Genomic DNA, 57,671 nt, shown 5'->3' with positions numbered 1-57,671 from the left:
CAGCGATACATCGGTGATGGAGGCACTGCAGTCGTACGGACGCCCGTTCTTCGGTCGGGCAGCGAAAATGACCGTCCACCCCCTGAACCTGGCCGACGTACAGGCCATGACCGAACTCGACGCCGCTGGGGCCGTCGACGCCCAGTTGATCACTGGGGGATTCCCCGAGATCGTGCAGTCGTGGCGGCCGGGAATGGGGCGTACAGCCTTCTTGCAGGCGTCGGTCGCCAATCCTCTCTCGCCCCTGCTGGTGGCCGGCGAGCTGTCCCTGCTGGGCGAATTCCCCGAGGCTTCGCACTCACGGGCCGTGCTGGAAGCGGTTGGCAGCGGTGAGCGCACGTTCAGTGCAATCGCAGCCCGGGCCGGCGGCGCCAGCGCTCTGCCGTCCGGCACGCTCTCCCCGCTGCTGGCCACGCTGCAGGCCAAGCGAGTACTGGCTGCTGATCTCCCCCTGTCGGCCAAGCCGGACAGCAAGAACAAGCGCTACCGCATCGCCGACCCGTATCTGCGGTTCTGGCTGGCGTTCCTGGCACGCGCGATCCCGCTCATCGAGCGAGGCCGCGGTGACTTGGCACTGGAACGCATCGAGCGGTCATGGACCAGTTGGCGCGGGCGGGCGGTCGAGCCACTGATCCGCGAGTCCTTGCTGCGTCTGATGCCCAACGATGAGTGGCCCGAGACCGAGGCCATCGGCGGTTGGTGGAACCGTCAGAACAACCCCGAGATCGACCTCATCGGTGCAGACCGCGAGCCGGTGGCCCGGCAGGTGTCCTTCGTCGGGTCGGTCAAGTGGCTGGAGACCCAGCCCTTCGGCCGTCATGAGTACGACGCCTTGGTGCGCGACATGCTCGCCGTCCCCGGCACCGCCCCGGATACTCCACTGGTCGCGGTCTCCCGCTGTGGGGTGACCGATGATCTGCCGCTCACCACGCACTGGGGGCCGGAGGACCTCGTACGGGCGTGGCAGCCCCGATAGCCGCGAAGTCCGGGATCTCTCGCGTCGTGGATGATCCGGCGGGGGCGTCTGCCGCCGATGCGGTGGTGCGTCACATCGCGGCGCCCAGGGCGCCGCCCCGGAAGATGCGGAGGTCCACCGGGCCGTCCCGCAGGATCGCCTGGCGCAGGTCCTGGAGTTCGCGGCTCAGGTCCAGGCCCAGCCGGGCGGTCATCTGTGCTCGTGCCGAGGACAGCACGCGCAGTGCGTCCGCGCGGCGGCCGCATTCGTAGAGTGTGGCCGCGCGGAAGGCCAGAAGCATTTCGTGTTCCGGGTACTCCTCGGTGAGGCGCGCGAGCTCCGCGGCCAGGGACCAGTAGTTGCGCAGTTTGAACTCCGCCGCGACACGCAGCAGTTGCGCCGAGATCAGCAGTTCGTCGAAAGCGGCGCCGATGCCTCGGCGGGTCCGCTCGGACGCGACGTCCTCCAGGAGCGCGCCACGCCATTCGGCCAGGGCGGACGAGGCGAGCCGTGAGACCTCCTGCGGCTCGTTGCTCTGCTGGGCCCGGTTGACCAGCTGGGTGAAACGGTGCAGGTCCACCAGTTGGGGATCGCCGGTCAGGGTGTACGTCGAGCCGCTCCGCGACAGTCGTACCGACCCGTCGCACCCGCCCCGGCGAAGGCTTGCCCGCAGCCGGCAGACGTCCACATAGAGGTCGGTCCGGGACCGCGGGCGCTCGTCCTCGTCCGACAGCAGGTCGATCAGCCGGTCCATCGGGAGCGGCCGGCCCATCTCCAGCAGCAGTAAGCCCAGCAGCAGACGCTCGCGGCGTCGACCGATGGCCCTGGGGCATCCGTCGACGGTCCATTCAACTTTGCCCAGCACTCGAAAATGCGACCCCGTGGCAAGCATGGCGGCAATCATGCTCAGCCCGTCATGGTCCTGGCAAGGTCTTGGCATCCTCCCGACAGGCCCCACGTATCACACTGCTCACCCGTGCAACCGAGCCAGGGGGTCGAACTTGCCTTACGTCATTGCCGGTCTGGTGCTCGTCGGAGCCGTCGCCCTGCTCAACCTCGTCCTGCTCATGGTCGTCCTGCGCCGCTGGCAGGAGCTCGAAGCCGTGCGCAGGCGCCGCGACTTCGCGGCCGAGGGGCCGCAACCCGGGGACGGGCTACCGGACTTCACCGCCACCGCGCTCAGCGGCCGGACCGTGACCCAGGACGGCTTCCGTTCCGGGGAGCTGTTGCTGGGCGTCTTCTCCCACGACTGCCCGTCCTGCACCGACAGCCTCCCCGACTTCGCCGAACGGGCCGACCGGGTCCGGGCCGCGGGCGGGCGGGTCCTGGCCCTGGTGATCGGGGCCGAGGCCGGCGCGAGCAGCCTGACCGCCCAACTCGCCGGGGCGGCGGACGAGGTGGTGCCGGGGCCCGAGGCCTCACCGCTCTTCCGCGCTCTGCGCGTCCCCGCCTTCCCCACGGTCCTCAGTTACCAGGACGGCGTCGTCGCCGCTCCCTCCGCCGCCGGCCGCGAACCGGTACCGGCGGCCTCCTGAACCCCGGTGCGGCGGTGGTCCGCGGACCACCGCCGCACCGCGGAGCACGCACATCCCGTCCACACAGGAAGAGGAGAACCATGCGCACACTCAAGGCCGGTGCGGGCCGTCTGATCGAGCGGATCCTGCCCAAGGCCGAGGCCGAGGCCGGCTGCCCGCCGGACTGCTACACCGAGTGGAGCACCAGCGCCCAGCGTTGTCGCCGCTGCTGCTACTCGGGCGCCTCGTGCACGGTCAACTGCGGTAGCTGGGACTACTGCTGAACCACCACGGGGCGGGCCGCGCACGGCCCGCCCCGTGTCCGCCGGCCCAGGACCCATTCCCCCGGAGTCATCCTTGTCCGACCTGCTGCTCGTCTGCCGCCTGACCCTGATCTGCGTGCTCGCCGTGGCCGGCCTCGCCAAGCTGCGCGACCGCCGCCGATTCGCCACGGCACTGGACGACCTCCCCTACCTGCCGGCCGCCGCCCGGCCGGCACTCGCCGTCCTGGTGCCCGCGGCCGAGCTCCTCGCCGCCGTGCTCCTCGCCCTGCCCCGGACGCTCACCGCGGGCCTGGCCGTCGCCGCCGCCCTGTGCGCGGGATTCAGCGCCGTCGCCGTCACCACCATGCGGCGCGGCAGCTCCGCCGGCTGCCCCTGCTTCGGCAGCAGGACCACGGTGCCCATGGGCCCCTGGCATGTCGCCCGCAACGCCGCACTCACCGTGCTCGCCCTCCTCGGCGGCACCATCGCCCTCACCCACGGCACCGCAGGCCCGCCCAGTGCCCCCGCACTGGTGCTCGCGGCGGCGGTCGCCGTCCATCTCACCGTGTTCGCCGTCTTCACCGACGACCTCGCCGCCTTCTTCGCCACCCGCCCGGCCGACACCGAAAGGACGATCACGCAGTGAGCTACGCCATCACCGGCCTCGCCCTTCTCGCCGCGGCCACCCTCGTCAACGCCCTCCTCACCGTCGCCGTCACCAGACGCTGGCGGGCCGAGATGGCCGCCCCCGCCCCGGCCGCCGCACCCCAGGGCCCTCCTGTTCTCGCCGTACGCGAAGGCGACCGCGCCCCTGCCTTCACCCTGCACACTGACCGGGGCGAAGTCGGCGGATCCACCTTGGCCGGCCACCCCGTCCTCATCTGCTTCCTCCGCCCCGACTGCGGCCCCACCCGGGAGAGCCTCCCCGGGATCCGGCGGTGGGCCGAGGAGAACACCCCGTCGGGCGCACGTCTCGTCGCCGTCGTCAACGGACAGCCCACCGACGCCGGCCCCCTGCTCGAAGCGGTCGGACCGCTCACCGAACTCACCACGACCGAACCGCCGAACGGCCCCGTCGCCAGCGCCTTCGGCGTACGCCACCACCCGAGCTTCGTCCTCCTCGACGCCGAGGGGACCGTCACCGGGGCAGGCATCGGCCAGGGGTCCCTGCCCGCGATCGACCTCCTCACCGCATGAGCGGGCGGCCCGCCTCCCGCCCGGCCGAGTTCCTGCGGGGCCTCACCGCCGTACTCGCCCTCACGCTGCGGGCCTGCCCCGGGGCCCTCGCCGTCCGGGTCGCCGCCGTCGTCATCGCGGGTACGGCCCCCGTGGCCGCCTCCTGGCTGCTCAAGTACGTGGTCGACAGCCTCACCGCGGACGGGTTCCGCGCCTCGGACCTCAACCGGGCCGCGGCCGGCATCGGCCTGCTCACCGTGTTGCTCGCCGGCGCCTCGGCCATCTCCTCCTACGCCGACGGCCGCATCCGCCGCGCCACCTCCACCCGGGCCCAGAGCGACCTGCTCACCGCCGTCAACCGGCTCAGCGGGCTGTCCAGACTCGAACAGCCCGCCTTCCACGACCGCGTCCAACTCGCCATCCAGAGCGCCCAGGGCGCCGAACGGCTCGTCGGTGCGGTGCTCCAGGGCGCCCAGGGGATCCTCACCCTGGTCGGCTTCCTCGGCAGCGTCCTGCTCATCAGCCCCACCCTGGCCGCGATCCTCGTCGCCGCGGCCGTGCCGGCCCTCCTCGCCCACCTGGCCAACAGCCGGCACCGCGCGGACATGTTCTGGCGCACCAGCAGCCTCGCCCGCCGCCAGATCTTCTACCGAGGGCTCCTCACCGACACCCAGGCGGCGAAGGAGATCCGCCTCTACGGCCTCGGCGACTACTTCGCGCAGCGCCTGCGTACCGATCTCGACAGCATCAACCAGCAGGAGGAACGCCTCGACCGCCGCCTCGCCGGCTACGAGACGGCCCTCGCCGCCCTCGGAGCGCTCGTCTCCACCGGCGCACTCGTCTGGGGCGTGCACCAGGCCGCCGCCCACGTGCTGACCGCCGGTGACGTGTCCCTGCTCGTCGCCGCCCTCGCCGGCCTGCAGACGGCCCTCGTCGGCCTGGTCGGATGCATCGCCCAGAGCCACCAGACGGCCCTGCTGTTCGGCCACTACCTGCATGTCACCCAGGTCCGCGACGACCTCCCCGCCCCGGCCGCCCCGATCGCCGCACCCCCGCTGAGCCACGGCATCGAACTCCGCGACGTCTGGTTCCGCTACACCGACGACGGACCGTGGATCCTGCGCGGGGTCAGCCTGACCATTCCGCACGGCACCAGCCTGGCCGTCGTCGGACTCAACGGGGCCGGCAAGAGCACTCTCGTCAAACTGCTGTGCCGCCTCTACGACCCGCAGCGGGGCAGCATCCACTGGGACGGCACCGACCTCAGGGACTTCCCCGCGGACCAGTTGCGCGGGCGCATCAGTGTGGTCTTCCAGGACCCGATGGAGTACGACCTCACCGCCGCGGAGAACATCGGCCTCGGCGACCTCGGCTCCCTCGACGACCACGGACGCATCCACGCCGCCGCCGCCGACGCGGACATCCACACCGCCCTCGCCCGTCTCCCGCAGGGGTACGACACCATGCTCAGCCGGATGTTCTTCCCCGACGACACCGAGGAGACCAACTCGGGCGTCCAGTTGTCGGGCGGCCAGTGGCAGCGACTCGCGCTCGCCCGGGCCCTGATGCGTTCCGAACGGGACCTCATGATCCTCGACGAGCCCGGCACGGGCCTCGACGCGGTCGCCGAACGCCACGTCCACGACCGGCTCACCGCACTGCGCGAGGGCGCGACGAGCATTCTCGTCTCCCACCGCCTCAACACCGTGCGCGCCGCCGACACCATCGTCGTCATCGCCGACGGAACCGTGCACGAGGCAGGCACCCACGAGCAGCTCATGTCCGCCCGCGGCGCGTACGCCGAGCTCTTCACCACGCAGGCCGAGGGCTACGAGGAGACCGTCCGGTGAGCGTCGCGGCCCCGGTCCTCCTCGCCCTCGCGGTACTCCTCGTCCTCGCCGCGGCCCTGTCGCTGGCGCGCCGGCGGCTGCTGGCCGTGACCGTGCGCGGGTACAGCATGTCGCCGGCCCTCATGCCCGGCGACCGGCTCCTCGTGCTCCGCGGCACCCGCCGTGTCGCCACGGGCCGGGTGGCCGTCGTCGTCGCACCCCACCCCGAGCACGGCTGGCACGGCCCCGAGGACACCACCCCCGACTCGTGGTACGTCAAACGCGTCGTCGCCGTCGCCGGGGAGCCCGTACCGCACTGGGCCGTCCGGTGCCCCGGTACGCACGTGCCACCGGGCATGCTCGTCCTGCTGGGCGAGAGGCCGGGCTCGCGGGACTCCAAGCAGTGCGGCTACTGCCCCGAGGACAAGGTCATCGGGGCGGTTCTGCTCCGTCTGCGGGCCGCCGCGGCTCCCGGTGCGTCTTCTCCGGCCGGGCCCCCTGCGTTCCGCGTCGACGAGTGACCGTGCGGGACGACTCCCGGCACCGCGCATTCCGGCCGGGCGGCCCCGTGGGTGGGACCGCCCGGCCGGACCGTGTGACTACCGGACGTCGTAGGCGCGGGTGATCGTCTGGCTGACCGCGTTGCCGTTGGCGTCGGTGACGGTCGTCCTCAGGGCGACCTGCTTGCCGGAGGCCCCGGTGTGGTCGAGGACGGCCGTCCAGCGGCCGTTCCGCTGCTCGGTCGGTGCCTGGGTCCAGGTGGTGCCGCCGTCGTAGGAGTACGACAGCGTGGCCGCCCTGACCGCGCCCGGGGTGTATCCGGCGTGGCCCTCGACCGACAGGCCGATCTCCGTGTCCTTCCGGGCGGGCACGGTGTTCAGGCCGTCCACGGGCACGTCGTACGCCGGGAAGAGGAGCGGCAGGCCGCGCGAGTAGACGTCCGGCTCCCGGTGGGAGCGGAAGCTCCACGTGGTGGTGACGGCGGTGGAGCGCAGCCAGTTCCGGTCGGAGGAGGGGATCTTCTCCAGGTTCTGGGTGAGTTCGTAGGCGGAGTCCTCGTCCGGCACCTCGAACACGTCGTACGGGTAGGCGCTCCGGGCGATCTCTTCGCCGTTGCGCTTCAGCAGGAGGTTGCCGAGGTCGCCGAACGATCCGCCGAGGGACCAGTGGTCACCGGACCCGTCGAGCCAGAGAGCGGTCTGAATCCCGATCAGGTCGCCCTGCCGCTCGGCGGCCAGCACCGGCTTGCCGTCGGCGTCACGCGGGGCGGCCGGCCGCAGCGGGCCGCGGTACCACTCCTCGGCCCGTCGCTGCCCGGTCCGGTAGGTGCGCTCCTGGTCGCTCATGAAAGCGGCGAACGGGAAGCTGGTCATCGCGCCGTGGTACCAGACGTCGTCGCCGGTCGTGTAGTAGGCGGTGCGGGTCGCGGGTACGTGCACCGCGCCGTACGCGCTCACGGGGATGTAGTCGCTGCCGCTCCCGGGGTGGCGGACGAACACGGCGTCGAGGTAGTCCGCCTCCTTGCCCATGGCGTTCCAGGTCTCGGTGACCTGCGCCAGCCGGGAGTCCCCGGGCCGGTAGACCTGGTCGGAGCGGAGGGGGCCCGGGGTCGGGAACGTCAGGTTGTAGACGTACGGCGAGCCGTCCTCGGAGCCGGTCGCGCGCCAGGTGGGCCGGAACTCGAAGGTGCCGTTCGTGGCGCGTCCGTCGATGTCCGCGTAGAAGTTGTGGACGGTGTCCGCCGCCGTGACCGAGCCGGAGACCAGCCAGGTGTCGTCCCAGGTGCGGGCGTAGCTGATCGTGGTCGTGTTCACCGTCGCGGGCCGGTCGGTCTTCAGGCTCAGCCGGTGGGCCTGCCGGGCGTCGAGGACGACCGTGGTGTCCCGGGTGATCCGCAGCTGTGGCCGCGCGAGGTAACTGACCGATTCGGCCGCGCCGTTCGCCCCGTACGTCGCCACGAAGCCGCTGAGGGAGTAGCTGCCCGGGCGGATGCGGTACGTCTGGTCGGGCGCCCCGGCGTTGCTGCGGCGCTCTCCCCTGTCGGTGTCCAGGCCGATGAGGTCCAAGGAGGAACTGCCGGTCGCGGGGCTGCCGTTGCGGTCCACGGCCTTGACCCGGAGGGTGACCGTCTCCGGCTGGACGTACAGCGTGACCGGCACGGAGACGTGCACGTCTTTGCCGGTGGCCAGGATCCGGCCGGTGACCGCACCGTACTGGGAGTCCCGGAGACGGGCGGTGGGGTCGATCCGCACCGGCACCTGAGCGGTGGCTCCGGCGGGGACCGTCACCTTGCGCTGCGCAGGCTTGACGACGTCGGAGTGGACATCGCTGCCGTCGTTGCCGTGCACGCCGCTGACCTTGAGGTCCAGGGTCAGCTCGCGGCCGCTGGTGTTGGTGAAGGGCACCTTCACGGTGGTGCGGTCCGACGCGTCCTGCGGCCAGTTGTAGCTGCCGCCCTGGACGGCGGGCGCGGCGAGCACCTTCTGGTTCACCGCGGCGAACACGTCGAGGACGCCGGCACCGGTCCGGTCGGCGCCGTCCACCTTGCCGCCGGTGCGGGCCGAGGAGACGAGCGCGGCCTTGATCTGCTGGGCGGTCCAGTCCGGGTGGGCCTGGCGGACGACGGCTGCGGCTCCCGCGACGTGCGGGGTCGCCATCGAGGTGCCGGACATCGACCGGTACGCGTAGACACCGCGGCCGCCCGCGCTCGCCGCCGAGATGTCGACGCCGGGCGCGGCGATCTCGGGCTTGAGGGTGTGTGTGACGGCCACGGGGCCGCGGCTGGAGAACTGCGCGGTGCTGTCGTCACGGTCCACGGCACCGACGGTCAGCACACCGGGCACGCACCCGGGCGAGGAGACGGTCTCGGTGCCCGGGCCGGCGTTGCCCGCGGCGACGACGAACAGGGTGTGCGTGTTCTGCGCGAGTCGCTCCGTGGCCTGGGCCACCGGGTCGGTGCAGTCCTTGACCGACGGGTTGCCCAGGCTCATGGAGACGACGTCGGCCTTCTGGTCGACGGCCCACTGCATCCCGGCGATGACCCAGGAGTCCAGCCCGGACCCGCTGTCGTTGAGAACCTTTCCGATGAGCAGCGAGGCGCCGGGGGCCACGCCCTTCTTGCGGCCGTCACTCGCGGCTCCGGACCCGCCGACCGTGGAGGCGGTGTGGGTGCCGTGCCCGACACGGTCGTCGGTGGTCCTGGAGTCCGTGAAGTTCTTGGAGGCGGCGACCCGGTCCACGAGATCCGGGTGCTCGGCGTCCACGCCCGTGTCCAGCACGGCGACCTTGGTGTTCCGGCCGTCGTAGCCGGCCGCCCAGGCCTCCGGCGCGTGGACCTGCTTGGTGGACCGGTCCAGCGTGGCCTCGACCCTGCCGTCCAGCCACAGCTTCTCGGGCGTGGAGGCGGAGCGTGAGCGCGGGGCGGTGACGTCCTGCCAGAAGGTGGCGGCGGTCTTCTTGTCCGCCGTGAGGGCGACGCCGCCCACGGCGGGGAGCAGCAGGCTCCGTTCGGCGCCGCGAGGTGCCTCCGGTGCGCTCCTGGCGACGTTCACGCCGTTCCCGTAGGTGGCGATCAGCGGAAGCGTGTCGGTGTGCGCGTCGTCGTATCCCTGCCGGATGAGCCCGGTGACGTTGAACAACCGCTCGTCGACCCTGCCCTCGGCCACGGCCCGGGAGGCGCCCTCGGGGTAGACGTAGAGGTCCTTGCCCGACTGGTAGGTCTCGACCGTCGGCCGGGTGCCGTCCTCACGGGGCAGTACCGCCGCGGAGCTGCGGCCCGACCTGTCCGTGGTCACGAGGACCTTGTCGCCGGTGACGAGCGTGACCGTCGTCTGCCTGCCGTGGCTCCGCGCGGCCTCGCTGCCGACGACGGGGGCCTTCCCCGAGGCTCCGTCGGGCGGGGCGTCCGCCGCCCCGGAAGGTGTTACCGCGGTGAAGGCCAGGGCGGCGGCGGACGCCGCGCCCATGGCTATACGCGCTATGGGGCGCATGAATCTCCCTACTCGACGCAGTGAAATGCCGGGGTGCGGCTGAAGCCTGGCAGACAGTCAGGTGACGTAGGGATGGCTGAGCGTGACGGGTTCCCCGCATGTCGGCTTTCCGACATGTGGCCGTAACCATGGTGTGGGCGGCGCTCCACGCACGGGACGGGTGCCGTCCGGACCGCCACCCCGGACGGGCTCGCCGAGGGGGTGGCGCGTGCGACGGCGTTCCTTGGCCGACGGCCGGCCCGCGGTTCTCGCTATCGGGGGAACGAGCAGGTCACAGCCAGCCCGCGCGTGCGGCGTGCCAGCCGAGCTGAAGGCGGGAATCGGCCCCGGCGAGGTCCATCAGGCGGCGTGTCCGTCGCTCCACGGTGCGGATGGAGACGCCGAGCTGTGAGGCCGCACGCCGGTCGGAGATCCCGGCCAGCAGCAGCGCGAGGACCTCGAGTTCCCCCACGGTCGGCTCCTGCTCCGCCCTCTCCTGCACCCGCACCCCCGTGGGCGTGGGGTACAGCGGCCGGGCCTGGGCCCATTCCTTCTCGAAGAGCTGGACCAGGGCCGTGAGCAGGCCGCTGCGGTGCACCACGATGGCGCTCGGCTCGCCGCGGGAGTCGGCCACGTCCAGGGGCACCATGGCACGCTCCCGGTCCGACACGACCATCTTCAGCGGCAGCGCCTCGACCAGGCGCAGTTCCAGCCCCGCCGTGATCGCCGCACGCATGTCCTGCGCCACCTCGTGGCCGTCGAGATAGTCCTTCGTGGCCACGACCCGGAAGTCCACGCCGCGGTCCAGTGCGGCACTCTCCGAGGTGTCGGTGTCCTCGCGCGGCACCGCGATGGGCGCGCCGACGAGGAAGACGAGCAACTCCCGCTGCGCGCCGCGCTGCAGCTGGTGGAACCGGTGGGCGACCTGCTCCACACCGACGACCACCTCCACGATGCTGCCCGCCGGGTGCGCGGCGGTACTGCGGTACTGCTCGGTCAGCATCGAGAACGCGGTCTCGGCCCGGTGCAGCGCGTTGCGCTGCTCGACGAGGAGCGGGGCCAGGGCCACGGACGGCGGCGTGAGCCGGTAGCGGGTGGTGGGCCCGCCGCGGGCCCCGCAGCCGGCCGGGGCGGATGCCGCACCGCCCGTCCCGGCGTCGACCGCCACCAGACCACGTGCCGTCAGCTCGTCGAGGATGTGGGCGGTATCGCCCTCTTCGAGCCCGGCCTGCCGGGCGAGATCCTGCGCGGAGGCTGTCGGCCGGGCCAGCAGCGCGGTGTAGACGGCCTCTTCGGCCGGGCTCAGCCCCAATGCCTGCAGCATTCAGCTCTCCCTCGGGCGACCGCCGTTTCCGTCCCCCGGCGCAGCCCGACGGACCGGGCGGACTCTGCTGGGCCGACCCTATCCCGCGGTCGGACCAGGGCCACCGGCCGCTGTCCGTCGTGCACCCGGCCCGCTCCGCACGGGGTGCTGGGACGGCGTCCGGCGGGGCGTGGCCGACCCGCGGCCGAGCTTGCCTACGGTACGAGGGAATGCACCATTTGCCCCGGAGGTCCCGTGCCCCGTAGACATCGGAAGAAGTTCGCCCGACCCGTCGAGGCGATCGAACCGCCGAGCACAGTCGAAGTAGTGATCGCCGTAGCGACGGTGACGATCATGGTGGGGGTCCTGGGAGCCCTGGCCGAGTCCCCGGTATGGCTCCTCGGGCTCCTCGTGTTCCTGCCGGGGGCGGCGTCGGCGCTGTGCACCGTGCGCCAGACGGAGTTCGTGTTCGCCTGGACCGCGTTCGTGGTCATCGGCACCATTCTGCTCCGCCACGGTGACGGGAGGCCGTGGCTCGACAGGATCCTCATGATCCTGCTCACCCTCGTCCTGGGCGCGGTCTCCGTCTACGCGTGCCACCGTCGTATCGGCCGCGAACAGGAGACGCTACGGCTGCGCTCCACCGCTGCCGCGATGCAGCGCCACATCCTGCGCCCCCTGCCCATGCTCACCGACGACGTCCTGGTCGACGGCGTGTACGAGCCCGTGCAGGAGGACCGGCTGGTCGGCGGGGACATCTACGACGTCGTCGCCTCTCCCTGGGGAACGCGGGTGCTGATCGGCGACGTCCAGGGCAAGGGTCTGCCCGCGGTCGGCGCCGCATTCGCCGTCATCGGCGCCTTCCGCGCGACAGCACACAGGGAACCCACCCTGACCGCGCTCGCCGATGCCCTGGACGCCGCAGTCGTACTGCACAATTCGTACGCCGTGCAGACCGGCGACGACGAACGGTTCGTCACGGCGCTCATCCTCAACGTCGACGCGCACGAAGAGGTGCAGGCCATCAACTGCGGGCATGTCCTGCCGCATGTGCTGCAGGACGCCACCGTCACCGTGCCGGTCCTCACCTCCGGCGTCCCCCTCGGACTCGCCGAGCTGTCCGCCGAGCCCGCGACCGTCGACTGGTTCGGCTTCCCGTCCGGCGCGACCCTGCTCCTGACGACGGACGGACTCACCGAGACCCGCGCCGCCGACGGTGCGTTCTATCCCGTCACCGAGAGCCTCGCCCGGCGTGGGTCGCTCCCGCCCACCGATCTGCCGCGTGCTCTGTACGACGACGCGCGCGCGTTCGCCGAGGAGGGGGGCCAGCACGACGATGTGGCGATCCTGTCCGTGCGACGGTCGCCGTACCGCTGAGTGCGGCACCGCCGCGCCGCGCGGCCGGCCGTCGCCCGTGCCGGGCCGCCGCTACTCGCCGGCCCTCCGCCCGGGGCGGGGCCCCCGGGTACGGCCGGCGTGCGACGAAGGGCGGTGCGCGCTCATTCCCTTGGCGGCGGCCTGGGTGATGTTGCGGGCCATGCCGCCGAAGACCACGGTGTGGAAGGGGGAGACGGACCACCAGTAGGCGTGGCCCAGCAGGCCGTGCGGGTGGAACAGCGCCCGTTGCCGGTATCGGGTGCGGCCGTCGGGACCGGTCTCGGCGTACATCTCCAGCCACGCGAGGCCCGGCAGCCGCATCTCCGCGCGCAGCCGCAGCAGCCGTCCGGGTTCGATCTCCTCGACCCGCCAGAAGTCCAGCGAGTCCCCGACGCGCAGGTGCTCGGCGTCGCGCCGCCCGCGGCGGAGCCCCACACCGCCGACGAACCGGTCCAGCCACCCCCTGACCGCCCAGGCGAGCGGGAAGGAGTACCAGCCGTTGTCGCCGCCGATCCCCTCGATCACCCGCCACAGGGCCGTCCGGGACGCGTCGACCGAGAGCTGCCGTTCGTCCTGGTAGAGGCTGCCTCCGGCCCAGTCCGGGTCCGTGGGCAGCGGATCGCTGGGCGCTCCCGGCAGAGCCGCGGACGACCAGCGGGTGGCGACCTGTGCCTCACGCACCCTCCGCAGTGCCAGGGCCAGCGCCTCGTCGAACGGCAGCGGCAGGCCCGGAGGGTCGGGTACGTAACGGGCGATGTCGTGCTCCTGGCAGACGACCTCGTGACGCAGCGACTCCGTCAGCGGCCGGGCCAGGGCGGCGGGCACCGGGGTGACGAGGCCGACCCAGTGGCTGGACAGCCGCGGCGTGAGCACCGGAACCGGAACGATGAGCCGCCGGGGCAGTCCGGCGACGGCGGCGTAACGGCACATCATCTCCCGGTACGTGAGCACATCGGGCCCGCCGATGTCGAACGCCCGGTCGACCTCCTCCGGCATGGTGGCCGAGCCGACGAGATAGCGCAGGACATCGCGTACCCCGATGGGCTGGGTACGGGTGTGCACCCAGCTGGGGGTGACCATGACCGGCAGCCGCTCGGTCAGATACCGCAGCATCTCGAAGGACGCCGATCCCGAGCCGATGACGACCGCCGCCCGCAGCACGGCGGCGGGCACCGGTGCGTCGAGGAAGATCCGGCCGACCTCGGCCCGGGAGCGCAGATGCGGCGAGAGCGACTCGACCGGTACGCCCGGTGGGGTGAGCCCGCCCAGATAGACGATCCGCCGTACGCCGGCGGAGTGCGCCTGCTCGGCGAAGACACGGGCCGCACGGCGGTCGGTGTCCTCGAACGCGGAGCCGGTACCGAGGGCGTGCACCAGGTAGTACGCCACGTCGATCCCCTGCATGGCCGCGGCGACCGAGTCCGCGTCCGTCACGTCGCCCGGCACCGTCTCGGCGTCCCCCGCCCAGGGATGGTCACGGAGCTTGCGGGGGGTGCGGGCCAGGCACCGCACCCGGTGGCCCGCTCGCAGCAGTTCCGGGACCAGACGCCCGCCGATGTAACCGGACGCCCCGGTGACCAGGCAGTGCAACCCTTCCGCGTCCCCGTCCCGCTGTCCGTCCATGCCCACGACCGTGCCTCCATGCACTCGCCCCGACCGTCCCCATATCGACCGATCATGGCCGAAATCCACATGCTGGAGGCCCACTTCCCGGCGTGTCGCCGTGCTCGCCTGTCTGCACTAACCCGGCGCGCGCGGCGGACCGGGCGCCGCGAAGCTGTGGCATACGCGCTCCCGCCGGCATCCCGGCGAAAGACGAAGGCGAAAGACGAAGAAGGTTTCTCCTGTGCGTCTGTACCGAATGCGTCTGTACCGGATAGCGCTGTGGGTCACGGTTCCCATGGCGCTTCCCCTGCTGGCGGCACCTGCCGGAGTGACGGCGGTCCGGGCCGCCGGGGACACGGCCCCCGAAGGGGCACCTTCCGTGTGGCGGCCCGGAACGACCGCTCGGCCCGCCGACACCGGGCGGCCGTTCCCGGCCCTCGGGGCGGCCTCGATGGCCCTGCCCCGTACGGTGCCCCGGCCCGCGATCGTGTCGCGTGCGCAGTGGCGGGCCGACGAGACCAAGCGCGACAGCCATGCGCACTACGCGGAAGGGGTCGGCGCGGTCTTCATCCATCACACCGACACCCCCAACGGCTACGACTGCGCGGACGTCCCCCGTACCCTGCGCAATCTGTACACCGGCCAGACCCGCGACCGGAGTTGGGGCGACCTCGGCTACAACTTCCTCGTCGACAAGTGCGGCACCATCTACGAAGGCCGCGCCGGCGGTGCCGACCGGGCCGTCGTCGGCTCGCACACCATCGGGTTCAACCAGGGCACCACGGGGATCGCGGCCATCGGCACCTTCGGGCCGGGGACGCCGGTGCCGGCAGCCATGGAGCACGCGATCGCGGCCCTGGCCGCCTGGAAGCTCGCGCCGAGCGGGGTCGACCCGGCCGGCAAGGTGCGGCTCGTGTCCACGAACGGCAAGAGCCGCTACGCCAAGGGCACTTCGGCCGAGTTCGACGCCATCTCCGGCCACCGCGACGGCTTCGCCACCAACTGCCCCGGGGACGCGCTGATCGCACGGCTTCCCGCGATCCGCAGACTTGCCGCCGACATCCGGGGCGGGAACATCCCGGCGGCCCGGTTCCCCCGTCTCGCCGCGAGCCCGGCCGACGCCGTCGGCGGTCCGCCGCCCCGCATGTCACCCGCCGGGCCGGTCCGTGGACAATCGCGGCCATGAGCGAAGAGTCGATACGGAACTACCTGGCCTCGGTCGAGAGCCGGCTGGCGGCCGACGCCTGCGCCCCGCGCTGGGAGGACTGGTCCGGGGTTCCGGTCCTCGTCGGGCGGCGGGCCGACTTCCGGATGCGGTGGGCCGCCACCAATCTGCACCTTTTCACCGTGGCCGCGGCCGTGCCCGAGGTCACCGTGCCCGTCATCGACGCATTCACCACGCAGGTGCTCGCATACGCCAGGAAGAACAAGGGCGGTCTGCCCGTCGGGATGCAGACCGGTGTCGCCGCCTTCCCCGTCCTCGTCAGTGACCGGATCGATCCGGCCGCGACGGCGTGGGCGCAGGAGAAGCAGCGCAATCAGTTCGCCTGCTTCGCGCGCCCGGTCGTGGTCGACGGCGCGCGCGGCCATGTGGGCATGTACCGGGGGAAGCCCGCCCTGGGCCGGGCCTATGCCTCGCATCTGATCGAGAAGGGCGCCCGCTACTTCGATCCGCAGGGCTGAGGCGCCGCGGCCGGAGGCCGTTTCCTCCCGTTCACCCTCTTTCCGGCGAACAGGACCACGGGCCCCGACCGGATGGCATGATCAGCCGCGTGTCGTCGCACATCCGTGCGGCACGCGCTCTTGATCGGGGGAAACATGGAACAGCGTCCGGCCGCGAGATCCGGCTTCAACTGGTGGCTGCCCAGCGTGTACGCGGCGGCCGTCGTCCTCACCGGCGCCCTCGGCTCGGGCAGGGCGACAACGATCCTGGCGGCGGTGGGCGGCATGCTGCTCGGCCTGTACTACGGCTTCGGCAACAGGCTCCGCGCCCGCCGATGACCCCTCCGTACGGCCGCGCGGTCATGGTTGGGTGACTCTCAACTCCTTGACCCCTGCGGGCTTCCGGGCGTCCTTGGACGTGACCGTCAGCCGCACCAGGCGGGCCCTGCCGCCCGCACGGTACGGCTGCCAGCGGGTGCCGTCGGCCGATGTCTCCAGTACGTACGAGGACGGCCGCACGTCCGTCCACTCCGGCTCGGCCGAGGTCACCGCGGACGCGCGCCCCAGGTCCACCGTCAGCGCGCCCGTCGCGCCTTCCGGGGACCAGGCGGTGGCCGGGCTGCCGTCCACCGCGGCGGCCGCGTACAGGCCGGGGGACTCCGAGGTCGCCGTCGCCGGCCGGCAGCGGGCCGCGTCGGTGGTCCGGGCGAGGTCGGGGCGGCGGGTGGGGAGCGTGAGCGTACCGGTGAGCAGGCGGGGGCCGGCGGGGGAGTGGACGGTGAAGGGGGCGCCGGAGGTCAGCCGTACCGTCGTCGTCAGGGGGCCGATCGCGAGGTCGTACGTACGGCCCCGGTAGTGCAGGCCCGCCAGTGTGACGCCGCTGCCCAGCTGCGGCGGCAGCAGCGGATCGAGCCGCACCCCGTCCTCCCGGAGCCGCAGCCCCGTCAGGCCGTGCGTGAAGACCTGGAGGAACCCGCCCTTCCCGGTGAGGAAGTCCTCGGCGGGGAAGCCCGACAAGGGGTCCTGGGCGCCCGCCTTCGCGCCCCTGGCCTCGCTGAACAGGGCGTACGGGCCGCGCATGAACGGGCGCACGGCGCGTTCGAGATAGGTGTACGTCGCACAGCCGGGCTCCCCGATCGCGGCCGCGTCGATCGCGTGGACCGAGTCGGTCATGGCCGGACCGTCCGGATCGGTGCGCGCCGCGTAGTAGTTGAGCGTGGCCGCGGCGGCGCCCGGCTCCATCGGCCACTCCAGCGGATAGATCAGCAGCACCGTGTCGGCCTGCTTGATCGTCGAGCCGTCGTAGCCCGCGTACTGGAGGAAGATCTTGCGCGCCGGGTCGTACGGGATGCGCAGGCCGTCCGCGACCCGCGTCCACTCGGGCGGCGCGGGGTGTCCGAGCAGCCGTGCCGCGCGGGTGGCGTTGCGCAGGGCGGTGGCCGCGACCGCGTTGGTGAAGACCCCGTCGGTGACGCCGTTGCTGTACTCGTCGGGGCCCGCGACGTCCTTCACCGAGTAGCCGCCGTCCTTGTCGGCGGTGGCCCGTGAGACCCAGAAGGCGGCGATCCCTTCGAGCAGCGGCCAGCCGCGCCGGGCCAGCCACTCGTGGTCCCCGGTCGCCAGGTAGTACTGCCAGACGGCCAGCGAGACATCGCCCTGGAGGTGGTTCTGGGTGATGCAGTGCGGGGGGTTCCAGCTCTGGCACTCGGACCACAGATCGCCGCCGCTCGCACTCGTCCATGGATAGAACAGGCCCTGGAACCCCAGCTTCCGGGCATTGGCGCGGGCGGCCTCGCGCGTGCGGTAGCGGTACTCGACGACCGGACGGGCCAGTTCGGGCCGGGTGACGAGCAGCCCCGGGTACATCCAGATCTCGGCGTCCCAGAACACCATTCCGGCGTAGTTGTCGCTGGTCAGACCGGCGGGCGCGATGCTGTCGCGGGAGCCGGTCCGGGTGGACGCCAGCAGCCCGTACTGTGCCGCCCGCAGCCACTTCTGGAGCTGGGGGCGGCCCGGTACGGAGATGTCGGCCGCCCAGTCCCGCTGCCAGGCGGCCGCGTTCGCCGTGAGCACCCCGGACCAGCCGCGCCGGGCCGCGCGCCGGGAGGCCGCGCGGGCCGAGGCGCGGGGGTCGGGGGAGGTGAGCGCGGTGTCGATGCCGACGTACTTCTCGAAGGTGTACGTACGCCCGGCGCGCACCTGGTGCGTGCTGCGCGCCGCGACCGGTGCTCCGGCCCCGGGCCCGTCGGAGCGCACGGTCTGGGCGATCGCGCCCTTGATCCCGGTGCCCCGGGTGCGGAACGTGCCGTCGTCGCCGAGGTCGAGCCGGCGTGCGCCTCTCGGGTCGAGCCGGCCGGTGACGGTCGTGGTGCCGTTCCAGTGCGGGGTCATGCGCAGCCGTACGGCGCCGGTGTGCACATCGGAGCGGTCGGCGAGCACCTCGTACGTCAGGTCGGTCGCGTGCCCGTCGGCCGTGGTCCAGCGCAGCGACGTACGCACCAGCCCGCAGCGCAGGAAGAGCGTCTGGCGGTAGCGCGAGATCCGGCCGCCGGGGGTGCCGGAGCCGTAGGTCTCGTCGCCGACGCGTACGTCGAGATCGGTCCAGCTCGGCAGTGCGGCGATCACTTCGCGGCCGGCGGCGAGGTCCTTCTCGCGCCCGAACAGGCCGGAGACGAACGCGCCGTCGTAGCGCGGGGTGAAGAGCGGCCAGCCGGTCTTCTCGTCGGACGCGGCGTATCCGGCGCCCGCGGCGGGCACCCGGTGGCCCAGGTATCCATTGCCGGTGTAGGGGGCGTAGCCGGCCGCCTCGCCGAACCGGGTGGAGGCCGGCGCCCAGGCGGGATCGGTGTCCCGGCCGCAGGCGGTGGCCGCCGCGGCCGGGGCGGCGGGAGACACCACCGCGTAGGAGGCGGGGCCCGGAGGCACGATCAGGGCGCCTGCGGCCAGGGAAGCGAAGGACGTGAGGAAAAGGCTGCGCGAGAGGCTCACCGTACGAAGGTAGGGAAGCGCGTGCCGCGTGGCGGCGCGCGGCACGCGGGGTGATGGGCTGATGGAGCGGCGGGCGGGGCGGGGGCCGGTGGCCCGCCGCGCAGGGGAGCGGTACCGGTTCAGCGAGCGGGGCCGGTCCTGAGCCCGCGCGTCAGTGCGCGGGACCGGTTCTGAGCTCGCCGCGCAGGGGAGCGGGGCCGGTCCTGAGCCCGCCGCGTCAGTGCGCGAGACCGGTCTTGAGCCCGGCGCCGCACAGGGGGACGACGACACTGCGGTCCGTCCAATGGCCGACCGCCGCCCAGCAGGCCACGCCCGTCGTCTCCACGTAGAACCCGCGGGCGGCCAGATCCAGCTGCGCGGCGCGGATCTGATCCTCGGTCACCGTGAGGAAGGTGCCGCCGGACTCCCGGACCGCGGCCAGGACGGCACGGGCGCGGGGCGGGCGGGGGATGGCGATGCCCTCGGCGAGGGTGGCGGCGGCGGGGCCGGCCGGGGCGTCGGGCAGATCCTCGGCGCCCGCGCGGAAGGCGGCGGCCAGCGGGGAGACGGCCTCGGCCTGCACGGCGATCAGCGCCGGTCGCCGGTCGATCAGTCCCTGGGCGTGCAGTTCGGCGGTGGCCAGGGCCGCGCCGAGCAGCAGGGTGCCGTTGCCGACCGGTACGGCGATGGCGTCCGGGAGACGGCCGCCGAGGTCCTCCCACAGCTCGTACACATAGGTCTTCGTGCCGTGCAGGAAGTACGGGTTGAAGACGTGCGAGGCGTAGAAGGTGCCGGGGGCGTCGGCGGCGCCACGGGCGGCTGCCGCGGTGGCCTCGCGGTCGCCGGGGACGATCTCCAGGCGGGCGCCGTGGGCCCGGATCTGCTCGGTCTTCTTCGGGGACGTGCCCTCGGGGACGTACACCGTGCAGGGCAGTGAGGCACGGGCGCAGTACGCCGCGACGGCCGTGCCGGCGTTGCCGCTGCTGTCCGCGACGACGCGCTCGGGCGACAGACGGCGGGCCAGTTCGGCGAGCATCACCGCGCCGCGGTCCTTGAAGGAGAGCGTCGGCATGAGGAAGTCGAGCTTGGCCGACACCGCGCCGGTGAGCGGGACGAGCGGGGTGCGGCCCTCGCCGAGCGTGGTCGTGGGAGCGGAGAGGGGCAGCACCTCCTCGTAACGCCACAGTGAATTGACCCGCCGGGCCAGGGAGTCGAGCGAGAGTGGGCCGGCGGCTTCGAACGCGAGGTCCCAGGGGCCGCGGCAGACCGGGCAGCACCAGGTGAGAGCGGTGGTGTCGGCGCGGGTACCGTCCTGCGGGCAGATGTATGCGGGCATGCCGGTCAGCATGTCAGGCGTGTGGCCGCCCCGTGGCGAAGGTATTGCAGAGCCCAGCGCACCCTTGTGCGATTCCCAAGAATCGGTCAATCTTTCGCTGTCGGCAGGGCCGTGGGCAGCGCGGAACCGGCAACAGGTGATTGTCATGGTCATGACTTGATCTGCCCTGCTCCGCCCCGGCGGCACGTGCAACCCCCCACCAGAGCACCGCGATCGAGGAGGCCCCCCACATGCCAGTGACGCGTCACACCCCCCACGCACGCCGAAGACTCGCCGCGGCGGGTTTCATAGCCGGAGCGGCCCTCGCGCTCTCCAGCGCCGCGGTGTTCCCCGCCTCGGCGTCCGGGCAGGCGGCCGAAGGCCGGATCCAGAACGCGGGTGCCCCGGGCACCATCAGCGGCAGCTACATCGTCACGCTCGACGAGGCGGCGGCCGACGCGGGTTCCGCGAAGGGCAGGGCGCTCGCCGAGGAGTACGGCGCCAAGATCAAGAAGACCTACCGTGCGGCCGTCAACGGCTACGCGGTGGAGCTCTCGGAGAGCCGGGCCAAGAAGTTCGCCGCCGACCCGGCCGTCGAGTCCGTGGTGCAGAACCGGACCTTCCACGTCACCGGCACCCAGCCCTCGCCGCCCTCCTGGGGGCTCGACCGGATCGACCAGAAGTCCCTTCCGCTGAACCAGAGTTACACCTACCCGGACAACGGCGGCCAGGGCGTCACGGCGTACGTCATCGACACCGGTGTGCGGATCACCCACAGCGACTTCGGCGGCCGGGCCTCGTACGGCTACGACGCCATCGACAACGACAACACCGCTCAGGACGGCTACGGCCACGGCACCCATGTGGCGGGCACGGTCGCCGGCTCGGCGTACGGCGTGGCCAAGAAGGCGAAGATCGTCGCCGTCCGGGTCCTCGACGACAGCGGCTCCGGCACGACCGCGCAGGTCGTCGCGGGCATCGACTGGGTGACGGCGAACGCCGTCAAGCCCGCGGTGGCCAACATGAGCCTGGGCGGCGGGGCGGACTCGGTGCTCGACGCCGCGGTGCGCAAGTCCATCGCGTCCGGCATCACCTACGCCGTCGCCGCGGGCAACGAGTCCACCGACGCCTCCACGAAGTCCCCGGCACGGGTCACCGAGGCCATCACGGTCGGCTCCACCACCAGCACCGACGCCCGCTCCAGCTTCTCCAACTACGGCAGCGTGGTCGACATCTTCGGCCCCGGCTCGTCGATCACCTCGGCCTGGAACACCGGCGACAGCGCCACCAACACGATCTCCGGTACGTCGATGGCGACCCCGCACGTGGCCGGCGCCGCGGCCCTCTACCTGGCCGACCACCCGAGCGAGAGCCCGGCCCAGGTCTCCGCCGGACTGGTCGCCGCGGCCAGCACCGGAGTGGTGACCAACCCGGGCACGGGTTCGCCGAACCGCCTGCTGAACGTCGGCAGCGGCTCCACCACCCCGCCGGGCGGCAAGAAGTTCGAGAGCACGACGGCCTATGCCATCGCCGACAACTCCACCGTCGAGTCGCCGATCACCGTCACCGGTGTCACCGGCAACGCGCCGGCCGCGCTGAGCGTGCCTGTGAACATCACGCACACCTACAGCGGCGACCTGAAGATCGACCTGGTCGCGCCCGACGGTTCGGTCTACAACCTGAAGGCGTACGGGAGCGGCGGCAGCGCCGACGACGTGAACACCACCTACACGGTGAACGCCTCCTCGGAGGTGGCCAACGGCACCTGGAAGCTGCGGGTCGGCGACAACGCGTCGGCGGACACCGGGAAGCTCAACTCCTGGGGTCTGCAGTTCTGATGGGCGGGTTCTGATCGCGCGGTCCCGATGACATCGCGTCCGTGACGCGCTGAACGGGCGGGGCGGACGGGAACGGGCGGGGTGGCTGCTTCGGCGGCCGCCCCGCTTCCGTGCGAGAAGGAGCACGGTCGTGGTGAACCGGGGGAGGGGGCGGCACGTGCGAAGGGCTGAGATCCCTCTGGCGGCCGATGGCCGGATATGCATGAGGGCGGGGCGAATCATCACTTCGAGTGAATCTTTGGCCTGCGCTTGCGGTACACAACCGACGGTTGTCACGCTGTTGCAGACTGTCAACCTGTTGGGAGTGGCCTGTGACTTTCGGTGAGCAGCCCGCCTATCTGCGCGTTGCAAGCGATCTGAGAGAGAAGATCGTCAACGGTTCGCTGCCGCCGCATACGCGCCTGCCTTCGCAGGCCCGTATCCGCGAGGAGTACGGGGTCTCGGACACCGTCGCGCTGGAGGCGCGGAAGGTGCTGATGGCCGAGGGCCTGGTGGAGGGGCGCTCGGGCTCCGGCACCTATGTGCGCGAGCGCCCGGTCCCGCGGCGGATCGCCCGCTCCGGCTACCGCTCCGCGGCCGGCGCCAGTCCGTTCCGCCAGGAGCAGACGGCGGAGGGGGTGCACGGGACGTGGGAGTCCCGCAGCGAACAGGAGGGGGCGAGCGCGGAGATCGCCGAGCGCCTGGGCATCGAGCCCGGCGACCGGGTCATGCGCACGGGATACACCTTCCGCGAGGCCGGGGAGCCGATGATGCTCTCCACCTCCTGGGAGCCGCTCGCCGTGACGGGGCGTACGCCGGTGATGCTGCCGGAGGAGGGCCCGCTGGGTGGCTGCGGGGTGGTCGAGCGGATGGCCGCGATCGACGTCGTCGTGGACAACGTGGCCGAACAGGTCGGCGCGCGCCCGGGGCTGGCGGAGGAGCTCCTGGCGCTCGGCGGTGTGCCGGGGCATGTGGTGATGGTGATCGAGCGGACGTACTACGCCTCGGGCCGCCCGGTCGAGACGGCGGACGTGGTGGTGCCCGCCGACCGCTTCCGGGTCGCCTACCACCTCCCGGTCCGGTGACCGGCCTGCGGGGAGCGCGGTCCTGTGCGGGTGGCGGCACGTCGGCACCCGGCCGGGTCCCGTGACCGACGGGCGGTCATCGCCGGTATGAGGTTGTCATGTCCCGCTCCTGTCGCCCGGTCCGCAGCCGCACCCGGGCGAAGGGTGGGGAGCGGCCGATGGCGGAGGCGGTGGGTCCGGCCCGGTCCGGCGCGATGACGCGTGCGGCGGTGCCGGGCGCGGGGCAGCTGCAGCGGCGCCACGGGCGCAGGGGGGGCGCATCCAGTCGGATGCGCCCCTTCTTGTCGACCGGATCCGTATCTCTTTGTGTAATTACGTATCCGTTGAGTGAAGGTCAGGCGTACGCTCGGGCATATGCGTACTGCGGTTTCCTGGGGATCTTTAGTGACGTGCACAACGTTCGAGGGAGGGGCGCGATGCTGGGGAGGGACACGATGAGCGACAGCACGGCCGCTCTTCCGTGGCTGGTGATAAGGCAGGACGACAACGGCAATCGCTACCGCGTCGGCAGGTACGCCACGCAGGGCGAGGCCCAGAAGATCGCCGACAAGCTCGATGAGCACGGACACAAGCAGCTCTACTGGGTGGAGCAGGTCGGGCAGAGCACCCGGCCGTAGCGCGACGGCGTGGAGTGCGGCGGGGGCGGCGGTCGCGCTCCGGCGCGTGACCGGGGGTGCGTCCACCGGGCCGGTCGCCCCGCCCCGCTAAGGTCCTGTCCGTCCGGGTTGCACATGAACGAAGGCGGAATGATGTCGGTCCTGATCGACACGGTGGCATGGGTGCGGGTGGAGAACGGCAGGATCCTCTGCGCGCGGCCACGGGGCAAGGACGTCTTCTACATCCCCGGCGGCAAGCGGGAGGGTGCGGAGACGGACCTGCAGACCCTGCTGCGCGAGGTCGAGGAGGAGCTCGCCGTGGCCATCCTCCCGGCGACCGTCTCCCACATGGGCACGTACGAGGCGCAGGCGCACGGCCATCCGGACGGCGTGGTCGTGCGCATGAGCTGCTACGCCGGTGAGTACCGCGGGACGCTGGCCGTCAGCAGCGAGATCGAGGAGATGGCGTGGTTCTCCTACGCCGACCGACCGCTCGTCCCGCCGGTCGACCAGCTGCTCTTCGACGACCTCAAGGCCGCGGGCGCGCTGACCTGAGCCGGTTCCGGCCGCGTCTTCCGCAGCCAAGTGGCCCGGGGCCCGGGCCACTTCACCGGTGACCGTCGCCTGCACCGGCGATCCGCCCGGGCGCCGGCCCCGCCCCGTGGCCGGTGTGCGTACGTCAACTGCGTACGGCCCGAAGCGACTTCGGAGCCGGGTGCGGCCGCCCGTGCGGCGCTGTCGGAGCACCGGCGCGCGGCGGGGTGCCGGGGAGGTGGTTGAGCGGAGCAAACACCGTGGTGGCGGCGCGCGCCGGTCGGCTCGTGCGCCCCTTCTCCCGATGCGCGTCCGTTCGCGTGCGCGGCCGTACACCCGTACGCCCCACGTGTCGATCCTGGCGGTAGTTCACCCGGTATATCGGGTATGTGCTGAATAACCGTTGTGAACGAGTGTTCCCCGCTGCCGGCCCTGGGAAGTGATCGGCGTGATCGACAGTGAAGGCGACTGTGCCGAGTGGACCTTTCCGGCTGTGCCGGGCGCCGTGCGATCCGCGCGGCACGCGGTCCATGGGGCGCTGAGCGCCTGGGGGCTCGACGCGGTCGTCGGGGATGTGACAGTTCTGCTGGTCAGTGAGTTGGTGACCAACTCGATGCGGTATACATCGGGTCCCATCGGTGTACGTCTGGTGCGCCCTCATCCCAACGGCGACGGGCCGGCGGCGCGCTCCGGACTGCTCGTGGAAGTCTCCGATCCGCTTCCGGATCCGCCCACCGAACGCATGGCCGGCCCCGAGGACGAGGGCGGCAGGGGGCTGCAGCTGGTGGCGTGTTCCGCCCGCCGCTGGGGGACCAGGCGGGGAAAGACCGGCAAGACCGTGTGGTTCGAGCTGGCCCTGCCTGGTTAGGAGTGGGGTGGGACGGACAGCGATCACCAGGGGTCGGCCAGAAGCTGGCTGAAAGGGACTGAGACCGTGCTGTGATCGTGAACGCCGTGTCGGTTGGGGCCGGAGTGCTGAATACTGCGGGCAGGACCGGTCCGGTGTGTGAGCTGGAGGGGACGGTCGCGTGAGCGAAATACCTGGGACAGCGGGCGAGATCGTGTGGCAGAGCAGCCCGCCTGGCTCGATCTATGACTACATCAGGGTCGCCTCCTTCTCGATCGGCCCCGATGGCCTGATCGAGCAGTGGAGCCGCCGGGCCGCCGGTCTCTTCGGCATTGCCGCGGACAGAGCGGTGGGCATGGATCCGGTCGAGGCGTTCATGCCCGCCGAACTGCGCACCGACGGCCGCCGCAGGGTCGGCGAGATCCTCGACGGCAAGGAGTGGACGGGCCTCGTCCCCTTCCGGATACCCGGCGAGGGCGGCATGCGCGGGCTCGCCGAGATCTATGTGATGCCGAGCGGGACGGCGAGCGGCGAACGGGCCGCGGTCTGCATCGTCGTGGACGTCCGGGCCCTGCGCCACATCGAGACGGACCTCGCCGCCTCACAGGCCATATTCGGCCAATCTCCCTTCGGCTTCGTGCTGTTCGGTACGGACCTCTCGGTGATCCGCGCCAACCAGCGCTTCGCCTCCGTCTTCGGCGGCCGGGCCGAGGACCACCGCGGCCGCACGGTCGAGGACTACCTCTCCGGACCCGAGGCCGACCGGCTCACCGTCACCATCGAACGCGTCCTGGAGACCGGGACCTCCGTCACCGACCTCCAGATCATCGGCACCGCACCCGGCGAACCCGGCAGCCGCCACTGGTCCATGAACCTCTACCGCGTGCACAGCGGCTCCGGCCGCCCCATCGGCGTCGCCGGACTGGCCACCGATGTCACCCGGAGGCACATCGCCGCCCGCGAGGCCGCCAGCGCCCGCCGCAACCTCGCCCTGCTCAACGAGGCCAGCGCCCGCATCGGCAACTCCCTCGACCTGGAGACCACCGCCCGCGAACTCCTCGACGTCGCCGTGCCGGGCTTCTGCGACCTCGCCTCCGTCGACCTCTACCAGGGGCTGCTCACCGGGGACGACGCACCGCCCGGAAGCTGGGATTCACTCCGTCAGGAATCCGTCGGCACCTCCGCCGAACTGCGCCGCGTCGCCCTGGCCAGCGCGGTCTCGGACGCCCTGCCCGGCATCGCCGTGGACACCGGCTCGCCCGAGCTCGGCTCCGTACACCGCTTCCCGTTCAACTCGCCGTGCGCCATCGCCCTGCGCACCGGCCACGTCGAGGACGTGCCCGGCGACGACCGGGGATTCGTCCAGTCCACGCTCGCCGTGCCGATGGTCGCCCACGACACGGTGGTCGGCCTCGTGCAGTTCTCCCGTACGAAGGGCAGCGAGCCCTTCGGCGAGCGGGACCGGGCCCTGGCCACCGAGCTCGCCGCCCGCGCCGCGGTCTGCATCGACAACGCCCGCCTCTACCGGCGCGAGCACGAGCGCGCGCTGATCCTCCAGCGCAGCCTCCTGCCGCCCGGCGACCCCGTCGCCGCGGGCCTCGACATCGCCTGCCGCTACCTCCCCGGCAACACGGCCACCGAAGTGGGCGGCGACTGGTTCGACGTGATCGAACTCCCCGGCCACCGCACCGCCCTCGTCGTCGGCGACGTGATGGGCCGCGGACTGCGGGCCGCTGTCGCCATGGGAGAACTCCGCACCGCCGTACGGACCCTGGCACTCCTGGACCTGGAACCCGCCGAGGTGCTCTCCGCGCTCGACGAGGTCGCCCGCGGACTCGGTACCCCCGGCGGGGGCAACGCCTCCGGCGGCGGCGCCCAGTGGCCCTCGCGGGCCGCCCACAAGTCCCGCGAGGCGGACCTCTCCGAGGTCTACCTGGCGACCTGCGTGTACGCGGTCTACGACCCGGTCACCCGGCGGTGCACCTTCGCCAACGCGGGCCACCTGCCGCCCGCCGTGGCCGAACCCGGCGAGGCCGCCCTGCTGCTCGACGTCCCGCCCGGGATGCCGCTCGGCGTCGGCGGCGAACCCTTCGAGGAGGTCGAGGTCGAGCTGAAGGAGGGCTCCGTGCTCGCCCTCTACACGGACGGGCTCGTCGAGTCCCGCGACCATCCGCTCGACGAGGGGCTCGGCGCCCTGCGCGGAGCGCTCGCCGATCCGCACCGGCCGGTCGAGGACCTCTGCGACCACGTGCTGACCACCCTCGACACCCGGCACGGAGAGGACGACATCGCCCTGCTGGTGGCCCGCGTCCAGGGACTGCCGGCGGACGCGGTCGGCGACTGGCGGCTGCCCCGCGAACCCCGCTCCGTCGGCCGCGCCCGCGAACTGGCCCGCGGCCGGCTGCTCGCCTGGGGCCTGGACGACCTGGTGGACACCACCGAACTACTGGTCAGCGAGCTGGTCACCAACGCCCTGCGGTACGGGGAGGGCGAGATCCGGCTCAGGCTGCTGCGCGACCGCACCCTGGTGTGCGAGGTGTGGGACTCCGGACTCGTCCAGCCCCGGCGGCGGCGGGCCCGCGACACCGACGAGGGCGGGCGCGGACTCCAGCTGGTCGGGCTGCTGAGCGTGGCCTGGGGGTCGCGGCGCACGCCGCGCGGCAAGACCGTCTGGTTCGAACTGGCCCTCCCCGACGGGGAGCCCGCCGCGGAACTCACCGTCGAGCAGCTGCTGAGCATGTACTGAGCGGGCCGCCGGGGCCCATCCGGCAGCGGTCACGAAGCCGACTTCAGCGCCGCCAGCCGGGCATCGACCTCGGCGCTGTCGCCCAGGCTGTCCAGCTGCTCGAACTGGGCGTCCAGGGACGACGCGGCCAGCTCCTGCTTGCCCAGCGCCCTCGCCTCCTCGCGCCGCACCTTGTCCTCGAACCGGCTGAGCTCACTGGTCGGGTCGAGCACGTCGATGCTCTTGACGGAGTCCATCATCCGGTTCTGGGCCTCGGCGGACCTGGCGCGCGCCACCAGCTCGTCGCGCTTGGACTTCAGCTCCGACAGCTTGGCCTTCATCTGGTCCAGGCCGGACTTCAGCCGGTCCACCACCTCGGTCTGCGCGGCGATGACCGGCTCCGCCGTACCCGCCTCCTTCTCCGACCGGAGCTGACGGCCGAGCGCGACCTTGGCCAGGCTGTCGAACCTGTCCGCCTCCGCACCCGACCCGGCCGCCCGCAGCTCGTCGGCCTTGCGGCTCGCGGCGAGCGCCTTGCCGCCCCACTCCGCGGCCGCCTCCACGTCCTCCCGGTGGTCCTGCTCCATCAGCCGCAGATTGCCGATGGTCGCGGCGATCGCCTGCTCGGCCTCCGAGATGTTGGCCGTGTAGTCGCGGATCAGCTGGTCCAGCATCTTCTGCGGATCCTCGGCCTGATCGAGCAGCGCGTTGACATTGGCCTTCGCCAGCTGGGTGACACGGCCGAGAATGGTCTGCTTGGTCATGGACCTCTCCTTGTACGAGTGCGGTTCTCCGGGTGGATCTCCGGATGCGTTGCCTGTGGACGAAGCCTCGGGCCGGTGCCCGTGCCGGCGGTTCAGAAGCGGCCGCCGCCACCGCGCCGGCCGCGTGTGCCCCCGCCGCCGAAGCTGCCGGGCCCGGCAGCCCCTCCGTGCCCCCCGCCGCCGTAGCCTCCGCCGTGAACGCCGCCGCCGCGGCCGCCCCCGCCGCCCAGGAGGCCGCCGAGGATGATGCCGCCGAGCACCGCGCCGCCCACCCCGCCGCCCGTACCCCGTGCGCCGCCCGGACCGTTCCGGTCCCCGTACGCGCGCACATCCTGTTCGGCCAGGCTCCTGGCCTGGCCGGCCAGCGAGTCCGCCTGCCGCGCCTCGGCCAGCGCGCCCTGCGGATCCTTCGACCCGGCCAGCTCGCGGGACCGCTCCAGCCGCCGCTGGGCCTCCGCCAGACGGGTCCGGGCCTGGCTGCCCACCGCTCCCCGGTGCGTGGTGATGTAGTCGGCCGCGGCGGCGATCGCCGAACGCGCGGTGAGCACCGCCCCGTCCAGGAGGGAGAGCGCCCGCCGGTCGCCGGCCTCCCGCTCACGGACGGCGGCCAGCGCCGCGTCGAGCGCCGCGTCCGCCTCCTCCACCCGGCGCAGCGCGTCGATCGGGTCGTACGGACCGGCCCGCATCTGCGCCCGCACATCGCCGAGCACCGACCGCGCGCGGGCGATCCGGCCCCGCAGGTCCGCGGTCGGCGCACCCTCCCCGGTGCCTTCGAGCAGCCCGCCCGCGTCGGCCAGATCGGTCTCCGTCCCGGTGAGGGCGGCGGGCAGCCGCCCCGCCGCCTCCGCGAGTTCCCGGCTCCGCCGCTCCACCGCGTCGACGAGCGTGGTCGCCTGGTCGACGGCGCTCTCGGCGGCCCGGATGTACACCGCCGCCGCGGAATTGCTGTCGCTGTCCACCGACTGCCGGCCCCGGTTGAGGCTCGACGTGGCGAAGACGAGCCGGTCCTTCGCCTGCTCGATGTCGTCGGCGAGGGCGGCGAAGGCCGACTCCGCGTATTGCTCGCGCATCGTGGACAGGGCCGCCTCGGCCGCCGGGACCCGCCCGGCGAGTGCCCGGAACGCCGCCTCGGCGGTGGCCAGGGCCTGCGGGGCGTCGCGCTCCAGGGCGCGCAGCCGGTCGAAGTCCCCGGACACGGCGTCCAGGCGGGAACCCGCGTCCGTGCAGCGGCCGATGATCTCGTCCAGCATCCGGCGTCTGGTCGCGTCGTCCTCGGGAAAGGCGTCGTCCAGCTTCTGGCGCAGCCGGAACGCGGCCGTCAGCTCGCCCTTCGCGTACCCGACGGCCTCCGTGAACGGGACCGCCGCCTCCTCGCCGAACTGGGCGGTGGCGAAACCCAGTTCCTCCTCGCTGGTGCGGACCGCGTCGTCCGTCTCCACCAGCGCCTCCTTCGCGCGGGCGTCCAGCTCGGGCAGCGGAGTCACCGCGGGCGAGCCGCCCGGCCCGGCAAAAGCGGGGCCCCAGCCCGTCGCGCCGGGTGTGGTACGGGTCGTGGCGCGACGCCTGCGCCGGGTGTACGCGTAGCCGGCCGCCGCTGCCGCCCCGCCCACGACGACCACCGGAAGGATCAGGTCCGTGGCGCTGGTCCCGCCGGAGCCGCCGGTTCCGGGATCGGCCGCACCGGGGGTGACGGCCGGGGTGGGCACGGCCCTGCCGGCCAGCACGGCGGAGTAGCCCTCCGCCGCGCCGATCGCCGCACCGGCCCAGTCGTTCTCCCGGAGCGCGGGCTCGATCGCCGTGCGCGCCACGTCGGCCAGCTGCGCGTCGGTGAGCCGGGAGCCCTGCTCGACCGTGTACGCGTACTGCCGGTCGTGGGTGGCGACGGCGAGCAGGACGTCGTCGCGGCCGAGGCCGTTGCGGTCGGCCGTCGCATCGGCCCAGCTCTGCGCGGACCGCCCGGAGAAGTCCCGCACGTACACGACGAAGAGCTGGACGCGGCGCTGCCCGTACAGCCGGTCGAGTGCGGCGCGCACCTGGTCCCTGCGGTCGCCGAGCGCCCCCACCTTGTCGGTGATCTGCCCGTCCCGGGACAGCGTGACGGGATCGTCGGCGCGAGCGGCCCGCGCCGCGGGAAGGGCCAGCCAGCACACCGCCAGCAGCGCGGCGAGCAGGGCCCGGCCCGGTACGGATATCCGGGTACGGCTCACGAGCGGCATCACCTTTGTGAGGCTATGTCCACCCTCCGTGACCCGCGACCCGGCGGCCCGGCCCGCCACCGGTGCCCGGACGGTGCGTCATGATGCCCTGCGACACACCGGCACACAGGGGGAGACGACGTGTTCACAGGGATCGGGCGCATGGCCGGGGCGATACGGGGACGGGTGGCCCGGTTCCGGTGGACCTGGCCGAGACGGATCGCGCTGGGAGCCGTCCTGGTGATCGTGGTGCCGGTCCTCACCGCGGGCATCGCCCTGCGGCTCACCTACACCGGCGACCCCGGCGACGGCACCCGCACCCGGGGCCGCGACGCCATCTGGCTCGGCCACGCCTGGGTCGACGGACGCAAGGACGACGCCGACCTCGCCGCCTTCGCCGCCCGGATCGAGGGGACCGGGATCAAGGACCTGTACGTCCACGCCGGTCCGCTGGAGCACGACGGCACCCTGCCCGCCACGGCCTACCCGAGGGCCCGGTGGCTGATCGACGCCGTCCACCGCACCCTGCCCGGCATCCGGGTCCAGGCCTGGCTCGGCGACGTACTCGCCACCGAGGGGCCCGACGGGCTGCGCCTGGAGCGGGCCGCGTCCCGCACCGCCGTGGTCGCCTCGGCCCGGCAGATCCTGGACGCCGGGTTCGACGGCGTCCATTTCGACCTGGAGCCGCTGCACTCCGGCGACCGCCACTACCTCTCGCTCCTCGACGACCTCGGCGCGCTCACCGGGGCGCGCGGGGCGCGGCTGTCGGTGGCCGCCCACCAGATCGACCCGCTGCCCGCGGCGCACCGGGTGCTCGGCGTGGTCAGCGGCGGCAGCGAGAAGTGGTGGTCGCAGAAGTTCTTCGGCCAGGTCGCGCGCCGGGTCGACCAGATCGCCGTCATGTCGTACGACACCTGGATGCCCCTGGAGGGGATGTTCGGCGGCTATGTTGCCCACCAGACGGCGCTCGCCCTCGAAGTGACGCCGAAGGACACCGATCTGCTGATGGGGCTGCCGTTCTTCCACGAGAACGACCTCGGACACCACGAGTCGGCCGAGACGGTCGCGGCCGCGGTCCGCGGCACCCGGCTGGGACTGGGGCGCACGGACCGCGGCCGCGAACGGTTCGGGGTCGCGCTCTACGTCGACTTCGCCGCGCGGGACGGCGACTGGGCCGCGTACCGCGCGGGCTGGAACTGAAGAGACCGGAACTGAACGGACCGGAACCGGACGGACCGGAACCGGACGGACCGGAACCGTGCGGTGGCGTACCGGGCGGTGGCGTACCGGGCCGGGGCCGGGCCCCGAGCACTCCGCCCCGGACCGGTACGCCGCCACGTTTCGAGGCGGTTCAGATGGAGAACCGCTCCTTGGCCAGCAGCGGTCGCACCTTCGACCGGAATCCGCCGGTCCGGAACGGTCGCTGGAGCAGGCCGGGGCGGATCGCCTGGGCCAGCGCCGCGGCGATCATGCCCTGGTCGAGCGCGAGCAGATAGTCGCTGACCCGCCCGGTGCCGACATTGACGGAGTCCCGGAAGCCGTACCCCGTGTGGTAGGCGCCGAAGTCGCGGTCGAGCGCGCGCAGGTTGGCGATCGCCTCGTCCGGGGCGTGGGGCAGGGCGAGGAAGGAGGCGTGCGGGGTGACCACGCCGTTGGTGAACGCCGAGGCGGGCGGCAGCGGTTCGCCGTCCTTCGTGTACGTGCGGTCGGTGTTGGAGGCGTAGCCGTCGACCTGCATGCCGATCGCGTCGACGCCGTACTCCTGGTAGCCGCCCTCGGGGATGTTGGCGGGGGAGAAGCCCCAGTACCCGTACCCCGCCTCCGTCATGCCGTGCTCGATCTGGCTGCGGACGTACCGGTGGTGCGTGAGGCCCCAGGACCCCGGCGACCACTCCGCCTCCGGCACGAACAGCGGCACCATCAGGGCCTCGAACATCGACCCGCCCCAGCTGGGCACGATCTTCCGGCCGCGGTGGGTGTAGTGCCCCTGCCAGACCCGTACGCCGTCCATGGCGACGTAGCTGCCCTGCGGGTGCTGCTCCTGCTCGTGCTCCGGGAGCATCGTGCGCAGCAGGTGCCAGTAGTGGTCGGCGGGCAGTGAGCCGTCCGCGATGCCCAGGTAACTGGCCATGCGGGGCTCCGTGTTGAGCGCGCCGTAGTGGTGGCCGGTGGGCTCCTCGGTGTCGGGCCAGAACCCGCCGCGCAGCTGTCCGGGGCCGGCGACCGGGTCGGCCGGGTCGTACGGCGTGTAGTAGTACGACCAGTCGGCGGTGGCCAGGATGCGGTCGACGCGGGGGCGCAGCGAGGGCGCGGCGTCGGCTGCGATGCGCAGACCGGTGATCAGCCAGGCGTTGTCGACGGAGGAGAGGAACGGGCGGACCGGGTCGCCCGTGCCGGGCCACCGGGTGAGGACCGAACCGTCGTGCGCGTCGTACCAGTTGAGCCAGAAGCCGTGGTGGCGCTCCAGCTTCTCGACGGCCCGCACGGTGTGTTCCAGCCGTCGGCGCATCGTGTCGTCGCCGATCACGCCGAGCCCGGCGGCGGCCACGGTCGACCAGAGACCGCAGCCGATGTTGGTGGGGGAGGTCTGACGCGACTGCACGGGGGTGCCGGGCCCGCTGACGTCGATCTTGTCGACGGCGAGACCGAAGTCGGTCGTCATGGCCTCGATCGAGCGATACGTGTCGCGGAACCAGCGCAGGAGCAGCGGGGTGTGCGCGCCGCGCGCGGGCCGGGCGGCGGCACCCGCCGGGGGCGCGGCCACGGCTCCGAGCGACAGGGCGGCGGCCCCTGTCCCCGCTGCGGTGAGAAACGTACGACGGTCCATCAGAACCCCTCGAAGAAGAGCCACCGGCTGTGGGCGGTGGGCGGATTTCGTTCGTCGGTCGTGATTGCGGGCGCGGGGCGCCGTGCCGTGTACGGCACCCGCGTGCGCCGCCGCTCGTGAGCAGGGCAGGACACGAGCGGCGCCGTACGCGGGCACAGGGTCGAAGGACCCTGCTGTACGGGAACCGGCGTCCGTCAGGTGTCGCCGGTTCCCGTACGGGCGGGAGCTGTCAGGTCGCTCCCGGTCGGGGGAGCCGAAGTCGTTCGGCCCGGGGTGCCGGGGTCAGCCGGCGATGCGCGGCAGCGCGCGCGTGCGGCCCATCTCGCCCAGCCAGACGGCGGACGGCTTGGGCAGGCGCTCGAAGGTCTCCGGGTCCCAGCCGATCAGGCCGAAGGTGGGCTTGTAGGAGCCCCACTCGTAGTTGTCGAGCGCGCTCCAGGCCAGGTAGCCCTGGACGTTCAGGCCGTCCTGGATCGCGGAGGCGACCTCGTTCAGGGCGCCGGTGTAGTAGTCGACGCGGCGGCTGTCCTCGTCGGTCGCGATGCCGTTCTCGGTCACGATCAGCGGGATGCCGTTGCCCAGCACCTCGGCGGTGTGACGCAGTGCGTAGCCGACCGCGGAGGGGTAGTACTCCCACTGCGTGAGGGTGCGCTCGACGCCCTCGGCGGTGGGTATCGGGCCGTCCGTGCCGATCCTGGTCCGGGTGTAGGACTGCACACCGATCCAGTCGTCGCCGCGGGCGGCCTCGATGAAGACGTCCTCGCGGGGGTGACGGTAGGCGGCGGTGACCTCCTCGGCGCCGGGCAGGGCCTGGTAGACCTGGTTGGCGATGGTCCAGCCGACCTTGATGTCCGGGTCGATCGCGCGGACCTGCTCGACGGCCGCGTGGTGGGCGGCGATGACGGCCTCGGTGGTCTCGTCGTCGGGGGTCGGCAGCCCGGCGGGCGGGAAGCTGTTGTCGCCCCGCTTGGCCTGGCCGGCCATCACGGCGATCATGTTCGGCTCGTTGATGGTGCAGACGTGGCTGACGCCCTCGGCGATCACCGGCGCGCAGGCCGCGACGTAGCGGGCGAAGAGCTCGGTCGCGCCCTCGGCCGTCCAGCCGCCGCGCGCCTCGAACCACTGCGGCACGGTGAAGTGGTGCAGGGTGATCATGGGGCGCAGGCCGCGCTCGATGGCGCCCTCGACCATGCGGCGGTAGTGGGCGATCTCGGCCCGGGAGAACGTGCCCTCGACCGGCTCGATGCGCGCCCACTCGATGGAGAACCGGTAGTCGGTGAAGCCCAGACCGGCCAGCACGTCCATGTCCTCGTGCCAGCGGTGGTAACTGTCGCAGGCGTCCAGGCTGGGCTCCTGGATGTGGGTGCCCGCGGCGTGCTCCTTGACCCACCAGTCGCTGTTGATGTTGTTGCCCTCGATCTGGTGGGCGGCCGTGGAGGCGCCCCACAGGAAGTCTTCGGGGAACGGGACCTGGGTGTGCGTCATCGCAAACTGTCTCTCTGGTGATGAAGGGGTGTGGCCGACGGAGTGTGGGGCCGTGGCCTCGTACGTTTCGGTGGCCCGCGGCGGCGGGCCGGGGCCCGGCCGGCCTACTTCATGCCGGCCGTGGCGATGCCCTGGGTGAAGTGCCGCTGGAGCGCGATGAACAGGACCACGACGGGCAGGACGACCAGCAGGGAGCCCGCCATCAGCATGCCGTTGGAGCCGCCCGCCTTGTTGGGGTCGGTGGCGAAGGTGGCCAGCGCGACCGGCAGGGTGTACTTGTCGGGGTCGTTGGTCGCGATGAGCGGCCAGACGAAGTTGTTCCAGGAACCCAGGAAGGTGAAGATCGACAGCGTCGCCAGAGCGGGCTTCACCAGCGGCATCACGATGCGCCAGAAGATGTACCACTCACCGGCGCCGTCCATCCGGGCCGCCTCCAGCAGCTCGTCCGGGATCGACTGCATGAACTGCCGCATCAGGAAGACCCCGAAGGCTCCGGCGGCGAACGGCAGCACCAGACCGGCGTACGAGTCGATCAGCTGCAACTTGCTCATCAGCACGAACAGCGGCAGCAGCATCAGGTTGCCGGGCACCATCAGGGCGCCGAGCACCAGGCCGAAGATCTTGTTGCGGCCGGCGAAGTTCAGCTTGGCCAGGGCGTACCCGAGCATCGAGCAGAACACCAGGTTCGAGACGGTGACCAGCACCGCCACGATCACCGAGTTCATGAAGTACAGCGGCAGATCGAGCTTGTCGAGCAGCTCCCGGAAGTTCTCCAGGGTCCACTCGGTCGGCAGCCACACGGGCGGGCTGGCCGTCAGGTCCGCTTGCGTCTTGAAGGCCGAGACCGCCATCCACAGGAACGGCGCCGACATGATCAGCAGGCCGGCCGACAGCAGGACGTAGACCAGGACGCGCTTCGGGTTGCGGGCCTTCTTCGGTACGGACGGCCGCGTGTCCCCGGGCTTCTTCGACGGCGCCGTCGAGACGGCGCCCGGTGCACTGGTGGCGCTCATTTCGTGTTGTCCTTCAGCAGTCGGAGCTGCAGCACCGTGATGCCCATGATCACTACGAAGAGGACATACGCCATGGCACTCGCATAGCCCATGTGGAAGAAGTTGAAGCCCTCGCGGTACATGTTCAGCGAGACGGTGAGCGTGGAGTCCGAGGGACCGCCCTGGGTCATCACGAACGGCTCCTCGAAGACATTGAGGTAACCGATGGTCGTGATCACCGTGGCGTAGAGCAGCGTGGGCCGCAGCAGGGGCACGGTGATGCCCTTGAACTCCTGCCAGACACCGGCACCGTCCAGCCGCGCGGCCTCCCGCACCTCGGTGGGGATGGCCTGCAGACCCGCGATGAAGAGCACCATGACCGTGCCGAGGTTGCGCCAGACCGCCATCGCGATCATCGACGGCATGGCGAGCGTCTCGGAGCCCAGGAAGTCGGGCGAGGTGAGGCCCACTTCGGAGAAGAGCCCCGCGATGAGCCCGTCGCTCGGGTCGAGCACGAACCGCCAGACCACGGCGACCGCGACGATGGTCGTGACCACCGGGGCGTAGAAGCCGACGCGGAAGAAGGTCCGCGCCCGGTCGATGCCGTTGTTCAGCAGTACGGCGACGACCAGCCCGAGGAAGATCGTCAGCGGTACGCCGATCACCACGAAGTACGCCGTGTTGAACAGCGACTTGAGGAACTTGTCGTCGCTGAACAGCTTGACGTAGTTCTCGAAGCCGATGAAGTTCGCGTCCATCGGGTGCGTGACATTGCGCAGCCCGAAGTCGGTGAAGCTCATCACCAGGGTGGCGACGATCGGGAACGCCATGAAGACGAGGAACAGGACGAGGAAGGGAGTGGAGAACAGCCAGCCGGCCACGTTCTGCACGCCCATCGACTTGCGCCGGCCCCGCCGACCCGCGGGCCCGGCGGCCGGGGACCCGGAGGTCCCCGGCCCGGCCTGCACCTTGGCCGTCTGCGCGGCCTTTGAGGTCATGGTGCGCATGACTCCTACTTCACGAGGCCTTCGATTTGGGACTGGGCCGTCTTGAGCGCGTCCTCGGCGGACGCCTTGCCCTGGGTGACCTTGGCGATGGCCTGGTCGACCTTGTCCGTGATCTCGGTCCAGTTGGACAGCGACGGCGACGCCTTGGCGCTGTCCATCTGCTTCTTGAACACCTGGAGGTTGGTGTCGTCGGCGAGGTCGCCGGAGGTCCACGCGGAGGTGTTGGCCGGCAGGTCCTTGGTGCGCTTGTACCAGTCGGCCTGGCCCTTGGTGTCCGTCAGGTACTTGATGAACTCGGTGGCGGCGGCCTTGTGCCCACTGTCCTTGGAGATCACCAGGGAGGAGCCGCCGGCCATGGAGACGGAGGACTTGTCGGCGGGCACGTTGGCCACCGCCCACTTGCCCTTGAGCTGCGGCTGGCCCTCGTTCAGCAGGGTGACGTGCCAGGGGCCGCCGAAGAACATCGGGACGCGGCCGTTGCCGAAGTCCTTCACCACGTCGTAACCGGGCTGCACGGACTTGTTGGAGAGCCCCTTGTCGAAGTACGAGCCGTACTCCTTGAGCGCCTTGACGGCCTCGGGGCTGTCGATGACGGCCTCGCCCTTGTCGTTGACGATCTCGCCGCCGGCCGAGTACAGGAACGAGTAGAAGTTCTGCACCGTGTCCAGGCCGCTGGGCTGGATGGACAGGCCCCACTTGGTCCCGGCCTTCTTCTGGTAGGCCGTGGCGAGGTCCTGCATCTCCTTCCAGTTGGTCGGAGCCTTGGTGATGCCGGCCTTCTCGGCCAGGTCGGTGCGGTAGTAGAGGACGCGGGTGTCGACGTACCACGGCACGCCGTACGCCTGGCCGTCGACCTCGCCCTGCTTCCAGCCGGACTGGAAGTAGTCCTTCTCGTTGAAGGTCTTGGTGTCGACCGGCTCCAGCACACCGAGCTCGGCGAACTCGCCCATGTAGCTGCCGCCCATCTGCGCCACGTCCGGCAGCGTGCCGGCGGCGGCCGCGGAGACCAGCTTCTGGTGGGCGACGTCCCAGCCGACCGGAGTCACCTTGACGGTGATGTTCGGGTTGGCCTTCTCGTACACCTTGGCCACATCCGCGAGCTTCTCGCCCTCGGCCCCCATGGCCCAGACAGTGAGCGTCTGCTTCTTGTCCGCGGCGACGTCGTCGCCACCGGAGCTGCCGCACGCGGTGAGACCGAGAGTGAGCGCAGCCGTGACTGCGATACCGATCGAGGCGTTTCTGGCGGTGCGGGACATGGAGGGCTCCTCCTCGAGCAATCCGGATGTATGCGCTGCCTGTAAGCGCATACATCACTCTGCGGCAGAGATTCAGGAATCCGCAAGAGGGTGCTAGGTCACACTCGTGCAACGTGCTGGACATCTGAATGTTCAACTTGGCACGGTAAGTGCGTTGTTTGCGAAATTGGGGATGATGTGACCGATTTCGCTGCGGGCTCCATGATCAACGGCCTGTACCGCCGCGGACGCGGCCGATACGGTCGGGGTCATGGCTTCGTTCGAACACGATTTCCCCTTCGACCCGACGTACGGGCACACGCTCAAAGACCTGCTGGACGTCCCCGCTCCCGCCGCTCCGGACGACTTCGACGCCTTCTGGCAGGCCCGCTACGCGGAGGCCCGCAAGGTCGCCACGGAGCCGGAGCTCGGGCCGCCGGAGGAGGAGCGCGACGGGGTTCGGATCCACGGCGTGACCTTCACCTCGGTGGGCGGGGTGCGGCTCGGCGGCTGGCTGGCGCTGCCCGTCGAGGGGCCGGCGGAGTACGGATTCGTCATCGGACACGGCTACGGCGGCCGGGAGGAGCCGGGCCCCGACGTGCCGCTGCCGCTGCCCCGGGCCGCGGCGATCCTGCCGTGCGTACGGGGCATGAAGTCACGCGGACTGCACCCGGGCATCCCGGACGTGTCCGCCGCGCACGTGCTGCACGGCATCGAGTCGCGCGACACGTATGTCATCGGCGACTGCGTGGCGGACCTGTGGTGCGCGGCCTCGGCGCTGGGCGAACTGGTGCCGGAACTGGCACCGGGGGAGGGCGGCCCCGGGCTCGGGTACCTCGGGGAGAGCTTCGGCGGCGGGCTGGGCGCACTGGCGCTGCCCTGGGACGACCGCTTCGGCGCCGGGCAGCTGACGGTGCCCACCTTCGGCAACCACCCGCTCCGGCTCACCCTGCCGTGCATCGGCAGCGGGGAAGCGGTGCGGGAGTACCGCGTCGGCCACCCCGGGGTCACCGAGGTGCTGCCGTACTTCGACGCCGCCACGGCCGCGACGCGGCTGGAGACGCCCACGCTGGTGGCCGCGGCGCTCTTCGACCCCTCGGTGCCGCCGCCGGGGCAGTTCGCCGTGCACAACGCGCTGGCCGGTGAGCACGAGCTGCTGGTGCTGGACGCGGGGCACTTCGAGTACGAGGGCACTGCGGCGGAGGCGGCGGAGCTCCGGGCGGCCCGGCAGCGGTTCTTCGGTGAGCGGCTGGGCCGCCGGGCCTGAGGAGCGGTACGGGGCCGGCCCGCCCGGGCCGGTTCCCGTCAGCCGCAGCCGCAGCTGGCGCGGCGGATCAGGGACACGGGAAGCGTGAGCGAGACCGGCTCGGCGCCGCTGTTGCCCAGCCGCTGCACCAGCAGCTCCACCGCCTGCTCGCCGAGTCGGCGGATCGGCTGGCGCACGGTCGTCAGCGGCGGCCGGACGATCCGGCTCAGCGGAATCCCGTCGAAGCCGGTCACCGCGATGTCCTCGGGCACCCGCACCCCGCGCCGCTCCAGTGCGCGCAGCGCGCCCACCGCCATCTGGTCGTTGGCGAAGAGCACCCCCTGAGGCCGTTCGCCGGGCCGGTCGAGCAGCGCCTCCGCGGCCCGCGCGCCCTCGGCCTGCGTCATCATCTCGGCCCGCAGATCGGGCTCGTCCGGCACCGGGAGCCCGGCCTCGCGGCACGCCTGGCGGAAGCCGTGGAACCGCGCCTCGGCGTCCGGCGACTCGGCCTCGCCGCCGACGAAGGCGAGCCTGCGCAGCCCGTGGTCCTCGATCAGGTGGCGGGCCAGTTCGCGCTCGCCGTCGGCGTTGGCGACGACGATGTGGTCGAGATGGTCGATCTCGCGGGGGCCGGCGATCATCACCACCGGAAGCCGGCGCGATATCACTTCGAGGTCCTCGGTCGGCACGGTCTGCGCCAGCACGGCGAAACCGTCGACCCGCCCCGCGACCTTCGCGACGAGGCTCTCGGGACCGCCCTCCAGCGAGGCGGCGATCAGCAGCGCGTAGCCGTGCCGCCGCGCCGCCCGCTCCATGCCGCGGATGATCTGGTCGGAGTAGAGCATCACCGCGTCGTCGGTGTCGCTGTCCGCCTCGGCGTCGGCCTCCGCATCGGCCTCGGCGTCGGGGTCGGCCATGTCGGGGAAGCAGAGCCCGAGCACGCCGGTGGTCCGGCTGGCCAGGCCCCGGGCGTTCCCGCTGGGTACGTAACCGAGCTGGCGGGCGGCTTCGAGGACCCGCTCACGGGTCTGGGCGCGTACCGAATCGGGGGTGCGGTAGACCCGCGAGACCGTGGCAATGGAGACGCCCGACCGCTCGGCGACGTCGTACACCGTTGGCGCGCTCACTCGACCGACCGTCCGCTTCTTCTTCTGTACCGAAGCACCTGCTGTTGCATGTACCGACCCTCTTCTGAAAGCGCATTCACCCTAGATCGCACGCCGCGTGACGGGCAAGACCGTCCCATGGAATGACAGGCAACCTTGCAAGGTGACCTGTGCATCTTTTACGTTGAGGGCATGCCGGAACCGACTGGAGCCACCCCCGCCGGGCGTCGCGCCGCCCCGTCCGCCGAGCCGGACGCCGAGCAGCTGGCGATCCGGCTCACCGCCGTGGTCGGCCGGTTGCTGCGGCGGCTGCGCAGTACGTCCTCGGGGGGTCTGCTCACGCCGACGCAGCGCTCGGTGCTCGCCAGGCTCGACCTGGAGGGGCCGGCCACCACGGCCGCGCTGGCCCGTGCGGAGTACGTGCGTCCGCAGTCCATGCGGCTGACCCTCGGCGCGCTGGAGAGTCAGGGGCTCGTCGAGCGGGCACCCGATCCGGCGGACGGCCGCAAGTCGGTGATGTCGCTCACGGAGTCCGGGGCCGCGGCACTCGCCGAGGTCCGGGCCGCCAAGCGCGACTGGCTCGCCCGGGCCGTGGCGGCCGAGCTCGACGGCGCCGAGCGCCGCACCGTGGCCGAGGCCGTCGAGCTGCTGGACCGGCTGACCGGGCACTGACGACCGGCACGACTCCCGTATCTCTCGCACCCCGACCCGCACCCGTCGGAACCGAACCGTTCACCCACGCCACCCAGGAGCACCACTGTGACCGCCACCACCCTCGACCCGAAGACCGCCCTGGTCGTCGTCGATCTCCAGAAGGGCATCGTCGGCCTGGACGCCGTCCACCCCGCCGCCGACGTCGTCGCAAAGTCCGCCGCCCTCGCCGACGCCTTCCGCGCCAAGGACCTCCCGGTCGTCCTGGTCCATGTCGTCGACGGCGCGCCCGGACGCAACGAGACGTCGACGGGAGCGGGCGGCGCGCTGCCCGCCGACTGGGCCGACATCGTGCCCGAGCTCGGCCCGCGCGAGGGCGACATCGTGGTCACCAAGCGCACCTGGGGCGCCTTCCACGGCACCGACCTGGACCTGCGGCTGCGCCGCGCGGGCGTCACCCAGATCGTCCTCACCGGCATCGCGACCAGCGTCGGCGTCGAGTCCACCGCCCGCTCGGCGCACGAGCACGGCTACCACGTCACGATCGCCACGGACGCGGTCACCGACAGGGACGCCGACGCCCACCGCAACAGCGTCGAGAGGATCTTCCCGCGCCTGGCCGAGACGGACACGACGGAGGCGATCGTGGCGCTGCTCGGCCGGTAGCCCGCCAGGTGGCCTCCGATCCTCCTGGCCGGGCCGGTCCCCGTGGGCCGGCCCTCCTCACCCGTGCGGCGCTGCAGCCGGGGCCGCTGCGCCGCACGGGTGAGGTTTCGGGCCGTCGCGCCGTGTCTGCGCCTCCTCTCGCGCGGGGGCGCTTTCAGTGGAGGGACGGAACCAGTGTGATCAACTGCAAATGCCACCAAAAACGCTCAATCCGGCACACCCGCTGACGGGTGGGCCGGGCCGGCCCCGGAGGTATCAGCCATGTCCCACGTCGGCGTCCCGCGGGGGACGGCCCGAAAGCGCCGCTCTCTCGCGCTCCTCGCGACGGGTGTGCTGACACTCCCCGTGCTGGCGGGCTGCAGCTCCGGCGACGACGGCTCCGCCGCCGGGTTCGCACCCCAGGACATCGCGGTCACCGGCCGTGACCTGGTCGCCGAGGGCGGCACGGTCGACTGGGCGATCGACTCCGTGCCCGCCACCCTCAACACCTTCCAGGCGGACGCCGACAGCTCCACCACCCGGATCACCGGCGCCCTGCTGCCGACGCTCTTCCCGCTGGACGCCAAGGGCAGGCCGCAGCTGAACCCGGACTATCTGGAGTCCGCGAAGGTGGTCGAGACCGAGCCCAGGCAGGTGGTGCTCTACCGGCTCAACCAGCAGGCGGTGTGGAGCGACGGCCGGGAGATCGGGGCGCCCGACTTCGTCGCCCAGTGGCGGGCGCTGAGCGGCCGGGACTCGGCGTTCTGGACCGCCCGCAACGCCGGCTACGACCGCATCGAGAAGATCGAGCGCGGCGCCGACGACCTGGAGGTACGGGTCACCTTCGCCAAGCCGTACGGGGACTGGCGCTCGCTGTTCTCCCCGCTGTACCCGAAGGAGGTGACCGGCTCCCCGAAGGCTTTCAACGACGGGGCGCGGACCACCCTCAAGGCCACCTCCGGCCCCTTCCGGCTGAGCGGGGTGGACAAGAAGAAGGGCGAGGTCACGCTGGTCCGCAACCCGCGCTGGTGGGGCAGTCCGGCCAAGCTCGACTCACTGGTCTTCCGGGCCGTGGCACCGCAGGACCGCGCCGCGGCGCTGGCCGCGGGCAAGGTCGATGTGGCCGATGTCGACGCCGCGGCCGCGCACCGGATCACGCAGGCGGCCGGCGGCAAGGCCGCGAACGGGCAGCCGCTCGCCCAGGGCCCCGGCGCCGCGCCCGATCCGGCCGCCGCCCTGCGCTCCTGGGCCGAGGCACACGGCTCGGACGCCGAGCAGGCCGCAGCCGCGCAGGCGGCCAGGGAGAAGAGCCGGGCCGCCGCCGAGGCGCACGCCGCCGAGCAGGGCCGGCTGAGCGCCTACGTGGTGCGCAAGTCGCTGGAGCCCGCCTACACCCAGCTCGCGCTGAACGGCGAGTCCGGGCCGCTCGCCGACGACCGTGTGCGCCGGGCGGTCGCCCGTGCACTGAACCGCCAGGAGCTCGTCGACACCGTGCTGGGGCCGCTCGGTCTGCCCGCCCGGCCGCTCGGCAGCCACCTGGCCCTCGCCGGACAGCCGGCGTACGAGGACAGCAGCGACGCGCTCGGCGGCCAGGACACCGAGGAGGCGCAGGCGCTGCTGGCCGACGCGGGCTGGACGCCGGAGGGCGCGGTCAGCAAGACGGACGGCACCAAGGCGGGCAGCGAGGCCGGGAAGAAGAGCGGGAAGGACGCGGAGAAGAAGAGCGCGGGCCCGGCGGCCGGGAAGGCGGGCAGCACGGACGACAAGGCCGGCGACACCGCGGACCGGCACGGGTCCGCCCCCGACGACGGCCTGTACATCGTCGGCGACGACGACAAGTCCGGCGACGGCGACAAGCCCGGCGGCGACAGGTCCGGCGACGGCGACCACCGCGGCGACGGCGACCCGGTGGGCGGCGCCGCCACCCACGTACTCGCCCCCGCCCCCGCGGCCGGGTTCCACCGTTCCGTCCTGCTGAGCCAGGCCGGATACCTCTCCGAGTCCGGTACGTCGCAGGACGTGCCCGCCCGGGTCTCCGCCCAGGACAGGCGGCCGGGCGGCGCCGCCGGCGCCTACGCGCCGGCGGGCACCGCGGCCCCCGCGCAGGGGGCCGACGGGCGCCGCGGTCCGCTCGGCAAGGACGGCAAGCCGCTGACCCTGCGCTTCGTCCTGCCGTCCGGCCCCGGGGCGGAGCCGCTGCGCAGCGTCGGGGACAAGATCTCGGCGATGCTCGATTCGGTCGGCATCCGTACGGAGATCACCAAGGTGTCCGACGAGAGCTACTTCCAGGACCACATCGCCTCCGGCGACTACGACCTGGCCCTGTACTCCTGGCCCGCGACCGCCTACCCGGCGACCGACGACCGTCCGATCTTCGCCAAGCCGGTGCCCGCCACCGACGGCTCGCTGCTCGTCGAGCAGAACTACACCCGCGTCGGTACGGACCACATCGACCAGCTCTTCGACCAAGCGGTCTCGGAGCTGGACGAGGGCAACGCCCGGGATCTGATGAAGCAGGCCGACGCCCGGATCTGGGCCGCCGCAGGATCGATTCCGCTCTATCAGCGCCCGCAGCTCGTGGCGGCGAACCGGAAGCTGGTGAACGTCGGCGCCTTCGGTCTCGGGGCACCCCGCTACCAGGACATCGGTTTCAAGGCCCCGCAGGCGGCCGGAGCCCCGGCGAACCAGAAGAAGCACACATACGAGAAGCTGCGGTAGCGAGGAAGAACCAGCAGGTCAGAACAGCGCCGGAAGCTCAGAACTGGCTCAAATCCCTTGCCCGCCGGATTGTCCGGCGGGCAAGGTCGCTTCTGCCCGTCGACCCGGGTGGCCGCTCAATCCCCCCACCTCCGAGACCCCCACCCCGGAGCCCCCGGGGCCTGTCCTCCCCTGATCCGACCGACAGGCCCTGCTCCGGTTCTCCCGGAGATTCCGCTTCGGAGCCCCACCTCCGAAGCCGTGCGATCCCGTGTCCGCCTCCGCCGCCTGCCGTGCCGCGGCCGTGCCACCGGTGAAATCCACCGGAAGAACCGGCCACCGGGGCAGGAACGCGAGGCGGACGCGGGCTTTCACCGTTGCGGCCGTGCTCGTCGGCACGGGTGCGACCACCGTCGGCACGGGCCCGGCGGACCCGGCGGAGGCCGGTCCCGGGGGCGGGAAATCTCGCCCGGGAAGCCGCGGCGGCGCCAGCCCCGTACCATTGGACTAGCCGTGGCGCGTCCGCCCGGCGGGCGTACGAGGACTTGAGACCGACTTAGACGCCTGATCCCACGATCCGAGAGAAGCGCAAGCCACCCATGCCCACGCGCCACGACATCCGTAACGTAGCCATCGTCGCCCACGTCGACCACGGCAAGACCACGCTGGTCGACGCCATGCTCAGGCAGGCCGGCGCCTTCGCCGCGCACGCCGCCGAGAACCTCGACGAACGCATGATGGACTCGAACGACCTGGAGCGTGAGAAGGGCATCACGATCCTCGCCAAGAACACGGCGGTGAAGTATCACCCCAAGGACGGCGGGGACCCGATCACGATCAACATCATCGACACCCCCGGCCACGCCGACTTCGGTGGTGAGGTCGAGCGAGGTCTGTCGATGGTGGACGCGGTGGTGCTCCTGGTCGACGCCTCCGAGGGCCCGCTCCCGCAGACCCGCTTCGTGCTGCGCAAGGCGCTCTCCGCGAAGATGCCGGTCATCCTCTGCATCAACAAGACCGACCGCCCCGACTCCCGGATCGCCGAGGTCGTCGACGAGACCTACGACCTCTTCCTGGACCTCGACGCGGACGAGGACCAGATCGAGTTCCCGATCGTCTACGCCTGCGCCCGTGACGGCGTCGCCTCGCTGACCAAGCCGCAGGACGGCACCGTCCCGGCCGACAGCGACAACCTGGAGCCGTTCTTCTCCACGATCCTGGCGCACGTCCCGGCCCCGGAGTACGACGAGGACGCCCCGCTCCAGGCCCACGTCACCAACCTGGACGCCGACAACTTCCTCGGCCGTATCGCGCTCTGCCGCGTCGAGCAGGGCGAGCTGCGCAAGGGCCAGACCGTCACCTGGATCAAGCGCGACGGCACGATGTCCAACGTCCGCATCACCGAGCTCCTGATGACCGAGGCGCTCACCCGCAAGCCGGCCGAGGTGGCGGGCCCGGGCGACATCTGCGCCATCGCCGGTATCCCGGACATCATGATCGGCGAGACCCTGGCCGACCCCGAGAACCCGATCGCGCTGCCGCTGATCACGGTCGACGAGCCGGCCATCTCGATGACCATCGGTACGAACACCTCGCCGCTGGTCGGCAAGGGCGGCAAGGGCCACAAGGTCACCGCCCGCCAGGTGAAGGACCGCCTGGACCGCGAGCTGATCGGTAACGTCTCGCTCCGCGTCCTGGACACCGAGCGCCCCGACGCCTGGGAGGTCCAGGGCCGCGGTGAGCTCGCGCTGGCCATCCTCGTCGAGCAGATGCGCCGTGAGGGCTTCGAGCTCACGGTCGGCAAGCCGGAGGTCGTCACCAAGCAGATCGACGGCAAGACGCACGAGCCGATCGAGCGCATGACGATCGACTCCCCCGAGGAGCACCTCGGCGCGATCACCCAGCTGATGGCGACCCGCAAGGGCCGTATGGAGACCATGACGAACCACGGTTCGGGCTGGGTCCGCATGGAGTGGATCGTTCCGTCCCGCGGTCTCATCGGCTTCCGTACCGAGTTCCTGACGCAGACCCGCGGCACGGGCATCGCGCACTCCATCTTCGAGGGCCACGAGCCGTGGTTCGGCGAGCTGCGCACCCGTCACAACGGCTCGCTGGTCGCTGACCGTTCGGGTTCCGTGACGCCGTTCGCCATGGTCAACCTCCAGGAGCGCGGTGTCATCTTCACCGAGGCCGGCACCGAGGTCTACGAAGGCATGATCATCGGCGAGAACTCCCGCGCCGACGACATGGACGTGAACATCACCAAGGAGAAGAAGCTCACCAACATGCGTGCGGCTTCCGCCGACACCACGGAGAACGTGGTGCCGGCCCGCAAGCTCTCCCTGGAGCAGTCCCTGGAGTTCTGCCGCGAGGACGAGTGCATCGAGGTGACCCCGGAGACGGTCCGTATCCGCAAGGTCGTCCTCGACCAGAAGGAGCGCGGCCGCGCCGCGTCGCGCGCCAAGCGCTGATCCAGTACCGGGCGCCGGGTGCGCCCGTATGAACAACGGGGCCCGGCCTTCCGTCAGTTGACGGGAGGCCGGGCCTTGTCGTGCGATGGCGCGGGAGACGTCCGGGGGGCGTCCGGGAGCACGATGGTGCACCCGGTGTTGCATTCGGTGTTGCTTCAGCAACCACACGGAGCCGATGGCGCATTGTCAAGCAGGCCGATCAGGCCTCTGTCCAGTGGTTTTCCCCGGCGATCCGTCCGCATATCGATCGTCGCTCTCCGAAAGCTGCGTTAACGGTCCGTTTCGAGGGTGTCTGTCTGGGATCGCTTTGTCCGGATTTCGGGCAATCGAGCTTCCTCGATGTTGTTAAAACGAGACCCTTTAAGTGTGGTTTACAGCCCGGTCGTACTTAATAGTTGGCTCCATTGAGCTCGGGTCAATGGGTCACGCACTGTGGGGAGTGCCGACTCACGAGCACACTAGGGGCACTGAACGATCACCGTCAGGGGTGTCGGTGTATCACTCCAGTGCCCTTCTTGTAGTCAAAAGTGGACTCATGAGGAGGAAACCCATGCGTGGTGCCAAGAGCGCCAAGTGGGTCGCGGGAGCGGCCATCATCGCCCTGGCCGCGACCGCCTGTGGTGGTAACGACAAGGGCAGTGACAGTGGCATGAAGTCCGGCAAGGCGGACCCGAACGGGATCCTGACCGCCCAGCTCGGCGAGCCGCAGAACCCGCTCCAGCCGGCGAACGCCAAGGAGAGCCAGGGCAGCCGTGTCCTGCGCACCATCTTCTCCGGCCTGGTCGACTACGAGCCCGGCACCGGCAAGCTCGTCTACGTGAACGCCGAGTCCGTGACGCCCAACGCGGACTCGTCCGTGTGGACCGTCAAGCTCAAGCCGGGCTGGAAGTTCCACGACGGCACCACGGTCACCTCCAAGTCCTTCGTGGACTCCTGGAACTGGTCGGCCAACGTCAAGAACAACCAGACCAACTCCAGCTGGTTCCAGGACATCAAGGGCTACGAGGACGTCCACCCGGAGAAGGGTGCGCCGAAGTCCGACAAGATGTCCGGCCTGAAGATCGTCGACGACAACACCTTCACGATCACCCTGAACGGTCCGGTCTCGTACTTCGCGTACAAGCTGGGTTACGACGTCTGGGCGCCGCTGCCCGAGTCCTTCTTCAAGGACCCGGCCGCCGCCGGCCAGAAGCCGATCGGCAACGGTCCCTACAAGTTCGTCTCGTGGGACCACAAGAAGCTGATCAAGGTCCGGAAGTTCGACGGTTACCAGGGCCCGAACAAGGCCAAGAACGGTGGCATCGACTTCAAGAACTACACCACCGCCGACGCCGCCTACTCGGACCTGCGGTCGAACAACCTCGACTGGATCGAGCAGATCCCGACGACGTCGCTCACCAGCTACAAGCAGGACCTCGGCGACCGTGCCATCGACGCCGAGTACTCCGCGGTGCAGTCGATCGTCCCGGCGTTCTACACCAAGCAGTTCAAGAACATCGACCCCAAGGTCATCCAGGGTCTGTCGATGGCGATCGACCGTGACACGATCACCAAGACCGTGCTGCACGGCACCCGTACCCCGGCCGACTCGTTCGTCGCCCGCGGTGTGCTCGGCTACAAGCCCGGCGCGCTCGGCGACATCGTGAAGTACAACCCGGCCGAGGCGAAGAAGCTCATCAAGGACGGCGGCGGCGTCCCGGGCAACAAGATCTCGATCCAGTTCAACGCCGACCAGTCCCACAAGCCGTGGGTCGACGCGGTCTGCAACAGCATCCGCAAGGCGACCGGCGTCGAGTGCGTGGGCGACTCCAAGCCCGACTTCCAGGCCGACCTGAACGCCCGTGACAACCACCAGGTCAAGTCCATGTACCGCGGTGGCTGGGTGCTCGACTACCCGGTCAACTCGAACTTCATGCGCGACCTGTACGGCTCCACCGCCGCGGGCAACACCTCGGGCTACTCCAACAAGGAGTTCGACGCCCTCGCGGCGAAGGCCGACAAGGCGAAGACGCTCGACGAGACCGTCAAGATGTACCAGGACGCCGAGCAGCTCCTGAAGAACGACATGCCGGCCATCCCGCTGTGGTTCTACAAGGTCAACTCCGGCCAGTCGACGAACGTGTTCGGCAAGATCGTCTACGGCCAGGACGGCGACCCGATCTTCACCGACGTCCAGGTCAAGGCCAAGAAGTAACTTTCGGGATCCGACGGCCGGTTCCGCCGCTCCTCTCCGGGGGCGGCGGAACCGGCCCGTAGGCGTCGGCCCCGGGGCTCTCCCCCCACACCCCGCGGCGGAGACCACTCTGACAAGGCCATCGCCGACCCCTCACGGCATGGAGGCATGATGGGGCGTTACGTCGCAAGGCGACTGCTCCAGATGATCCCGGTATTCATCGGGACCACTCTGATTATTTTCCTCATGGTCCACATCCTTCCCGGCGACCCAATCCGGGCGATGTGGGGAGACAAGGCGGCAGACCCCGCACAGGTCGCGTCGCTGCGCCATGAGTTCGGGCTCGACCAGCCCCTGTGGAAGCAGTACATCGACTACATGGGCAATCTCTTCCAGGGCGACTTCGGCAAGACCTTCGGTGGTCGCGAAGTCATCGACGAGATGTCCGAGTCCTTCCCGGTGACCCTGCGGCTGACCGCCGTGGCGATGCTCATCGAGATCATCGTCGGTATCGGGCTCGGTGCCTGGGCAGGTCTGCGGGCCGGCAAGGCCGCCGACACCGGCGTACTGATCTTCACCCTGATCGTCATCTCGATCCCGGTGTTCGTGCTCGGCTTCCTCGCCCGCTTCGTCCTCGCGGACCAGCTCGGCTGGGTGGCACCGAACGTCCAGGACTCCACGGACTACGCGCAGTTGTTCCTGCCGGGCTTCGTGCTGGCCATGCTCTCCATGGCGTACGTGGCACGGCTGACCCGCACCACCTTCGCGGAGAACCTGCGCGCCGACTACATGCGTACCGCGATGGCCAAGGGCCTGCCGCGGCGCCGCATCATCGGTGTCCACCTGCTGCGCAACTCGCTGATCCCGGTCGTCACGTTCCTCGGTACGGACGTCGGCGGTTTCATCGGCGGCGCGGTCGTCACCGAGGGCATCTTCAATGTCCAGGGTGTCGGAAACCTGCTCTTCAAGGCGCTGCAGCAGCGCGAGGGTTCGACGATCGTCGGCGTCGTCACGGTCTTCGTCCTCGTCATCCTTGTGATCAACCTGCTCGTCGACCTGCTGTACGCGGTCCTGGACCCGAGGATCCGGTATGCCTGACGTCACCGAGACCAAGACCGAAGCGGTGGTGGACGCCACCGCCGCGCCTTCGGCCGCCGACGGCCACAAGGAGCAGGGCAAGCCGCGCAGCCTCTGGGGTGACGCCTGGTTCGACCTGCGCCACCGCCCGATGTTCTGGATCTCCTCGATCCTGCTGCTCCTCCTGCTGATCATCGCGGCCTTCCCGGGACTCTTCACCGGTGCCGACCCGCGCGACGGCGACCTGACCAACCACTTCCTGACCAAGCCGGAACTGGGGCACTTCTTCCAGGCCGACTGGTTCGGCTACGACGGCCAGGGGCGCTCGATCTACGCGCGTGTCATCTACGGCACCCGCGCCTCGATCCTGGTCGGCGTCGGCGTCACCGCCGCGGTCACCCTGGTCGGCGGGCTGCTGGGCATGCTGGCCGGATACTTCGGCGGCTGGCTCGACTCGATCATCTCCCGGGTCACCGACATCTTCTTCGGCATCCCCTTCCTGCTCGGCGCGATGGTCGTCCTGAACGCCTTCACCGACCGCAAGGTGTACGTGGTGATCCTGGCCCTGGCCTTCCTGGGCTGGACCTCGATCTGCCGTGTGATGCGGGCCTCCGTGATCACCGCCAAGCAGGCGGACTACGTGACGGCGGCGCGCGCGCTCGGCGCCGGCACCCCGCGGATCCTCTTCCGGCACGTCCTGCCGAACGCGCTCGCCCCGACGATCGTCGTGGCCACCATCGCGCTCGGCGGGTACATCTCGGCCGAGGCGACGCTCTCGTTCCTCGGACTCGGGCTCGCGGACCCGACGATCTCGTGGGGCATCGACATCGCCGAGGGCAGCCAGGCCATCCGGGACAACCCGCACGCGCTGCTGTTCCCGGCAGGAATGCTCAGCCTCACGGTCTTCGCGTTCATCATGCTGGGCGACGCGGTACGCGACGCCCTCGACCCGAAGCTGCGCTGAGGAGGGCGTACGACGTGACCATCATGGACAAGACAGCAGACATCCCGGCGCCCCGCGCCGGGGGGTCCGACGACGCACCGCTCCTCGATGTGCGCGACCTGCACGTGGAGTTCCACACGCGTGACGGTGTCGCCAAGGCCGTCAACGGTGTGAACTACAGCGTCGACTCGGGCGAGACCCTGGCCGTGCTCGGTGAGTCCGGTTCCGGCAAGTCCGTGACCGCTCAGGCGATCATGGGCATTCTCGACATGCCGCCCGGCAAGATCCCGCAGGGCCAGATCCTGTACCGCGGCCAGGACATGCTCACCATGAGCTACGAGGAGCGGCGGAAGATCCGTGGCCAGAAGATCGCGATGATCTTCCAGGACGCGCTCTCCTCGCTCAACCCCGTGCTCTCGGTCGGCTACCAGCTCGGCGAGATGTTCCGTGTCCACCAGGGACTCTCCAAGAAGCAGGCCAAGCTCAAGGCCATCGAGCTGATGGAGCGGGTCAAGATCCCCGCCGCCAAGCAGCGGGTCGGCGACTATCCGCACCAGTTCTCCGGCGGTATGCGCCAGCGCATCATGATCGCCATGGCGCTGGCGCTGGAGCCGGACCTGATCATCGCGGACGAGCCGACCACCGCGCTCGACGTGACGGTCCAGGCGCAGGTCATGGACCTGCTCAAGGAGCTCCAGACCGAGTTCAACATGGGGCTGATCCTGATCACCCACGACCTCGGCGTCGTCGCCGACGTCGCGGACAAGATCGCGGTCATGTACGCGGGCCGGATCGTCGAGACCGCACCGGTGCACGAGCTGTACAAGCGGCCCGCGCACCCGTACACCCGCGGTCTGCTCGACTCGATCCCGCGCCTCGACCAGAAGGGCCAGGAGCTCTACGCGATCAAGGGCCTGCCGCCCAACCTGCTCAAGATTCCGTCCGGCTGCGCCTTCAACCCCCGCTGCCCCAAGGCGGAGGACATCTGCCGCACGGAGATCCCGGCCCTGGTGCCGGTCTCCGAGCAGGACGGCAGCGAGCTGCCCGGACGCGGCAGCGCCTGCCACTTCTGGAAGGAGACGATCCATGGCTGAGCTCGACAAGACGGACGGTTCCATGGACGCCACCCCGAACGTCACCGAGGTCGTGACGGTCGACGCCGTCGACGAGTCGGCGGCGGTCGCGGCCATAGAGGCCCCGGTGGAGCGCGGTGAGCCGATCCTCCAGGTGCGCAATCTGGTCAAGCACTTCCCGCTGAGCCAGGGCATCCTCTTCAAGCGCCAGGTCGGCGCGGTCAAGGCCGTGGACGGGGTCTCCTTCGACCTCTACCAGGGCGAGACGCTCGGCATCGTCGGCGAGTCCGGCTGTGGCAAGTCCACGGTCGCGCGGCTGCTGATGGCGCTGGAGACGGCCACGTCCGGCGAGGTCTTCTACAAGGGCCAGGACATCACCCGGCTGTCCGGCCGCGCGCTGAAGGCGGTCCGCCGGAACATCCAGATGGTGTTCCAGGACCCGTACACCTCGCTGAACCCGCGCATGACGGTCGGCGACATCATCGGCGAGCCCTTCGACATCCACCCCGAGGTGGCCCCGAAGGGCGACCGGCGGGCCAGGGTCCAGGAACTGCTGGACGTCGTCGGCCTCAACCCGGAGTACATCAACCGCTACCCGCACCAGTTCTCCGGCGGCCAGCGCCAGCGCATCGGCATCGCCCGCGGCCTCGCGCTCAACCCGGAGATCATCATCTGCGACGAGCCGGTCTCCGCGCTCGACGTGTCGGTGCAGGCGCAGGTCATCAACCTGATGGAGAAGCTCCAGGACGAGTTCAACCTCTCCTATGTCTTCATCGCGCACGACCTGTCGATCGTCCGGCACATCTCCGACCGGGTCGGCGTGATGTACCTCGGCAAGATGGCCGAGATCGGTACGGACGCGGAGATCTACGACCACCCGACGCACCCCTACACCCAGGCGCTGCTGTCGGCGGTCCCGGTCCCGGACCCCGAGGCCCGTGAGCGCGGCGAGCGGATCATCCTGACCGGTGACGTCCCGTCGCCGGCGAACCCGCCGTCGGGCTGCCGCTTCCGTACGCGGTGCTGGAAGGCCCAGGACAAGTGCTCCACGGAGCTGCCGCTGCTGGCGATCCCCGAGCGCTTCAAGGGCTCGGACACCCCCGCGGCGCACGAGTCGGCCTGCCACTTCGCCGAGGAGAAGGACGTCGTCGGCGCTGCCTCGTAGCACGGCCCGAACGACGCGGAAGCGCCCGGAACCGATCGGTTCCGGGCGCTTCTTCCTTTTCCCGGAGCCGGGCGCGCAGGTGGCTCGGGTCAGTGGGCTCACGTGCTCGGCTCCGCGGGACCGGGGAGCCCCGCGTCCGGGGACCGGTCGGGTCCCTGTCCGCGAGGCGCCCCGGGGGGCCGGGGTGGGGGTGTCAGGCCCCGGCCTCGGGGTCCTCGGTGGTCTTGTCGGTCTTCGGCCGGGACGAGGCGTCACGGGGCTTCGGGAGGGCCGGGACGGTCTGTGCGTCCTCGGGGTGGTGGCAGGCCGTCAGATGGCCTTCCCGGCTGCCCTCCACCCGTACCAGCGGCGGGGCCTCGCTCGCGCACTTGTCCGTCGCCTTCCAGCAGCGGGTGCGGAAGCGGCAGCCCGAGGGCGGGTTGACCGGGGAGGGCACGTCGCCGACGAGGCGGATGCGCTCCCGGGCCGGCGTGTCGTCGGCGGTCGCCTCGGGCACGGCCGAGAGCAGTGCCCGGGTGTACGGGTGACGCGGGTTGCCGTACAGGTCCTCGCGGTCGGCGATCTCCACGATCTTGCCGAGGTACATGACCGCGACGCGCTGCGAGAAGTGGCGCACGATCGCCAGGTCGTGGGCGATGAACAGGAACGCGATGCCGAGTTCCTTCTGCAGCTTCTGCAGCAGGTTCACCACCTGCGCCTGGATCGACACGTCCAGCGCCGAGACCGGCTCGTCGGCCACGATCAGCTTCGGCTCCAGGGCGAGCGCGCGGGCCACCCCGATGCGCTGGCGCTGACCGCCGGAGAACTCGTGCGGGAAGCGGTTGTAGTGCTCCGGGTTGAGCCCGACGGTCTCCAGCAGCTCCCGCACCCGCGCCTCACGGCCGCCGGCGGGGTCGATGCCGTTGATCTCCATCGGGGCGGTGATGATCTTGCCGACGGTCTGCCGCGGGTTCAGTGAGGCGTACGGGTCCTGGAAGATCATCTGGATCTCGGAGCGGACCGGCGCCAGCTGCTTGCGGGTGGCGTGGGTGATGTCCTGCCCGCGGTAGGAGATCGTGCCGGCCGTCGGCTCCAGGAGCCGGGTGATCAGCCGGCCGGTGGTCGACTTGCCGCAGCCGGACTCGCCGACCAGGCCCAGGCTCTCGCCCTCGGCGACGCCGAAGTCCAGCCCGTCGACGGCCTGGACCGCGCCGACCGTCCGCCGGATCGGGAAGCCGCCCTTGATCGGGAAGTGCTTGGTGAGTCCGGAGACGTCCAGGAGGGGGTCTTTGCTGCTCATGGTGGGGAAGTCCCGTCTCTTGTACGTCAGTTGGGCCGGATACCGGCGAAGTCCGCGAAGAACTCGGCGCGCTGCCCGGCGGTGAGGTGGCAGGCGGCGCCGCGTCCGGCGGTGAGCTCCAGCGGCGGCTGCTCGCTCGCGCAGCGCTCGCCGCCGACCTGCTCGGTGAACGTGCACCGGGGGTGGAAGCGGCAGCCGGTCGGCGGGTTGAGGAGGCTCGGCGGCGAGCCGGGGATCGGCGACAGCGGTACGTCGACCGGCCCTTCGAGGGTCGGCATGGAACCCAGCAGGCCCCAGGTGTACGGGTGCTGGGGGGTCCGCAGCACCTCCTTCTTCGTGCCGCGCTCCACACAGCGCCCGCCGTACATCACCAGCACGTCGTCCGCGATGTCGGCGATGACGCCGAGGTCGTGGGTGATGAAGATGATCGAGGTGCCGGTCTCCTGCTGGAGGTCCTTGAGCAGATCCATGATCTGGGCCTGCACGGTGACGTCCAGCGCGGTGGTCGGCTCGTCCGCGATCAGCAGTTCCGGGTCGCAGACCAGTGCCATGGCGATCATCGCGCGCTGGCGCATACCGCCGGAGAACTGGTGCGGATAGTCGTCCACCCGCAGATCGGGCTGCGGGATGCCCACCCTGGTGAGCATCTCGACCGCCCGCGACCGGGCCTCCCGCTTGGAGGCGCCGGTGTGCTTGCGGTACGTCTCGCCGATCTGCCGGCCGATGGTGTGGTACGGCGAGAGCGAGGCCAGCGAGTCCTGGAAGATCATGGCCATCTTGTTGCCGCGCAGCCGCTCCAGCTCCCGCTCCGAGGCGTTCAGCAGATCCTGCCCGTCGAGCAGGATCTCGCCCTCGATCTCGGTGTGGTCGGGGTGGTGCAGGCCGAGGATGGTCAGGTTGGTGACGGACTTGCCGGAACCGGACTCGCCGACGATGCCGAGCGTCTTGCCCTTCTCGATGTCGAAGGACAGCCCGTCGACGGCCTTGACCATGCCGTCTTCGGTGGAGAAGTGCACGCGCAGATCGCGTACGGAGAGGAAGGGGGTGCTCACTGGATCTCTCCCTAGGCGAGGCGGACGCGCGGGTCGATGAGGGCGTAGAACGCGTCGACGATGATGTTGAAGACGACGATCGCTCCTGCCGCGACCAGGACGACTCCGAGCAGCAGGGGCAGGTCGTTGTCGTTCACCGCCTTGACGGAGAGCGCGCCGATGCCGTGCAGGCCGAAGGTCTTCTCGGTGATGATCGCGCCGCCGAACAGCACACCGATGTCGAGGCCGAAGATGGTGACGATCGGGCCCATGGCCCCACGCCAGGCGAATCTGAAGAACACCGTCCGCCGGGAGAGGCCCTTGGCGCGTGCGGTGCGTACGTAGTCCTCGCTCAGCGTCTCGACGAGCTGGGAGCGTGCCATACGGGTGTAGTTGGCGGTGAAGATCAGCGCCAGCACCAGCCAGGGCAGCAGCAGCCCGGAGGCCCAACCGGCCGGGTTCTCGGTGAAGGGGACTTCCTTGGGCCGGCTCAGGATGTGCCACTGGTCCGCGAGGTAGTACATGGCGACGACGCCGACGATGTAGATCTGCATCGAGGAGCCGATCAGCGACGCCGAGGACGCCACCTTGTCCAGCGTCTTGCCCTGCTTGACCGCGGCGAGCATGCCGGTGCCCACACCGAAGATCACGAAGACGAACGCGCTGCCGAGGGAGAGGGAGAGCGTCGTCGGGAAGCGGTCCAGGATGGTGCCGAGGACCGGCTCGCGGTTGTGGAAGGAGTAGCCGAGGCACGGCGCGGGGCAGTGCCCGAACGACGAGTAGTCCCTCCCGACGAACACCGCCTGCAGCCAGTGCCAGTACTGCACCGGCAGCGGGTCGTCGATGCCGAGGTTGCGCTTGACCAGTGCCAGCGTCTCGGGCGTGCACACCTTGCCGCAGGCCACACGAGCTGGGTCGCGGGGCGCGACGTAGAAGAGGACGAAAGTGATGGCACTGATGATCAGCAGGATGACCAGTGCGCCGATTGCCCGGCGGATGAGGAAGCGGAACATGGCGATGGATTTCCCTGGCAGACGCCGACGAGGGGGAGTGGAGCGGGCGGGGCGCCGCAGGGGCGCCCCGCCTCAGGAGTGTCGGCGTCAGGCCTTCACGAACAGCTTGTAGAAGATGGCCGAGGAGTACTGCGGGTGGAACATCGCGCCGCCGACCTTCTCGCCGTAGAGGTAGAAACGGCGCTGGAACGTCTCGGGGATGATCGGCGCCTCCTCCGTCATGATCCGCTTGTCCAGCGCGGCCCAGGCCTTGCCGGCCTCCTTCGGGTCGGCGATGACGACGTTCTTCTTGATCGCCTCGTTGACCCAGTCGACGTTCAGCTGCGAGATGTTGTTGGCGCCGTTGGCGATGGTGCCGCCGTCGAACAGCGGCTGCATCAGCGTGTAACCGGTGGGCCAGTCCGGGGACCAGCCGAACCACATCACGTCGAACTGGTTGTCGATCTGCTGGATCTGGTCGTAGTAGCTGGTGGAGTCCAGCGGCTTCATGACCGGGGTGAAGCCGGCCGCCTTGAGGGCGTTCTCGATGACGACCTTGGTCTTGTTGTAGGTGTTGCTCGTGGGGAAGGCGTAGACGACCTTCTGGCCCTCCTTGCCGGCCTCCTTCAGCAGCTTCTTCGCCGCCTCCGGGTCGCCCTGCGGCTTCTTCAGCTTGCCGTAGACGTCGTCCTTGGCGTAGCCGAGGATGTCGGGGCTCAGGATGGACGTCGCGTAGTCACCGGCCGAGGGGCCACCGTAGATCTTGCGGATCTGCTCCAGCGGCCAGGCGTGGATCAGTGCCTGACGGACCTTCAGGTCGGTGATCCGCTTGGTGTTGATCGCGTAGTAGTAGATGCCGGTCAGCAGGCCGTTGAAGGTGCGCTTCTTCAGCTCGGGGTCGGTGAGGACCTTCTGGATGCGCTCGGCCGGGACACCGCTGTACGCCATGACCGCGTACTTGTCGTCGCCGTCGTCGGCGATCAGACGGTCGGCGGCCTGAAGGGACTCGGGGCCGAACTCGTAGACGAAGCTGTCCGGGTAGGCGTTGCGGATCGAGTCCAGGTTGGGGTCCCAGTGCG

At 71.0% G+C, this 57,671-nt stretch carries 46 protein-coding genes (2 of these 46 running past the window's edge); 28 read left to right on the top strand and 18 right to left on the bottom strand.

Features of this window, described 5'->3' with window-relative positions:
• Positions 1-976: the 3' portion of an ATP-binding protein gene (locus AB0D53_RS02240; RefSeq protein WP_362438683.1), read on the top strand. The gene continues 464 nt to the left of window position 1, outside the view; only the last 976 of its 1,440 coding nucleotides appear in the window; its start codon lies beyond the left edge, outside the window; it ends in the stop codon at positions 974-976.
• 70 nt (positions 977-1,046) lie between these two features.
• Here AB0D53_RS02240 and AB0D53_RS02235 read toward each other — a convergent pair whose 3' ends face one another.
• A complete protein-coding gene (locus AB0D53_RS02235) occupies positions 1,047-1,820 on the bottom strand; it encodes an AfsR/SARP family transcriptional regulator (protein WP_362438680.1) in 774 nt (257 codons plus the stop codon).
• Positions 1,821-1,956: 136 nt separating this feature from the next.
• Here AB0D53_RS02235 and AB0D53_RS02230 point away from each other — a divergent pair, with 136 nt between their 5' ends.
• From AB0D53_RS02230 to AB0D53_RS02205, 6 genes are all read left to right on the top strand, one after another.
• A complete protein-coding gene (locus tag AB0D53_RS02230) occupies positions 1,957-2,490 on the top strand; it encodes a redoxin domain-containing protein (protein ID WP_362438677.1) in 534 nt (177 codons plus the stop codon).
• A gap of 80 nt (positions 2,491-2,570) precedes the next feature.
• Positions 2,571-2,753 carry a hypothetical protein gene (locus tag AB0D53_RS02225; RefSeq protein WP_362438674.1) on the top strand — a complete coding sequence of 61 codons (183 nt, stop codon included), beginning with the start codon at positions 2,571-2,573 and terminating at the stop codon, positions 2,751-2,753.
• 73 nt (positions 2,754-2,826) lie between these two features.
• Positions 2,827-3,378 carry a MauE/DoxX family redox-associated membrane protein gene (locus tag AB0D53_RS02220; RefSeq protein WP_362438671.1) on the top strand — a complete coding sequence of 184 codons (552 nt, stop codon included), beginning with the start codon at positions 2,827-2,829 and terminating at the stop codon, positions 3,376-3,378.
• Positions 3,375-3,929: a redoxin domain-containing protein gene (locus AB0D53_RS02215; protein ID WP_362438668.1), complete on the top strand. Its 555-nt coding sequence runs from the start codon at positions 3,375-3,377 to the stop codon at positions 3,927-3,929. The genes AB0D53_RS02220 and AB0D53_RS02215 overlap by 4 nt, the downstream gene beginning before the upstream one ends.
• Positions 3,926-5,758 (top strand): ABC transporter ATP-binding protein, encoded by a 1,833-nt coding sequence (locus tag AB0D53_RS02210; protein WP_362438665.1) that lies wholly within the window; start codon positions 3,926-3,928, stop codon positions 5,756-5,758. Before AB0D53_RS02215 ends, AB0D53_RS02210 begins: the two co-directional genes overlap by 4 nt.
• Positions 5,755-6,258 (top strand): S26 family signal peptidase, encoded by a 504-nt coding sequence (locus AB0D53_RS02205; RefSeq protein WP_362438662.1) that lies wholly within the window; start codon positions 5,755-5,757, stop codon positions 6,256-6,258. Before AB0D53_RS02210 ends, AB0D53_RS02205 begins: the two co-directional genes overlap by 4 nt.
• 78 nt (positions 6,259-6,336) lie before the next feature.
• Here the strand turns inward: AB0D53_RS02205 and AB0D53_RS02200 are convergent, their stop codons facing one another.
• Both AB0D53_RS02200 and AB0D53_RS02195 read right to left on the bottom strand, forming a co-directional pair.
• Positions 6,337-9,726: a S8 family serine peptidase gene (locus AB0D53_RS02200; protein WP_362438658.1), complete on the bottom strand. Its 3,390-nt coding sequence runs from the start codon at positions 9,724-9,726 to the stop codon at positions 6,337-6,339.
• Positions 9,727-9,997: 271 nt separating this feature from the next.
• Positions 9,998-11,029 carry a helix-turn-helix domain-containing protein gene (locus AB0D53_RS02195; RefSeq protein WP_362438654.1) on the bottom strand — a complete coding sequence of 344 codons (1,032 nt, stop codon included), beginning with the start codon at positions 11,027-11,029 and terminating at the stop codon, positions 9,998-10,000.
• 234 nt (positions 11,030-11,263) lie between these two features.
• Between AB0D53_RS02195 and AB0D53_RS02190 the strand changes: the two genes are divergently transcribed.
• Positions 11,264-12,385: a PP2C family protein-serine/threonine phosphatase gene (locus tag AB0D53_RS02190; protein WP_362438651.1), complete on the top strand. Its 1,122-nt coding sequence runs from the start codon at positions 11,264-11,266 to the stop codon at positions 12,383-12,385.
• A 51-nt stretch (positions 12,386-12,436) separates the two neighbouring features.
• On the opposite strand, the gene AB0D53_RS02185 is transcribed toward AB0D53_RS02190, so the two are convergent.
• Complete coding sequence (locus AB0D53_RS02185) at positions 12,437-14,008, bottom strand: SDR family oxidoreductase (RefSeq protein ID WP_362438648.1); 1,572 nt, start codon at positions 14,006-14,008, stop codon at positions 12,437-12,439.
• A 223-nt stretch (positions 14,009-14,231) separates the two neighbouring features.
• On the opposite strand from AB0D53_RS02185, the gene AB0D53_RS02180 reads away from it, so the two are divergent.
• The 3 genes from AB0D53_RS02180 (at position 14,232) to AB0D53_RS02170 (ending at position 15,991) form a co-directional block, all read left to right on the top strand.
• Positions 14,232-15,176: a peptidoglycan recognition protein gene (locus AB0D53_RS02180; RefSeq protein ID WP_362438645.1), complete on the top strand. Its 945-nt coding sequence runs from the start codon at positions 14,232-14,234 to the stop codon at positions 15,174-15,176.
• Positions 15,173-15,673, top strand: a complete 501-nt coding sequence (locus AB0D53_RS02175) for a levansucrase (protein WP_362438642.1) — start codon at positions 15,173-15,175, stop codon at positions 15,671-15,673. The genes AB0D53_RS02180 and AB0D53_RS02175 overlap by 4 nt, the downstream gene beginning before the upstream one ends.
• Before the next feature lie 135 nt (positions 15,674-15,808).
• On the top strand, positions 15,809-15,991 hold the full coding sequence (locus AB0D53_RS02170) for a hypothetical protein (RefSeq protein WP_362438639.1): 183 nt from the start codon (positions 15,809-15,811) through the stop codon (positions 15,989-15,991).
• 21 nt (positions 15,992-16,012) lie between these two features.
• Here AB0D53_RS02170 and AB0D53_RS02165 read toward each other — a convergent pair whose 3' ends face one another.
• Positions 16,013-18,640, bottom strand: coding sequence for a discoidin domain-containing protein (locus AB0D53_RS02165; RefSeq protein ID WP_362438636.1), 2,628 nt, complete (start codon positions 18,638-18,640; stop codon positions 16,013-16,015).
• Positions 18,641-18,857: 217 nt separating this feature from the next.
• Positions 18,858-19,955, bottom strand: a complete 1,098-nt coding sequence (locus AB0D53_RS02160; protein ID WP_362438633.1) for a threonine synthase — start codon at positions 19,953-19,955, stop codon at positions 18,858-18,860.
• Between the two features lie 230 nt (positions 19,956-20,185).
• On the opposite strand from AB0D53_RS02160, the gene AB0D53_RS02155 reads away from it, so the two are divergent.
• The 6 genes from AB0D53_RS02155 to AB0D53_RS02130 all read left to right on the top strand — a co-directional run bounded on the left by AB0D53_RS02155 (position 20,186) and on the right by AB0D53_RS02130 (position 27,559).
• Positions 20,186-21,772 (top strand): S8 family peptidase, encoded by a 1,587-nt coding sequence (locus tag AB0D53_RS02155; protein WP_362438630.1) that lies wholly within the window; start codon positions 20,186-20,188, stop codon positions 21,770-21,772.
• Positions 21,773-22,083: 311 nt separating this feature from the next.
• On the top strand, positions 22,084-22,836 hold the full coding sequence (locus tag AB0D53_RS02150; RefSeq protein WP_362438627.1) for a GntR family transcriptional regulator: 753 nt from the start codon (positions 22,084-22,086) through the stop codon (positions 22,834-22,836).
• Positions 22,837-23,270: 434 nt separating this feature from the next.
• Positions 23,271-23,453, top strand: a complete 183-nt coding sequence (locus AB0D53_RS02145; protein ID WP_362438624.1) for an SPOR domain-containing protein — start codon at positions 23,271-23,273, stop codon at positions 23,451-23,453.
• Between the two features lie 129 nt (positions 23,454-23,582).
• The gene (locus AB0D53_RS02140; RefSeq protein WP_329818285.1) at positions 23,583-23,987 is read left to right on the top strand and encodes an NUDIX domain-containing protein; all 405 of its coding nucleotides are present in this window, start codon (positions 23,583-23,585) and stop codon (positions 23,985-23,987) included.
• 418 nt (positions 23,988-24,405) lie between these two features.
• Complete coding sequence (locus tag AB0D53_RS02135) at positions 24,406-24,834, top strand: ATP-binding protein (protein WP_362438621.1); 429 nt, start codon at positions 24,406-24,408, stop codon at positions 24,832-24,834.
• Between the two features lie 193 nt (positions 24,835-25,027).
• Positions 25,028-27,559 carry a SpoIIE family protein phosphatase gene (locus AB0D53_RS02130; RefSeq protein WP_362438836.1) on the top strand — a complete coding sequence of 844 codons (2,532 nt, stop codon included), beginning with the start codon at positions 25,028-25,030 and terminating at the stop codon, positions 27,557-27,559.
• A gap of 29 nt (positions 27,560-27,588) precedes the next feature.
• Here AB0D53_RS02130 and AB0D53_RS02125 read toward each other — a convergent pair whose 3' ends face one another.
• Both AB0D53_RS02125 and AB0D53_RS02120 read right to left on the bottom strand, forming a co-directional pair.
• Positions 27,589-28,302: a PspA/IM30 family protein gene (locus tag AB0D53_RS02125; protein ID WP_362438618.1), complete on the bottom strand. Its 714-nt coding sequence runs from the start codon at positions 28,300-28,302 to the stop codon at positions 27,589-27,591.
• A gap of 92 nt (positions 28,303-28,394) precedes the next feature.
• Entirely contained in the window at positions 28,395-30,509 is a 2,115-nt protein-coding gene (locus tag AB0D53_RS02120; RefSeq protein WP_362438615.1) for a TPM domain-containing protein, read from the bottom strand.
• Between the two features lie 150 nt (positions 30,510-30,659).
• Here AB0D53_RS02120 and AB0D53_RS02115 point away from each other — a divergent pair, with 150 nt between their 5' ends.
• Entirely contained in the window at positions 30,660-31,697 is a 1,038-nt protein-coding gene (locus AB0D53_RS02115) for a hypothetical protein (RefSeq protein WP_329818283.1), read from the top strand.
• Between the two features lie 151 nt (positions 31,698-31,848).
• On the opposite strand, the gene AB0D53_RS02110 is transcribed toward AB0D53_RS02115, so the two are convergent.
• The 5 genes from AB0D53_RS02110 to AB0D53_RS02090 all read right to left on the bottom strand — a co-directional run bounded on the left by AB0D53_RS02110 (position 31,849) and on the right by AB0D53_RS02090 (position 38,064).
• Positions 31,849-33,324 (bottom strand): glucoamylase family protein, encoded by a 1,476-nt coding sequence (locus AB0D53_RS02110; RefSeq protein WP_362438611.1) that lies wholly within the window; start codon positions 33,322-33,324, stop codon positions 31,849-31,851.
• A gap of 282 nt (positions 33,325-33,606) precedes the next feature.
• Positions 33,607-34,809 (bottom strand): family 1 glycosylhydrolase, encoded by a 1,203-nt coding sequence (locus AB0D53_RS02105; RefSeq protein WP_362438608.1) that lies wholly within the window; start codon positions 34,807-34,809, stop codon positions 33,607-33,609.
• 104 nt (positions 34,810-34,913) lie between these two features.
• Positions 34,914-35,822 (bottom strand): carbohydrate ABC transporter permease, encoded by a 909-nt coding sequence (locus AB0D53_RS02100; protein ID WP_362438605.1) that lies wholly within the window; start codon positions 35,820-35,822, stop codon positions 34,914-34,916.
• Positions 35,819-36,697 carry a sugar ABC transporter permease gene (locus tag AB0D53_RS02095; protein WP_362438833.1) on the bottom strand — a complete coding sequence of 293 codons (879 nt, stop codon included), beginning with the start codon at positions 36,695-36,697 and terminating at the stop codon, positions 35,819-35,821. The genes AB0D53_RS02100 and AB0D53_RS02095 overlap by 4 nt, the downstream gene beginning before the upstream one ends.
• Positions 36,698-36,813: 116 nt before the next feature.
• Positions 36,814-38,064, bottom strand: coding sequence for a sugar ABC transporter substrate-binding protein (locus tag AB0D53_RS02090; RefSeq protein WP_362438603.1), 1,251 nt, complete (start codon positions 38,062-38,064; stop codon positions 36,814-36,816).
• A gap of 250 nt (positions 38,065-38,314) precedes the next feature.
• Here AB0D53_RS02090 and AB0D53_RS02085 point away from each other — a divergent pair, with 250 nt between their 5' ends.
• Positions 38,315-39,310: an acetylxylan esterase gene (locus tag AB0D53_RS02085; RefSeq protein WP_362438601.1), complete on the top strand. Its 996-nt coding sequence runs from the start codon at positions 38,315-38,317 to the stop codon at positions 39,308-39,310.
• Between the two features lie 38 nt (positions 39,311-39,348).
• Here the strand turns inward: AB0D53_RS02085 and AB0D53_RS02080 are convergent, their stop codons facing one another.
• A complete protein-coding gene (locus AB0D53_RS02080) occupies positions 39,349-40,416 on the bottom strand; it encodes a LacI family DNA-binding transcriptional regulator (RefSeq protein ID WP_362438599.1) in 1,068 nt (355 codons plus the stop codon).
• A 171-nt stretch (positions 40,417-40,587) separates the two neighbouring features.
• Here AB0D53_RS02080 and AB0D53_RS02075 point away from each other — a divergent pair, with 171 nt between their 5' ends.
• From AB0D53_RS02075 to AB0D53_RS02035, 9 genes are all read left to right on the top strand, one after another.
• Positions 40,588-41,067, top strand: a complete 480-nt coding sequence (locus AB0D53_RS02075; protein WP_362438595.1) for a MarR family transcriptional regulator — start codon at positions 40,588-40,590, stop codon at positions 41,065-41,067.
• Positions 41,068-41,154: 87 nt separating this feature from the next.
• Positions 41,155-41,712, top strand: coding sequence for an isochorismatase family protein (locus tag AB0D53_RS02070; protein WP_362438592.1), 558 nt, complete (start codon positions 41,155-41,157; stop codon positions 41,710-41,712).
• A 261-nt stretch (positions 41,713-41,973) separates the two neighbouring features.
• Positions 41,974-44,409 carry an ABC transporter family substrate-binding protein gene (locus AB0D53_RS02065; protein ID WP_362438589.1) on the top strand — a complete coding sequence of 812 codons (2,436 nt, stop codon included), beginning with the start codon at positions 41,974-41,976 and terminating at the stop codon, positions 44,407-44,409.
• Between the two features lie 578 nt (positions 44,410-44,987).
• Positions 44,988-46,859 (top strand): translational GTPase TypA, encoded by a 1,872-nt coding sequence (gene typA, locus AB0D53_RS02060; RefSeq protein WP_362438586.1) that lies wholly within the window; start codon positions 44,988-44,990, stop codon positions 46,857-46,859.
• Between the two features lie 550 nt (positions 46,860-47,409).
• The gene (locus AB0D53_RS02055; RefSeq protein WP_362438583.1) at positions 47,410-49,053 is read left to right on the top strand and encodes an ABC transporter substrate-binding protein; all 1,644 of its coding nucleotides are present in this window, start codon (positions 47,410-47,412) and stop codon (positions 49,051-49,053) included.
• 150 nt (positions 49,054-49,203) lie between these two features.
• Entirely contained in the window at positions 49,204-50,130 is a 927-nt protein-coding gene (locus AB0D53_RS02050; protein ID WP_266414763.1) for an ABC transporter permease, read from the top strand.
• Complete coding sequence (locus tag AB0D53_RS02045) at positions 50,123-51,073, top strand: ABC transporter permease (RefSeq protein ID WP_362438579.1); 951 nt, start codon at positions 50,123-50,125, stop codon at positions 51,071-51,073. Before AB0D53_RS02050 ends, AB0D53_RS02045 begins: the two co-directional genes overlap by 8 nt.
• Before the next feature lie 14 nt (positions 51,074-51,087).
• Complete coding sequence (locus tag AB0D53_RS02040; protein WP_362438576.1) at positions 51,088-52,146, top strand: ABC transporter ATP-binding protein; 1,059 nt, start codon at positions 51,088-51,090, stop codon at positions 52,144-52,146.
• Positions 52,139-53,290, top strand: a complete 1,152-nt coding sequence (locus tag AB0D53_RS02035) for a dipeptide ABC transporter ATP-binding protein (RefSeq protein ID WP_329818062.1) — start codon at positions 52,139-52,141, stop codon at positions 53,288-53,290. Before AB0D53_RS02040 ends, AB0D53_RS02035 begins: the two co-directional genes overlap by 8 nt.
• 193 nt (positions 53,291-53,483) lie before the next feature.
• Here AB0D53_RS02035 and AB0D53_RS02030 read toward each other — a convergent pair whose 3' ends face one another.
• From AB0D53_RS02030 to AB0D53_RS02015, 4 genes are all read right to left on the bottom strand, one after another.
• Positions 53,484-54,569 (bottom strand): dipeptide ABC transporter ATP-binding protein, encoded by a 1,086-nt coding sequence (locus tag AB0D53_RS02030; protein WP_362438573.1) that lies wholly within the window; start codon positions 54,567-54,569, stop codon positions 53,484-53,486.
• A 26-nt stretch (positions 54,570-54,595) separates the two neighbouring features.
• Positions 54,596-55,561, bottom strand: a complete 966-nt coding sequence (locus AB0D53_RS02025; protein WP_362438830.1) for an ABC transporter ATP-binding protein — start codon at positions 55,559-55,561, stop codon at positions 54,596-54,598.
• Between the two features lie 71 nt (positions 55,562-55,632).
• A complete protein-coding gene (locus tag AB0D53_RS02020) occupies positions 55,633-56,613 on the bottom strand; it encodes an ABC transporter permease (protein ID WP_362438570.1) in 981 nt (326 codons plus the stop codon).
• A gap of 87 nt (positions 56,614-56,700) precedes the next feature.
• On the bottom strand, positions 56,701-57,671 hold the 3' portion of the coding sequence (locus tag AB0D53_RS02015) for an ABC transporter substrate-binding protein (RefSeq protein WP_362438567.1). It continues 811 nt past the right edge of the window; 971 of the gene's 1,782 nt are visible here — the last part of the coding sequence; its start codon lies off the right edge, out of view; the stop codon is at positions 56,701-56,703.

Source organism: Streptomyces sp. NPDC048295 (genome assembly GCF_040652135.1).
In the GTDB taxonomy this organism is placed as follows: Bacteria; Actinomycetota; Actinomycetes; order Streptomycetales; family Streptomycetaceae; genus Streptomyces.
Note: the sequence above shows the minus strand (reverse complement) of the source record. Positions and strands in the feature narration are given on the sequence as shown.

What these genes read in the sequence shown, in the direction of transcription:
- AB0D53_RS02085 (WP_362438601.1), top strand. Translation starts at nt 38,315, where the DNA reads ATGGCTTCGTTCGAACACGATTTCCCCTTCGACCCGACGTACGGGCAC.
- AB0D53_RS02050 (WP_266414763.1), top strand. Translation starts at nt 49,204, where the DNA reads ATGGGGCGTTACGTCGCAAGGCGACTGCTCCAGATGATCCCGGTATTC.
- AB0D53_RS02075 (WP_362438595.1), top strand. Translation starts at nt 40,588, where the DNA reads ATGCCGGAACCGACTGGAGCCACCCCCGCCGGGCGTCGCGCCGCCCCG.
- AB0D53_RS02115 (WP_329818283.1), top strand. Translation starts at nt 30,660, where the DNA reads ATGGCCGGGGCGATACGGGGACGGGTGGCCCGGTTCCGGTGGACCTGG.
- AB0D53_RS02155 (WP_362438630.1), top strand. Translation starts at nt 20,186, where the DNA reads ATGCCAGTGACGCGTCACACCCCCCACGCACGCCGAAGACTCGCCGCG.
- AB0D53_RS02065 (WP_362438589.1), top strand. Translation starts at nt 41,974, where the DNA reads ATGTCCCACGTCGGCGTCCCGCGGGGGACGGCCCGAAAGCGCCGCTCT.
- AB0D53_RS02025 (WP_362438830.1), bottom strand. Translation starts at nt 55,561, where the DNA reads ATGGTCAAGGCCGTCGACGGGCTGTCCTTCGACATCGAGAAGGGCAAG.
- AB0D53_RS02195 (WP_362438654.1), bottom strand. Translation starts at nt 11,029, where the DNA reads ATGCTGCAGGCATTGGGGCTGAGCCCGGCCGAAGAGGCCGTCTACACC.
- AB0D53_RS02045 (WP_362438579.1), top strand. Translation starts at nt 50,123, where the DNA reads ATGCCTGACGTCACCGAGACCAAGACCGAAGCGGTGGTGGACGCCACC.
- AB0D53_RS02185 (WP_362438648.1), bottom strand. Translation starts at nt 14,008, where the DNA reads ATGGACGGACAGCGGGACGGGGACGCGGAAGGGTTGCACTGCCTGGTC.
- typA (WP_362438586.1), top strand. Translation starts at nt 44,988, where the DNA reads ATGCCCACGCGCCACGACATCCGTAACGTAGCCATCGTCGCCCACGTC.
- AB0D53_RS02145 (WP_362438624.1), top strand. Translation starts at nt 23,271, where the DNA reads ATGAGCGACAGCACGGCCGCTCTTCCGTGGCTGGTGATAAGGCAGGAC.
- AB0D53_RS02170 (WP_362438639.1), top strand. Translation starts at nt 15,809, where the DNA reads ATGGAACAGCGTCCGGCCGCGAGATCCGGCTTCAACTGGTGGCTGCCC.
- AB0D53_RS02035 (WP_329818062.1), top strand. Translation starts at nt 52,139, where the DNA reads ATGGCTGAGCTCGACAAGACGGACGGTTCCATGGACGCCACCCCGAAC.
- AB0D53_RS02175 (WP_362438642.1), top strand. Translation starts at nt 15,173, where the DNA reads ATGAGCGAAGAGTCGATACGGAACTACCTGGCCTCGGTCGAGAGCCGG.
- AB0D53_RS02140 (WP_329818285.1), top strand. Translation starts at nt 23,583, where the DNA reads ATGATGTCGGTCCTGATCGACACGGTGGCATGGGTGCGGGTGGAGAAC.
- AB0D53_RS02125 (WP_362438618.1), bottom strand. Translation starts at nt 28,302, where the DNA reads ATGACCAAGCAGACCATTCTCGGCCGTGTCACCCAGCTGGCGAAGGCC.
- AB0D53_RS02200 (WP_362438658.1), bottom strand. Translation starts at nt 9,726, where the DNA reads ATGCGCCCCATAGCGCGTATAGCCATGGGCGCGGCGTCCGCCGCCGCC.
- AB0D53_RS02095 (WP_362438833.1), bottom strand. Translation starts at nt 36,697, where the DNA reads ATGGGCGTGCAGAACGTGGCCGGCTGGCTGTTCTCCACTCCCTTCCTC.
- AB0D53_RS02160 (WP_362438633.1), bottom strand. Translation starts at nt 19,955, where the DNA reads ATGCCCGCATACATCTGCCCGCAGGACGGTACCCGCGCCGACACCACC.
- AB0D53_RS02030 (WP_362438573.1), bottom strand. Translation starts at nt 54,569, where the DNA reads ATGAGCAGCAAAGACCCCCTCCTGGACGTCTCCGGACTCACCAAGCAC.
- AB0D53_RS02210 (WP_362438665.1), top strand. Translation starts at nt 3,926, where the DNA reads ATGAGCGGGCGGCCCGCCTCCCGCCCGGCCGAGTTCCTGCGGGGCCTC.
- AB0D53_RS02055 (WP_362438583.1), top strand. Translation starts at nt 47,410, where the DNA reads ATGCGTGGTGCCAAGAGCGCCAAGTGGGTCGCGGGAGCGGCCATCATC.
- AB0D53_RS02100 (WP_362438605.1), bottom strand. Translation starts at nt 35,822, where the DNA reads ATGAGCGCCACCAGTGCACCGGGCGCCGTCTCGACGGCGCCGTCGAAG.
- AB0D53_RS02110 (WP_362438611.1), bottom strand. Translation starts at nt 33,324, where the DNA reads ATGGACCGTCGTACGTTTCTCACCGCAGCGGGGACAGGGGCCGCCGCC.
- AB0D53_RS02225 (WP_362438674.1), top strand. Translation starts at nt 2,571, where the DNA reads ATGCGCACACTCAAGGCCGGTGCGGGCCGTCTGATCGAGCGGATCCTG.
- AB0D53_RS02105 (WP_362438608.1), bottom strand. Translation starts at nt 34,809, where the DNA reads ATGACGCACACCCAGGTCCCGTTCCCCGAAGACTTCCTGTGGGGCGCC.
- AB0D53_RS02020 (WP_362438570.1), bottom strand. Translation starts at nt 56,613, where the DNA reads ATGTTCCGCTTCCTCATCCGCCGGGCAATCGGCGCACTGGTCATCCTG.
- AB0D53_RS02090 (WP_362438603.1), bottom strand. Translation starts at nt 38,064, where the DNA reads ATGTCCCGCACCGCCAGAAACGCCTCGATCGGTATCGCAGTCACGGCT.